This is a genomic window from Rhodococcus sp. DK176, assembly GCF_038447315.2.
GTDB lineage: Bacteria > Actinomycetota > Actinomycetes > Mycobacteriales > Mycobacteriaceae > Rhodococcus_F > Rhodococcus_F jostii_A.
Genome location: NZ_CP118321.2, coordinates 912,055 through 968,935, shown reverse-complemented (window position 1 = coordinate 968,935; position 56,881 = coordinate 912,055). Strand labels below are relative to the sequence as shown.

Annotated in this window: 52 protein-coding genes and 2 pseudogenes (2 of these 54 running past the window's edge); 28 read left to right on the top strand and 26 right to left on the bottom strand. The window is 68.9% G+C overall.

The window, feature by feature from the left end; all coding sequences use genetic code 11:
• The 3 genes in view from PSR88_RS04520 to PSR88_RS04510 are tightly spaced (at most 10 nt apart) and all read right to left on the bottom strand, a layout consistent with a single transcriptional unit that may run on beyond the window.
• Positions 1 to 968: the 5' portion of a quinone-dependent dihydroorotate dehydrogenase gene (locus PSR88_RS04520; protein ID WP_009473564.1), read on the bottom strand. It extends 103 nt beyond the left edge of the window; 968 of the gene's 1,071 nt are visible here — the first part of the coding sequence; the start codon lies at positions 966 to 968; its stop codon lies beyond the left edge, outside the window.
• Between the two features lie 10 nt (positions 969 to 978).
• Positions 979 to 1,218 (bottom strand): DUF5703 family protein, encoded by a 240-nt coding sequence (locus PSR88_RS04515; RefSeq protein WP_009473563.1) that lies wholly within the window; start codon positions 1,216 to 1,218, stop codon positions 979 to 981.
• Positions 1,219 to 2,229: a hypothetical protein gene (locus tag PSR88_RS04510; RefSeq protein ID WP_016880774.1), complete on the bottom strand. Its 1,011-nt coding sequence runs from the start codon at positions 2,227 to 2,229 to the stop codon at positions 1,219 to 1,221.
• Positions 2,230 to 2,413: 184 nt separating this feature from the next.
• On the opposite strand from PSR88_RS04510, the gene PSR88_RS04505 reads away from it, so the two are divergent.
• Complete coding sequence (locus tag PSR88_RS04505) at positions 2,414 to 2,767, top strand: hypothetical protein (protein ID WP_011594105.1); 354 nt, start codon at positions 2,414 to 2,416, stop codon at positions 2,765 to 2,767.
• A gap of 10 nt (positions 2,768 to 2,777) precedes the next feature.
• Here the strand turns inward: PSR88_RS04505 and PSR88_RS04500 are convergent, their stop codons facing one another.
• The 5 genes from PSR88_RS04500 to PSR88_RS04480 all read right to left on the bottom strand — a co-directional run bounded on the left by PSR88_RS04500 (position 2,778) and on the right by PSR88_RS04480 (position 7,474).
• Positions 2,778 to 3,656 carry a heme ABC transporter ATP-binding protein gene (locus tag PSR88_RS04500; protein WP_029538152.1) on the bottom strand — a complete coding sequence of 293 codons (879 nt, stop codon included), beginning with the start codon at positions 3,654 to 3,656 and terminating at the stop codon, positions 2,778 to 2,780.
• Positions 3,653 to 4,726, bottom strand: coding sequence for a FecCD family ABC transporter permease (locus PSR88_RS04495; protein WP_016880772.1), 1,074 nt, complete (start codon positions 4,724 to 4,726; stop codon positions 3,653 to 3,655). Before PSR88_RS04495 ends, PSR88_RS04500 begins: the two co-directional genes overlap by 4 nt.
• A complete protein-coding gene (locus tag PSR88_RS04490; protein ID WP_016880771.1) occupies positions 4,723 to 5,763 on the bottom strand; it encodes a hemin ABC transporter substrate-binding protein in 1,041 nt (346 codons plus the stop codon). The genes PSR88_RS04495 and PSR88_RS04490 overlap by 4 nt, the downstream gene beginning before the upstream one ends.
• Positions 5,760 to 6,446, bottom strand: a complete 687-nt coding sequence (locus tag PSR88_RS04485) for a heme oxygenase (biliverdin-producing) (RefSeq protein WP_011594102.1) — start codon at positions 6,444 to 6,446, stop codon at positions 5,760 to 5,762. Before PSR88_RS04485 ends, PSR88_RS04490 begins: the two co-directional genes overlap by 4 nt.
• Positions 6,447 to 6,544: 98 nt before the next feature.
• Positions 6,545 to 7,474, bottom strand: coding sequence for an aldo/keto reductase (locus PSR88_RS04480; RefSeq protein WP_009473556.1), 930 nt, complete (start codon positions 7,472 to 7,474; stop codon positions 6,545 to 6,547).
• 234 nt (positions 7,475 to 7,708) lie between these two features.
• Between PSR88_RS04480 and PSR88_RS04475 the strand changes: the two genes are divergently transcribed.
• From PSR88_RS04475 to mshC, 5 genes are all read left to right on the top strand, one after another.
• Entirely contained in the window at positions 7,709 to 8,554 is an 846-nt protein-coding gene (locus PSR88_RS04475) for an undecaprenyl-diphosphate phosphatase (protein ID WP_009473554.1), read from the top strand.
• Positions 8,555 to 8,594: 40 nt separating this feature from the next.
• The gene (locus PSR88_RS04470; RefSeq protein ID WP_011594100.1) at positions 8,595 to 9,293 is read left to right on the top strand and encodes a histidine phosphatase family protein; all 699 of its coding nucleotides are present in this window, start codon (positions 8,595 to 8,597) and stop codon (positions 9,291 to 9,293) included.
• 152 nt (positions 9,294 to 9,445) lie between these two features.
• On the top strand, positions 9,446 to 10,039 hold the full coding sequence (locus PSR88_RS04465) for a DUF3090 domain-containing protein (protein ID WP_005243068.1): 594 nt from the start codon (positions 9,446 to 9,448) through the stop codon (positions 10,037 to 10,039).
• A gap of 3 nt (positions 10,040 to 10,042) precedes the next feature.
• Positions 10,043 to 10,846 carry an SCO1664 family protein gene (locus PSR88_RS04460; RefSeq protein ID WP_016880770.1) on the top strand — a complete coding sequence of 268 codons (804 nt, stop codon included), beginning with the start codon at positions 10,043 to 10,045 and terminating at the stop codon, positions 10,844 to 10,846.
• A 73-nt stretch (positions 10,847 to 10,919) separates the two neighbouring features.
• Positions 10,920 to 12,167, top strand: coding sequence for a cysteine--1-D-myo-inosityl 2-amino-2-deoxy-alpha-D-glucopyranoside ligase (gene mshC, locus PSR88_RS04455; RefSeq protein WP_016880769.1), 1,248 nt, complete (start codon positions 10,920 to 10,922; stop codon positions 12,165 to 12,167).
• Positions 12,168 to 12,206: 39 nt separating this feature from the next.
• Here the strand turns inward: mshC and PSR88_RS04450 are convergent, their stop codons facing one another.
• The 6 genes from PSR88_RS04450 to PSR88_RS04425 form a co-directional block, all read right to left on the bottom strand.
• The gene (locus PSR88_RS04450) at positions 12,207 to 16,364 is read right to left on the bottom strand and encodes a TIGR02680 family protein (RefSeq protein ID WP_016880768.1); all 4,158 of its coding nucleotides are present in this window, start codon (positions 16,362 to 16,364) and stop codon (positions 12,207 to 12,209) included.
• The gene (locus tag PSR88_RS04445; protein ID WP_016880767.1) at positions 16,361 to 17,755 is read right to left on the bottom strand and encodes a DUF2398 family protein; all 1,395 of its coding nucleotides are present in this window, start codon (positions 17,753 to 17,755) and stop codon (positions 16,361 to 16,363) included. Before PSR88_RS04445 ends, PSR88_RS04450 begins: the two co-directional genes overlap by 4 nt.
• Positions 17,752 to 19,203 carry a TIGR02677 family protein gene (locus tag PSR88_RS04440; RefSeq protein WP_016880766.1) on the bottom strand — a complete coding sequence of 484 codons (1,452 nt, stop codon included), beginning with the start codon at positions 19,201 to 19,203 and terminating at the stop codon, positions 17,752 to 17,754. The genes PSR88_RS04445 and PSR88_RS04440 overlap by 4 nt, the downstream gene beginning before the upstream one ends.
• Positions 19,204 to 19,505: 302 nt before the next feature.
• Positions 19,506 to 20,669, bottom strand: coding sequence for a hypothetical protein (locus PSR88_RS04435; protein ID WP_009473546.1), 1,164 nt, complete (start codon positions 20,667 to 20,669; stop codon positions 19,506 to 19,508).
• A gap of 182 nt (positions 20,670 to 20,851) precedes the next feature.
• Positions 20,852 to 21,973: a helix-turn-helix domain-containing protein gene (locus PSR88_RS04430; RefSeq protein WP_011594092.1), complete on the bottom strand. Its 1,122-nt coding sequence runs from the start codon at positions 21,971 to 21,973 to the stop codon at positions 20,852 to 20,854.
• A gap of 171 nt (positions 21,974 to 22,144) precedes the next feature.
• Entirely contained in the window at positions 22,145 to 22,996 is an 852-nt protein-coding gene (locus tag PSR88_RS04425) for a class I SAM-dependent methyltransferase (RefSeq protein ID WP_009473544.1), read from the bottom strand.
• 47 nt (positions 22,997 to 23,043) lie between these two features.
• Between PSR88_RS04425 and PSR88_RS04420 the strand changes: the two genes are divergently transcribed.
• Together PSR88_RS04420 and PSR88_RS04415 are read left to right on the top strand one after the other, a co-directional pair.
• Positions 23,044 to 23,625 (top strand): helix-turn-helix domain-containing protein, encoded by a 582-nt coding sequence (locus PSR88_RS04420; RefSeq protein ID WP_029538147.1) that lies wholly within the window; start codon positions 23,044 to 23,046, stop codon positions 23,623 to 23,625.
• Positions 23,626 to 23,636: 11 nt separating this feature from the next.
• A complete protein-coding gene (locus PSR88_RS04415) occupies positions 23,637 to 23,849 on the top strand; it encodes a hypothetical protein (protein WP_009473542.1) in 213 nt (70 codons plus the stop codon).
• A gap of 16 nt (positions 23,850 to 23,865) precedes the next feature.
• Here the strand turns inward: PSR88_RS04415 and PSR88_RS04410 are convergent.
• Positions 23,866 to 24,667 (bottom strand): annotated as a pseudogene (locus PSR88_RS04410) (helix-turn-helix domain-containing protein).
• A gap of 65 nt (positions 24,668 to 24,732) precedes the next feature.
• Between PSR88_RS04410 and PSR88_RS04405 the strand changes: the two are divergent.
• Positions 24,733 to 25,173 (top strand): DUF3224 domain-containing protein, encoded by a 441-nt coding sequence (locus PSR88_RS04405; RefSeq protein WP_016880764.1) that lies wholly within the window; start codon positions 24,733 to 24,735, stop codon positions 25,171 to 25,173.
• A gap of 14 nt (positions 25,174 to 25,187) precedes the next feature.
• Here the strand turns inward: PSR88_RS04405 and PSR88_RS04400 are convergent.
• The 6 genes and pseudogenes from PSR88_RS04400 to PSR88_RS04375 form a co-directional block, all read right to left on the bottom strand.
• Positions 25,188 to 25,497, bottom strand: a pseudogene (locus PSR88_RS04400) (carboxymuconolactone decarboxylase family protein).
• Positions 25,498 to 25,662: 165 nt separating this feature from the next.
• Complete coding sequence (locus tag PSR88_RS04395; protein ID WP_016880762.1) at positions 25,663 to 27,849, bottom strand: acyltransferase family protein; 2,187 nt, start codon at positions 27,847 to 27,849, stop codon at positions 25,663 to 25,665.
• Positions 27,850 to 27,973: 124 nt separating this feature from the next.
• Positions 27,974 to 28,300, bottom strand: a complete 327-nt coding sequence (locus tag PSR88_RS04390; RefSeq protein ID WP_016880761.1) for a Rieske (2Fe-2S) protein — start codon at positions 28,298 to 28,300, stop codon at positions 27,974 to 27,976.
• A complete protein-coding gene (gene nirB, locus PSR88_RS04385) occupies positions 28,297 to 30,792 on the bottom strand; it encodes a nitrite reductase large subunit NirB (protein WP_016880760.1) in 2,496 nt (831 codons plus the stop codon). The genes PSR88_RS04390 and nirB overlap by 4 nt, the downstream gene beginning before the upstream one ends.
• A 90-nt stretch (positions 30,793 to 30,882) precedes the next feature.
• Positions 30,883 to 32,034 (bottom strand): MFS transporter, encoded by a 1,152-nt coding sequence (locus PSR88_RS04380; protein ID WP_016880759.1) that lies wholly within the window; start codon positions 32,032 to 32,034, stop codon positions 30,883 to 30,885.
• Positions 32,031 to 32,972: a PAC2 family protein gene (locus PSR88_RS04375; protein ID WP_009473532.1), complete on the bottom strand. Its 942-nt coding sequence runs from the start codon at positions 32,970 to 32,972 to the stop codon at positions 32,031 to 32,033. Before PSR88_RS04375 ends, PSR88_RS04380 begins: the two co-directional genes overlap by 4 nt.
• 51 nt (positions 32,973 to 33,023) lie before the next feature.
• Between PSR88_RS04375 and metH the strand changes: the two genes are divergently transcribed.
• From metH to hisG, 6 genes are read left to right on the top strand one after another with little or no spacing between them, the layout of a single operon-like run.
• A complete protein-coding gene (metH, locus tag PSR88_RS04370) occupies positions 33,024 to 36,593 on the top strand; it encodes a methionine synthase (protein ID WP_011594083.1) in 3,570 nt (1,189 codons plus the stop codon).
• Positions 36,586 to 37,278 carry an HAD family hydrolase gene (locus PSR88_RS04365; protein WP_011594082.1) on the top strand — a complete coding sequence of 231 codons (693 nt, stop codon included), beginning with the start codon at positions 36,586 to 36,588 and terminating at the stop codon, positions 37,276 to 37,278. The genes metH and PSR88_RS04365 overlap by 8 nt, the downstream gene beginning before the upstream one ends.
• A gap of 15 nt (positions 37,279 to 37,293) precedes the next feature.
• A complete protein-coding gene (locus PSR88_RS04360; RefSeq protein WP_016880758.1) occupies positions 37,294 to 38,151 on the top strand; it encodes a rhodanese-related sulfurtransferase in 858 nt (285 codons plus the stop codon).
• A 1-nt stretch (position 38,152) separates the two neighbouring features.
• On the top strand, positions 38,153 to 39,046 hold the full coding sequence (locus PSR88_RS04355; RefSeq protein WP_009473528.1) for a pseudouridine synthase: 894 nt from the start codon (positions 38,153 to 38,155) through the stop codon (positions 39,044 to 39,046).
• Positions 39,047 to 39,071: 25 nt separating this feature from the next.
• Positions 39,072 to 39,353 (top strand): phosphoribosyl-ATP diphosphatase, encoded by a 282-nt coding sequence (locus tag PSR88_RS04350; RefSeq protein ID WP_009473527.1) that lies wholly within the window; start codon positions 39,072 to 39,074, stop codon positions 39,351 to 39,353.
• Positions 39,354 to 39,400: 47 nt separating this feature from the next.
• On the top strand, positions 39,401 to 40,252 hold the full coding sequence (gene hisG / locus PSR88_RS04345) for an ATP phosphoribosyltransferase (protein ID WP_011594080.1): 852 nt from the start codon (positions 39,401 to 39,403) through the stop codon (positions 40,250 to 40,252).
• Between the two features lie 64 nt (positions 40,253 to 40,316).
• Here hisG and PSR88_RS04340 read toward each other — a convergent pair whose 3' ends face one another.
• Together PSR88_RS04340 and PSR88_RS04335 are read right to left on the bottom strand one after the other, a co-directional pair.
• Positions 40,317 to 41,153, bottom strand: coding sequence for a thioesterase family protein (locus PSR88_RS04340; RefSeq protein ID WP_009473525.1), 837 nt, complete (start codon positions 41,151 to 41,153; stop codon positions 40,317 to 40,319).
• Positions 41,150 to 42,055, bottom strand: coding sequence for a RecB family exonuclease (locus tag PSR88_RS04335; RefSeq protein ID WP_016880756.1), 906 nt, complete (start codon positions 42,053 to 42,055; stop codon positions 41,150 to 41,152). Before PSR88_RS04335 ends, PSR88_RS04340 begins: the two co-directional genes overlap by 4 nt.
• Before the next feature lie 94 nt (positions 42,056 to 42,149).
• Here PSR88_RS04335 and PSR88_RS04330 point away from each other — a divergent pair, with 94 nt between their 5' ends.
• A complete protein-coding gene (locus tag PSR88_RS04330) occupies positions 42,150 to 43,004 on the top strand; it encodes a tRNA (adenine-N1)-methyltransferase (RefSeq protein ID WP_009473523.1) in 855 nt (284 codons plus the stop codon).
• A gap of 49 nt (positions 43,005 to 43,053) precedes the next feature.
• Here PSR88_RS04330 and PSR88_RS04325 read toward each other — a convergent pair whose 3' ends face one another.
• Positions 43,054 to 43,557 carry a hypothetical protein gene (locus PSR88_RS04325; protein WP_016880754.1) on the bottom strand — a complete coding sequence of 168 codons (504 nt, stop codon included), beginning with the start codon at positions 43,555 to 43,557 and terminating at the stop codon, positions 43,054 to 43,056.
• Between the two features lie 182 nt (positions 43,558 to 43,739).
• Here PSR88_RS04325 and arc point away from each other — a divergent pair, with 182 nt between their 5' ends.
• Complete coding sequence (gene arc, locus PSR88_RS04320; RefSeq protein ID WP_009473521.1) at positions 43,740 to 45,515, top strand: proteasome ATPase; 1,776 nt, start codon at positions 43,740 to 43,742, stop codon at positions 45,513 to 45,515.
• A gap of 63 nt (positions 45,516 to 45,578) precedes the next feature.
• Here the strand turns inward: arc and PSR88_RS04315 are convergent, their stop codons facing one another.
• Positions 45,579 to 46,127 (bottom strand): NUDIX domain-containing protein, encoded by a 549-nt coding sequence (locus PSR88_RS04315; RefSeq protein WP_016880753.1) that lies wholly within the window; start codon positions 46,125 to 46,127, stop codon positions 45,579 to 45,581.
• A gap of 82 nt (positions 46,128 to 46,209) precedes the next feature.
• On the opposite strand from PSR88_RS04315, the gene PSR88_RS04310 reads away from it, so the two are divergent.
• From PSR88_RS04310 to prcA, 5 genes are all read left to right on the top strand, one after another.
• Positions 46,210 to 46,587, top strand: a complete 378-nt coding sequence (locus tag PSR88_RS04310; protein WP_009473519.1) for a nitroreductase family deazaflavin-dependent oxidoreductase — start codon at positions 46,210 to 46,212, stop codon at positions 46,585 to 46,587.
• A 74-nt stretch (positions 46,588 to 46,661) separates the two neighbouring features.
• Entirely contained in the window at positions 46,662 to 48,161 is a 1,500-nt protein-coding gene (dop, locus tag PSR88_RS04305) for a depupylase/deamidase Dop (protein ID WP_007299057.1), read from the top strand.
• Between the two features lie 170 nt (positions 48,162 to 48,331).
• Positions 48,332 to 48,526 carry a ubiquitin-like protein Pup gene (locus PSR88_RS04300; protein ID WP_007299058.1) on the top strand — a complete coding sequence of 65 codons (195 nt, stop codon included), beginning with the start codon at positions 48,332 to 48,334 and terminating at the stop codon, positions 48,524 to 48,526.
• Positions 48,523 to 49,407 carry a proteasome subunit beta gene (gene prcB, locus PSR88_RS04295; protein WP_016880752.1) on the top strand — a complete coding sequence of 295 codons (885 nt, stop codon included), beginning with the start codon at positions 48,523 to 48,525 and terminating at the stop codon, positions 49,405 to 49,407. The genes PSR88_RS04300 and prcB overlap by 4 nt, the downstream gene beginning before the upstream one ends.
• Positions 49,404 to 50,183 carry a proteasome subunit alpha gene (prcA, locus tag PSR88_RS04290; protein ID WP_011594076.1) on the top strand — a complete coding sequence of 260 codons (780 nt, stop codon included), beginning with the start codon at positions 49,404 to 49,406 and terminating at the stop codon, positions 50,181 to 50,183. The genes prcB and prcA overlap by 4 nt, the downstream gene beginning before the upstream one ends.
• Here the strand turns inward: prcA and PSR88_RS04285 are convergent.
• A complete protein-coding gene (locus PSR88_RS04285) occupies positions 50,174 to 51,637 on the bottom strand; it encodes a phosphatase PAP2 family protein (protein ID WP_016880751.1) in 1,464 nt (487 codons plus the stop codon). The two genes, prcA and PSR88_RS04285, sit on opposite strands and share 10 nt — an antisense overlap.
• Before the next feature lie 73 nt (positions 51,638 to 51,710).
• Here PSR88_RS04285 and pafA point away from each other — a divergent pair, with 73 nt between their 5' ends.
• The 6 genes from pafA to tatC all read left to right on the top strand — a co-directional run.
• Positions 51,711 to 53,069 (top strand): Pup--protein ligase, encoded by a 1,359-nt coding sequence (pafA, locus tag PSR88_RS04280; RefSeq protein WP_012687833.1) that lies wholly within the window; start codon positions 51,711 to 51,713, stop codon positions 53,067 to 53,069.
• Between the two features lie 47 nt (positions 53,070 to 53,116).
• Positions 53,117 to 54,112 (top strand): helix-turn-helix transcriptional regulator, encoded by a 996-nt coding sequence (locus PSR88_RS04275; RefSeq protein ID WP_016880750.1) that lies wholly within the window; start codon positions 53,117 to 53,119, stop codon positions 54,110 to 54,112.
• Entirely contained in the window at positions 54,105 to 55,085 is a 981-nt protein-coding gene (locus PSR88_RS04270; RefSeq protein ID WP_009473514.1) for a helix-turn-helix transcriptional regulator, read from the top strand. The genes PSR88_RS04275 and PSR88_RS04270 overlap by 8 nt, the downstream gene beginning before the upstream one ends.
• Positions 55,082 to 56,146 carry a 2-dehydropantoate 2-reductase gene (locus PSR88_RS04265; RefSeq protein ID WP_016880749.1) on the top strand — a complete coding sequence of 355 codons (1,065 nt, stop codon included), beginning with the start codon at positions 55,082 to 55,084 and terminating at the stop codon, positions 56,144 to 56,146. The genes PSR88_RS04270 and PSR88_RS04265 overlap by 4 nt, the downstream gene beginning before the upstream one ends.
• Positions 56,147 to 56,218: 72 nt before the next feature.
• On the top strand, positions 56,219 to 56,494 hold the full coding sequence (tatA, locus tag PSR88_RS04260) for a Sec-independent protein translocase subunit TatA (RefSeq protein ID WP_005563470.1): 276 nt from the start codon (positions 56,219 to 56,221) through the stop codon (positions 56,492 to 56,494).
• Between the two features lie 71 nt (positions 56,495 to 56,565).
• Positions 56,566 to 56,881 carry the beginning of a twin-arginine translocase subunit TatC gene (gene tatC, locus PSR88_RS04255; protein WP_009473512.1) on the top strand. 725 nt of this gene lie beyond the right edge of the window, so 316 of the gene's 1,041 nt are visible here — the first part of the coding sequence; its start codon is at positions 56,566 to 56,568; its stop codon lies beyond the right edge, outside the window.

The following is a 56,881-nucleotide window of genomic DNA, read 5'->3' as shown; positions in this document are numbered from 1 at the left end:
CCGCCGTAGATGAATCCGGTGTAACCCTGCACGAGGGACGCCCCGGCCAGGATCCGTTCCCATGCCTGGTCGACGGTCTCGATGCCGCCGACGGAGATCAGCACCAGACGATCACCCACCCGCGCGTGCAGGCGGCGGAGGACCTCGAGGGATCGTTCGGCGACCGGAGGTCCCGACAACCCGCCCGCGCCGATCGCCGACACCTCGGCGTCCGGGGTGTTCAGCCCGTCTCGGCGGATCGTCGTGTTGGTCGCGACAATGCCCGCCAGGCCGAGTTCGAGCGCGAGATCCGCGACCGCGTCGACGTCGTCGTCGGACAGGTCGGGTGCGATCTTCACGAGAACCGGGACGGTCACGCAGTCGAGAACGGCACGCAGGAGAGGCCGGAGAGATTCGACGGCCTGCAGGTCCCGCAGTCCCGGGGTGTTCGGGGAGCTGACGTTGACCACCATGAAATCGGCCAGCGGGCCGAGCAGTTGCGCGCTCGCCGTGTAGTCGGCCGGCGCGTCGGCGGCGTCGACGATCTTGGTCTTGCCGATGTTCGCGCCGATCGGGACACCGGCCCGGCGCTGACGGAGATGATTGGCGGCATTGCCTGCGCCGTGATTGTTGAAACCCATCCGGTTGATCAGGGCGCGGTCCGCGGGCAGCCGGAACAGGCGGGGCGCCGGGTTGCCGGGCTGCGCCTGGGCGGTGACGGTGCCCACCTCGGCGAACCCGAAGCCGAGGGGCCCCCACGCGTCGACGCCGGTCGCATCCTTGTCGAACCCGGCGGCGAGCCCGAGCGGCGCCGGGAAGTCGAGTCCGAACACGGTGTTCCGCAGTACCGGATCGTCCACGACGAGGACCTTGCCGACGAGCTGACGCAGTGGCGAGAACCGCGTGACCAGGCGCATCGCAGCGAAGGCCAGGTGATGGATCCGCTCCGGAGGAAGGCGGAACATCACCCGTAACAGCAGGTGGTACAAGGAGGTCTCCCTAGATTGCGGGGTCGGGGACATGGTGAGCGGTCTTCCTTCGTTTGAGCAGCACACGGCGGCTTCCGTCGGAGTACAGGCGGACCCGGGACAGCTCCCAGCCACCGAATTCCGCCTGGATGGCCAACCTCATCGAAGCGCTGATGCGGGTGACGTCGGGTGGCAGCCGAAGCGGCACGTACTCGTAGTCCTCGGATTCGATCTCCCACCCGGAGGGGAGTCGACGTGAATGCGATGCCATCTACGAACTCCTCGTCGGGATCTGCTGTAGGCCGTCTCCCGTCGCGGAACCGATCAGGAGGTCACCGTTCACGGTATCCACAGTGACAGAGTTCGGCTGCCGGACGGTGGGATACCGCGCCGTTTCCACGCCGACACCACTCGACAGGTCGAATCCGACCACTTCGTTGGTCTCGGTCAGCGTGACCCACGCGCGGTCGGCGGTGTCGTCGTAGGCGACGGCGTACGGCGCGAGCCCGGCGGGGAACCGCTGGCGGAGCATCAGTGTGTCGGTGGTGTAGGCGAGCAGTTCGTCGCCGGTGGTGTCGGTGACGAGGATTCGTCCGTAGTGATCGGTCGTGAGCTGAGTCGCGCCTTCACCGGCGCGCAGCGCGACTCCGAGCGCGGCACCGGGGACGTCGATGGCGGTGACGGACGTCTGCCCTCGGTCGAGAGCGGTGAGCGAGTCGCCGACGACGGCAAGTCCGTCGACGGACGTGAGACCGCCGATCACCTGTGACTCGTTCGTCTCGGTGTTGACGATGTGAATCTCGCCATTGCCCAGGCCCATCGCCAGCCGTCCGTCGGGCAGTTGGGCCACCGACCGGACGTCGCCGTCGGCGGGGACGAACGTCACCTCGCCGGTGCGCAGGTCCAGGCGTCCTACCTGGGTGTTCATGGCGAGCAGCGCCACACCACCGGGGGCGAGGGAGACCTGCGCGACGGTGGCGTCCAACGGAATCACCCGCGCAGCCGCCGCGAAATCGCCGGCCGGGAACAGCAGGATCTGGTTGCCTTCGCCTCCCAGTACGACGGTCGTGCGGGTCTCGGGGTCGAAGGTGGTGGACTCGATCGGCAGACCGACAGGGTGGACGACACCGGCAGGCGTGGTGTTCTGGGCCGGCGACTGCGCGGCACTCGCGGGCGCAATGGTGATCGCCTGATCCTCGTCGGAGTTCGAAGAACAGCCCGTGACCAGTAGAAATGCCACTCCGATACACGAGGCGACGACGCGCGCTCCCGGTCTACCCATGTGCTGCTCCTCGGGGTTCTCTCATCGACCTACACCTGTACAACTGCCCACAAGCATCCCTGATCGGCGAAACGCCCACGAATGCGGTCGGTGCCGAGCGGGTGCCGAGGCGATACCGTGAGAAACATCGACCCCGCGCCCGGCGGTCTCCCGATCGCCGGCCCAGGTCATCGAGGAGAAGACCGTGGAAATACCCGAAACACCGACGTTCACCGTCGAAGACGTCACGGTAGGACCGCACGCACACGGCTTCGGCCGGACCGCAGAAGGTAACTCCTACGCATTCCGGGTGCGCAAAAGCACGATGCACGTCGAGGTCTACCGCGCCGACGTGGAAACCGAGGTCCCGGCTCCGGACGACATCGTGGCGTCTGCGCGACGCTCGGTCCGGGAGATCGACCTGACCGATGAACGCAGCATCGTCGCCGTCGTGAGAGATGCCGTGTCCGATCCCGATTCCCACCTGGCAGGACCGGAGGACGGGATCACCGTCCGTGCGGTACTCAGCCGTCTCGGGGCCGTCATCGACGGGTTGTGACCCCCGCGGTCTAGCGCTGATCGCGGCGGGGGAGGACGAGGGTCGCACCGGTCACCGGGTGCTCGATGACCTCGACGGGGTGCCCGTACACCCGGGTCAGCAATTCCTCGGACAAGACGTCGGCGGGAGGGCCGTCCGCGGCGACACGTCCCTGCTCGAGGACCACGATCCGGTCCGCGTACGCGGCGGCGAGCGCGAGGTCGTGGAGGACGACCACCACCGCGGTGCCCTGCTCCGCGCGGGAGCGGGCGAGACGCATCACGGTCTCCTGGTGCCCGAGGTCGAGGGCGGCGGTGGGCTCGTCGAGCAGGATCGTCTCGGTGCGCTGCGCCAGCACCCGCGCCAGAGCTACCCGGGCACGTTCGCCACCCGACAGCGCGGTGAACGGCCGGTCGGCGAACGCCACGACGTCGCAGATCCGCATGGCCTCGGCGATCGCGACGGCGTCGTCGTCGGAGCGGGGGGTGCGTGCCCACGGTGAGCGGCCCATCGTGATCACCTGACGTGCGGTGAACGAGAATCCGACCGTGTTCTGCTGGGGAAGGACCGCCCGGCGCTGGGCCATCTCGAGCGCCGTCCACTCGCCGAGGTCCCGGTCGTCGAGGTGCACGGTTCCCGTGTGCACGTCCTGATCGCCCGACAGCGCCGCGAGGAGCGTCGACTTGCCCGCCCCGTTGGGGCCGACGAGAACGAGGACCTCGCCGATCCGCACGTCCACGGACACGTCGTCGAGCACGGGCCTGCCCCCGCGGGTGACCGCGATGCCGTCCGCCCGCAGCGTCACCGCCCCCGACGGGCGCGGCGGGGGCACCGGGTCGGTCCGTCGGAACAGGCTCTGCTCGATGGCCTCGCCGACCCGGGTGCGGAGCGGGTGGAATGCCGGACTCATGCCCACCCGCCCTGACTGGCCCGGGTGCGGCGCAGCAACCAGAAGAAGAACGGCCCGCCGACCAGGGCCGTCAGCATGCCGAGCGGGAGGTCCGCGTTCGCCACGAGCGACCGGGCGCCCAGGTCGGCGAGGAGCAGCACGAGCGAACCGCACAGCGCGCTCGCCGGGATCAGGGCCCGGTAGCCCGGCCCGACGGCGATGCGCATCAGGTGCGGGACCACCAAGCCCACGAACAGGATGATGCCGGTGAAGGCCACGCTGGACGAGACGAGCAGGGCGACGATCAGCACGGCGATCTGACGTAGCCGCTCGACGTCGAGGCCGAGGTGCCGGGCCGCGCTCTCGCCGAGAGACAGCAGGTCGAGTTTCCCGGCGATCATCATCGTGGCGGCGATCCCGGCGACGGTCATCGGCGCCACCACCGCGACCGCGTTCCAGGTGGCCCCGTTGAGGCTGCCCAGTTGCCAGAACACGATCTGATCGCGCGCCGCGGGGGACGCGACGAACGTGAAGAAGGCGATGAGGCCGCCGGCGAACGCGTTGACCGCCACACCGGTGAGGACGAGGGTGACCACCTCGGTGCGGCCCTCGTGCCGGGCGAGGACGTACACGGCGACGGTGGTGATCAGTCCGGCGACGAAGGCGGCCGCGGCCACCGTCCACCCGGCCGCGAACGCGCCGCCGACCACGATGGCGGCGCTGGCGCCGACCGCGGCTCCTGCCGACACCCCGATGACGCCGGGTTCGGCGAGCGGGTTGGCGAACACACCCTGCAGCAGCGCTCCCGCGCATCCGAGCGCCGCCCCGACCAGGATGGCGAGGACCACGCGCGGGAACCGGACCTCCCACAGCGTCACCTCACCGCTGGGATGCGCAGGCATCGGCCCGAGATCCAATCCGACGCGGTGCAGGATGCTGCCGAGAACCTCTCCGGGTCCGGTCGGCACCTGTCCGATGCAGGCCGACAGGACGGCGGCGACAGCAAGGGCGATCAGCAGACCGCCGAGGACGGCACCGGTTCGAGTGCGTGAGGAGGGCTTACCCGGAGCGTGGAGGTCTTCGACGGTCATGGATTGTCGGTCGGGTAGAGGGCGTCGGCCAGCGCGCCGAGTACACGCCCCGTGTTGGGGCCGAAGCTGAGCAGCACCCCGTCCTGCATGTCGACGACGCGCTGGTTCTTGCCCGCCGGAGTCTGCGCCACCCCGGGGATCTTCTCGAGTCCCTCGATGCCGCCGATCGATTCGAGCCCGCCCGTCATCATCAGGAGGACGTCGGGAGCGGCGGCGATCAGAGCCTCGCTGGTGATCGGCGCGAACTGCTGCGTGATGCCCGATGCGGTGCCGGCGTCGACTGCGCCGAGTGCGTCGATCAGCGAGTCGGCGCCCGACCCGGGGCCGCCGATCATGGTGATCGCGGTGCCGCGCAGATAGAGGAACGCGATCTTCAGGGGATCGTCGCCCTGGGGCGCGCGACTCCGGGCGGCCGCGATCTCACTCTCGGTGCGGGCCGCGAGTTCGCGACCCTGCTCGGGCACGCCGAGCGCATTCGCCACCGCCGTGATCTGATCGGGCACGCCCTCCAGGGTCCGCGTCGGATCGAAGAAGACGACCGGAATACCGGCTGCCCGCAGCTGATCCTGCACGGCCTGCGGGCCGATGCTGGTGTCGGTGAGGATCACCGTCGGCGCCAGGTCGAGGATGGCCTCGGCGTTGAGGGACTGCCCGCCCGGTGTCACCACCGGCACGTCCTGCGCGGCCGGGAACTCGGAGGCGATGTCCCGGCCCACCACGTTGTCGCCGAGTCCGAGTGCGAAGACCGTCTCGGTGAGCGTTCCATAGCGGTCCGCGGTCACGATCCGGCTCGCGTCCGTGATCGTCACGTCCACCCCGTCGAAACTGCGGACCGTGACGGGCAGCACCGGTGTGGCGGGGGACTCGAGGGGTTCGGGATTCAGGTCGTCGAGGACCGCCGTGCGCGCACCGCCGGTGCCGCCTGCGCTGTCACCGGCGCCGGATGTGCACGCCGTCACCGCTACCGCGGACACGAGAAGCAGGACGAGAACGGCGAACGGCGACCTGTCCGTGCGGGTCCGGAACACCGATCTCATCGTGCGAGGTACCGGTCGATGTCCGCTTCGAGGGCGGCGAACAGGTCGCCGTTGAGCCGGTAGGCGAGGTTGACCTCGTCGATCACCCGCTGCTGTTCCTCCGGAGTCAGGGGCGCGGCGTCGAGTTTCGCGCGGTAGGTGTCCTTGAACACCTTCGGTTTCGGGATCTCGTCGAAGATGTAGAACTGCAGACCGTCGGTGGTGTACCCGTACGCGCGTTCGAGCATGCGCCGGATGATCTGCCCACCGGACAGATCTCCCATGTACCGGATGTAGTGGTGCGCAACGAAACCGGCGGGCCATTCGTACGCCACCTCGCGGAGCCGCTCCACGTAGCGGGTGGTGGCGGGCAGCGCGGACACCGTCTCGCGCCACGACGGCCCGCGCAGGAACTCGAGATCCGCTTCCAGTGACGGAACCCGCAGCAGTTCGTCGTGGAGAAACGGCGACGCGACGGGGTTGCCGGTGTGGGTGCGCCCTGCGTCCTCGAGTTCGCGGTAGACGAGGTACGTCTGCGCGAGCAGTTCGGCGTAGCCGTCCGAGGTGAGTTCACCGGCGAGGAGGGCCCCGACGAAGCGGGACTGCTCCGTCTCCCGGTGAGCAGCGTCCGTCCCGGCCTTGATGCGCTCGGCGAAGCCGACGGTTCGGCGATCGGCCGCGTCGGCCTCGTTCAGCGTGGTCATGGACTCTCCTGCAGATCTACGGGCGTCGGCCGGTGGGCACCAGGTTAGCCTGCCCTGCACGTGAACTGCAGGTGCACGTCTGCCTGCTCCTGCACACGCTAGGCGCTGACGTCGTCGAGCGCCGCTGCGATCGCGGCAGGCAACTCCAGCTCCTCGGCGACGAGCACTCCGGTCAGCTGTGCGATGTCCCTCGCCCCGACGACCGCGCTCGCGACACCCGGACGATCGCGCGCCCACGCGAGCGCGACGGCCAGCGGGGACGTGCCGAGCCCGTCGGCCGCGGTCACGACCGCGTCGACCACTCGGACGGACGAGTCGCCGAGGTAACTCTGGACGTCCTGCGCGTGCGCGTCGTCGGCACCGCGGGAATCGACGGGGATCCCGTTGCGGTATTTGCCGGTCAGGACCCCGCGGGCGAGCGGCACCGCAGCGAACACACCGATACCGTGATGCGCCGCGGCCGGAACGAGTTCTTCCTCGACTCCCCGGGCGAGCAGCGAGTACTCCACCTGGGTGGCGACGAGCGTGGTGCCGCGGGACGCCCCTGCCGCGGTGGCCAGCTGCCACCCGAGGTAACCCCGCGCCCCGACGTACCGGACCCGGCCGCTCGCCACCGCGAAATCGAGTGTGGCGGCGACCTCGTCGACCGGCGTGAACGGATCCCAGGTGGCGACCTGCCACATGTCCAGGTAGTCGGTGCCGAGTTCGCGCAGGGTGGCGTCGAGCTGGGCGACGAGACCGCGTCGCGAGCAGTCGATCCGTGAGGGACCCGACGGGTTGATCCCGGAACTCGAGCTCAGGACGAGTTCCGTTCGCGGCACCACGTCGTCGAGCAGTTCCGCCAGGATCCGCTGCGCCACACCGTCGCCGTACGCGGGCGAGGTGTCGACGAGCGTTCCGCCCGCATCGACGAACGCCGCGATCTGCGCCGCGGCCTCGTCGCCGTCGGTGTCCCGACCCCACGTGAGCGTGCCCAGGCCGAGTCGTGACACTCGTAGCCCGCTTGCTCCGACCGATCTCTGTTCCATAACCGCCTGCGTCTCGTACCGTAGCTGCAACCCGGCGTCGCCCCCGAAGATGCTGGTGCCCCCCGGGACCGGTCACCACAGGTGCAGAGTAGTGGGGTATCGCGGGGCAGGGGTCCTGCCACGCCGGATTCTGCCGGAGGTCGCCCTCCCCGGTACCGTGGCGCCGGTGAATTACGAACGCGACATGGGAAATTGGCGTCAGAGCGGCACATTCGACCTCGGGACCGGTGAGTGATGGGCGAGGCGATGTCCTGGCTCCAGGCGATTGTCCTCGGTACGGTCCAGGGATTGACCGAGTTCCTGCCGATCTCCTCGTCCGGCCATCTCCGGATCGTGTCGGAGGTCTTCTTCGGTGACGACGCCGGTGCGTCCTTCACCGCCGTCACCCAGCTCGGCACCGAAGCCGCGGTGCTCATCTACTTCGCCCGCGACATCGGACGGATCATCGCCGGGTGGTTCCGGGGACTGTTCCACCCCGAGCATCGCGGTGACCTCGATTACCGGATGGGCTGGTATGTGATCATCGGCACGATCCCGGTGGGTGTCCTCGGTTTCCTGTTCAAGGACCAGATCCGCACGGGCGCCCGCAACCTGTGGCTGATCGCCACCATGCTGATCGTGTTCGCGTTGGTCATCGCGGCGGCCGAGTACTACGGGCGGAAGGTGCGTCCCGTCGAGGACCTGCGCGCCAAGGACGGCATCATCATGGGTTCGGCGCAGGCGCTCGCCCTGATCCCGGGCGTATCCCGGTCGGGCGGCACGATCAGTGCCGGACTCTTCCTCGGACTCACCCGCGAAGCCGCCGCGCGCTATTCGTTCCTCCTCGCCATCCCCGCGGTCGTCGCGTCCGGGCTGTTCAGCCTGCCCGACGCATTCGAACCGGCCGGTGAAGGCCTCAACGCGAGCGGCCCGCAGCTCCTCGTCGCCACTGTCATCGCGTTCGCCATCGGCTACGCGTCGATCGCGTGGCTGCTGCGGTTCGTCGTCGACCACTCGATGTACTGGTTCGTCGGCTACCGCATCATCCTCGGCGTGGTCGTCCTGTCGCTTCTCGCGACCGGCGTCGTGTCGGCCACCTGAGATCGGGCGGCCGGGGAGTGCACGACACTAGGCTGGGCCAATGACAGTTGTGCTGCTGCGCCACGGGCGGTCGACCTCGAACACCGCACACACGCTTGCCGGCCGGTCACCGGGAGTCGAACTCGACGACCGCGGCCGCGAGCAGGCGCAGGCCATCGTGTCCCGGCTCGCGGACGTTGCGATCGAGGAGATCGTGCACTCGCCGCTCGTGCGGTGCGAGCAGACCGTGGAGCCGCTCGCCCGGGCCCGGGGCCTGACCCCGGTGGTGGAACATCGGCTGGTCGAGGTCGACTACGGCGAGTGGACCGGTCGTGAGCTGAAGGTCCTGCTCGAGGAGCCGCTGTGGAAGATCGTGCAGCAGCACGCGTCCGCCGCAGTGTTCCCGGGAGGAGAAGGGCTGGCGCAGGTCCAGGCCCGGGCCGTCGCCGCGGTCCGGGAGCACGATGCGCGGCTCGCCGAACTGCACGGCCGGGACGTCGTGTGGGTGGCGTGCTCACACGGCGACGTCATCAAGTCGGTCCTCGCCGACGCCCTCGGCGCGCACCTCGACGGATTCCAGCGGATCGTCGCCGAGCCGGCCTCGATCAGCGTCGTCCGGTACACCTCCACCCGTCCGTACGTGCTGAAGATGAACGACACCGGCGCCGATCTGTCCGGAGTCAACACGCCACCCGTCTCCGGAGACGGGGCCCGCGCCGAAGTATCCGGATCGGTGCCCGGCGGGGAGGTCCGGCTGTGAGTATTAGGCGGACCCCGCCGGTGACGATTAGGCGGACCCCGCCGGTGACGATTGACGGATAATGAACGCAACATGCTGCGAGGAACAGTCCGAGACGGAACAACGAGTGGGCAGCGCCGCAGTAGGGCCCGGCTCCAGCTGAAGGAGGTGCAATGTCACGCGCAATTCACGTATTCCGCACTCCTGACCGATTCATTGCCGGGACGGTGGGTGAGCCCGGCGACAGGTCGTTCTACCTCCAGGCCGTACACGAGGCGCGAGTGATCAGCGTCCTGCTGGAGAAACAGCAGGTGCAGGTACTGGCCGACCGGATGGGGCTCCTCCTCGAGGAAGTGCACCGCCGGTTCGGGACGGAGGTTCCCCCGGAGGGGGCCGAACTCGACGACGCGAGCCCCCTCGTCACCCCGATCGACGCCGAGTTCCGGGTCGGCACGATGGGCCTGGGCTGGGACGCGGACGCCGGAGCCGTCGTGGTGGAACTGCTCGCCGTCAGTGAGACGGAGTTCGACGAGTCCGTCGTTCTCGACGACTCCGAGGACGGACCGGACGCCGTGCGCGTCTTCCTCACCCCGTTGCAGGCGCGGGACTTCTCGTTGCGCTCCGAACGGGTCATCGCCGCCGGGCGCGCGCCGTGCCCACTGTGCGGTGAGCCACTGGCCCCGGAAGGGCACATCTGCATCCGGACCAACGGGTACCGCCGAGGCCAGAGCTTCGGCCTCACCCCGGAGATGGACGAGGAGGACTGACGGGTGCCTGCCGAGGAGTCCGATCCTCTGGAGTCCGGCGAGCTGACCCTCATCGGCCAGATCACCCACGCCAGTAACGCCACCCTCGTGTGCGACGCAGTCGAGGGTGAGAACACCGTCCGCTGCGTGTACAAGCCCGTCCGCGGGGAGCGTCCATTGTGGGACTTCCCGGACGGCACGCTCGCCGGACGTGAATACGCGTCGTATCTCGTGTCCGAACAGCTCGGGTGGAGTGTGATTCCCCGCACTCTCCTGCGGGACGGTCCGTTCGGCCCGGGCATGGTGCAGCGGTGGGTCGACACCCCCGACCGGCACGCCGACGACACCGGCGGTCTCGACCTGGTCGACATCTGCGCTCCCGACGCCGTCCCCGAGGGGTGGTTCGAGATCCTGCGCGCCACCGACATGGACGGCGAACCGGTCGCGCTCATCCACGCCGACGACCCGCGGCTGCAGCGGATGGCGGTCCTCGACGTGCTGATCAACAACGCCGACCGCAAGGGCGGCCACGCACTCGAGGGGCTCGACGGTTCCGTTTACGGCGTCGACCACGGCATCTGCCTGCACACGGAGAACAAGCTGCGGACCGTGTTGTGGGGGTGGGCCGGGACGGAGGTGCCGGGCGCCCTCGTCGTCGACATCGCGGAACTGATCTCCTCGCTCGAGGGCGACTTCGGTGCGCGACTGGGCGAGCACATCACGTCCGGCGAGGTCGCCGCGCTGTACGAGCGTTCCGTGGACCTCCTCGCGGCGCCGGTGATGCCCCGGCCGAACGGTCACCGGCCGATTCCGTGGCCCGCGTTCTGACGGAGCCGTTCGGCGCCCGTGGGGGCGGCGGCTCCCTCCGAGGCGGAAATGCGGGTCCACTAGGCTCGCTCTCATGCAGTCTTGGTCCGAAACCGCTGTCCCGTCCGTTCCAGGCCAGGGGCCTCCGCTGCGGTTGTTCGACACCGCTGACCGGCAGGTACGTCCCGTCACTCCCGGACGCACGGCCACGATGTACGTGTGCGGTATCACCCCCTACGACGCCACCCACCTCGGTCACGCGGCCACGTACCTGACGTTCGATCTGGTGAACCGGATCTGGCGTGACGCCGGGCACGACGTGCACTACGTCCAGAACGTCACCGACGTCGACGACCCGCTGTTCGAGCGCGCCAACCGCGACGGCGAGGACTGGGTGGTCCTCGGCATGCGCGAGACGGCGCTGTTCCGCGAAGACATGGAAGCCCTGCGGGTGCTGCCCCCGCGCGACTACATCGGCGCGGTGGAGTCGATCGGCGAAGTGATCGAGATGGTCGAGAAGTTCGTCGCGTCCGGCGCCGCCTACGTCGTCGACGACCCCGAATTCCCCGACGTGTACTTCCGTGCCAACGCGACCGAGCAGTTCGGGTACGAGTCCGGCTACGACCGCGAGACGATGGACAAGTTCTTCGCCGAGCGCGGCGGCGACCCCGACCGCCCCGGCAAGGAGGATCCCCTCGACGCCCTGGTGTGGCGTGCGGTCCGCCCGGGGGAGCCGTCATGGCCGTCTCCGTTCGGTCCCGGGCGTCCCGGCTGGCACATCGAGTGTTCGGCCATCGCCCTCAACCGCATCGGTTCGGGTTTCGACGTGCAGGGCGGCGGCAGCGACCTGATCTTCCCGCACCACGAGTACTCCGCGGCGCACGCCGAGTCGGCCACGGGCGACCGTCGCTTCGCCCGCCACTACGTGCACACCGGCATGATCGGTCTCGACGGCGAGAAGATGTCGAAGAGCCGCGGCAACCTCGTGTTCGTGTCGAAGCTGCGCGGCGAGGGAGTCGACCCGGCCGCCATCCGCCTCGGACTGCTGTCCGGGCACTACCGGCAGGACCGCCCCTGGACCGAGCAGGTTCTCGCCGACGCCCACACCCGGCTGCAGCTGTGGAAGGACGCCGCCGCACTCGAGTCGGCGCAGTCTGCCACCGACACGATCGCCCGGCTGCGCCAGCATCTCGCGGACGATCTCGACACCCCGAAGGCGCTCGACGCCCTCGACGGCTGGGCCCGTCGCGCCCTCGACCACGGTGGCTCGGACACGAACGCGCCGAGCGAATTCGCCGCCGCCGTGGACGCCCTCCTCGGTGTGCGCCTCCGGCGCCCGTGAGTACTTGTTAACCGCCCGCGGTTAACAAGTACTCACGGGTCAGGCGAACTCGAGGGCACCCTCCGCGGGCGTCGGGACGCGCCTGCGGAGGGGCGAACCGAGCGCCTGCGCCAGGTCGGTGCCGTCGTGTTCGGCGAGTAGTTCGCCATCCGACCACACGAGCAGCGTGGCGCTGACGCTCTGCTCGGCTGTCGAGTGCGCCAGATCGTAGTGCGCACACCCCGGCACGCCGCCGTACGTGATCCACAGGTCGAACCCGGTCATGAACAGGTCGAGGTCGAATTGCACGCTGAGGCCGAGCAGTTCGGCCCGGCCGTTGTCGTCGACGCCGGCGAACGCTTCGTCCAGCGCCAGCAGTCGCGGCGCATGGGGGTCGGCGGAATCGAGCATGACGTGCGCTGCGGCGAACAGCGGCAGGTGCAGCGAGACGGACTGCTCGCCGCCGGAGAGCGCGCTGTGCCGGGCGACGGTCAGCCGGTCTTCGTTGCCGTTGCCGCTGATCAGGGTGAACGAGAACACCCGCCACCGCCGGTAGTCGAGGGCGGACGCCAGGATCTCCGGGTACGAACGCTCCGGGTGGGCGGCGCGGGCAGTCCTGATCTGGTGGGCGAAGTGGGCGCGCATCGTGGCGAGCTCGTCCGGCCCCAGCGCCGAGATGTCGCGCTCGAGAAGTTTGGAGATCGCCTTCGCGCTGTCGTCGAGGTTGTCGGCGAGCACCCAGTGGACGCCGATGGTGTTGCCGGACGACATCCGGCGCTCCCGCATCTCGGTGCCCATCCGGGCGATGAGTTCGCGTGCGTCGACGGTCCGTTCGTGGATCTGCTGTGCGAGACCCGTGAGCAGCGCGTCCTCCAGGATGCGACGCTCGGATTCGGTGAGCAGCAATTCCTGATCGGAGCGAGCGGACGCGATGCGGGCGGCGAACTCGCCGATCGACGAGTACCCCTCGTCGTCCTGCACCTGCACCACGGTCACGCCGTCCGGGGCGTCCCACTGCAACCGGTAGTCCTGGCCGGCGGCCGCCAATTGTGCGTCGAAGTCCTGCAGCGCGGTGGTGAGCGCGGTGCGCGTCGACTTGCGCGCCGAGTCGCTGACCCGCACCGATTCGGTGGCGCCGTCCAGTGCGCGGAACAGGGCATCCACTTCGGGCGGCAGGATCTGGGTGTCGTCGTCGGCGTTCTGGATCCGATACACCAGCTGTTCGGCACTCATCCACGCCGCCGAGCTCGCCGGCCAGGTGTGGCCGCCGTCGACGCCGAGGAGTTCGAGTAGGTCGCGCCGGGCATACGGCGCGAGGCGGGCGGCGTCGGCGTGCGTTTCGGTGAGCGCCAGCCGGAGCGTCTGGACGGCGGTGTTGTACGCGCCCTCGGCTTTACCGATGGCCTCACCCGCGTCCTTGTCCGCCTTGCGGGCGTCGCGCTGCTCCTTCTTGCACGCCTCGATCCGCGCGTGCGCCTCCTCGAGTTGGCGGTCCAACTGCTCGGCCCCCGATCCCAGCGTGTCGCGCAGCGTCTCGAGGCGTTGGACCTGTTGCGCGAGAACCTCTTCGGCGATGGCAGCTTCTTCCGCGAACTCCTCCGCGCTGCCGCGCGCCTCGTGCAGTCGGTCCTCGGACTCGCGGGTGTGCTCCATCTCCTTGGCGTGTTCGCGCCTGCACCGTTGCACCATCTCGCCCTGCTTCTCGAAATGCCGGACGGCCGCGGCGAGCGAGTCGATCTCGCGGGCGACGTGGGGAGTCCGGTGCGTGGACGCAGTGGCCCGGAGCTGCTTCTCCTTCGCGGACAGGTCGGCGATGGCCTGGTCGAGTTCGCGACCGACCGCTGTCGCCGTGTCGGAGCGGCTGCGGAGTGCGCCTGCGGATTCGGTGACCTTCTTCAGCGCCGTGAGGATCGATCCGGTGCGGGGCAGGGCCTGCGCCGCCGCGGTGGTCCGCGACAGCAGCGCCGCCGCCGCATCCGCGGACGCCCGGGCTTCGTCGAGGGTCGCCCGGGTTTCCTCGAGGATCCTGTCGAGTTCGGCGATACGGACGGCGCGCCTGCGGGCCCGTGCGGTGGTTCCGATGTACTCCGCGTCCGATTTCGTGTGGCGTCCCCGCTGGATTCCCTGCCGGTACGCACCATCTTCGGCGACACCGACCGGACCTTCGGACAGGTCGAGGGATTCGAGGGCGATGGATTCGAGGATCCCGCGCACGCGATCGTTGGGAACGCCCGTGTCCTGTTCGACCTCGAGAACGTCCGCGAGGGTCGTGCCGGTGGGCCGATCCCCGGCCGGAAGGGCCACGAGGAACTGTTCGGATTCGACGTCGGGGAGTGCGTCGTCGACGGGCACCCAGCCGTCGAGGAGATTCGCGGCCTGCAGTGCGGCCTCGATTCCTGCCGCCGCGGCAGCGTCGACACTGTCGGCGAAGCGGACCAGACGCCACAGCGGTGCACCGGTCAGCCGGGACCGGGCGTCCTGCCGGGCGGTCGAGAGCGGCGGGGCGTCGTCGTGCTCGGATTCGATGGCCGCGCGAGCGGATTCGTGTGCGGCGATCACCTCCTCGGCGGCGGCGGCGTCGCGGTCGTACTGCTGACGACGCAACCGGAGCGCGTCGACGGCGTCCGTCGTCTGTTCGGTCAGCGTCTCCGACAGGGTGGCGGTGTCGTCGTCGCCGATCCGGCCGAGGGCGGCGTCCAGGACGTCGAACAGTGAAGCGGGCGCGTCGATCTCGGCGTAGAGGGCCGACTGTTCCGTCCACCAGGATCGGAGTTCGCCGGCGCAGCGGCTGCGGGCCGATTCGACCGCGGTCTCGGCCTCGAGAACGGCGACCGTCGCGGTGTCGAGTTGCTCCTGGCCTCGGCGTGCAGCCTCGTCGGCCCTGGTCCGTTCGGTGACCGCCCTCTCGACGGTGGCGAGTGCGGCCCGGACCGCGCGGATGTCGCCGTCGCGTTCTTCGGTGTGCCCGCGCAGCGCCGCGGTCAGCTGGTCGGTGCGCGCGTTCTCGGGGAGTGCGGTCCAAGTGATTCCCGCGTCCTCGGCCGCGAGGTGAAGCTCGTCTTCGGCATGGGTGAGCGCCTCGACGGCGCGGGCGACGGCGTCACCGGCCTTGTCGTGCTCCTCGGATCGCTGTTCGAGGGTCGCCTTCGCCTTGCGTGCCTTCTCGGCCTGCAGTTCGGTCGACTTCTCGAGCGTCGAGACGGCCTGCGCGAGGTCGTCGAGTTGTGTCCGCCCTTCGTACGCCGTCGACCGCTTCAGTGCGTCCAGGGTGGCATTGGCCTGGTCGAGTGCGCGTTCGGCGGCGGTGAAGCGTTCTTCGGCGGCCGCTCGGCTCTCCTGGCTGCGCGCCCGGTCCGCTGCCGCCCCATGGAGAGCGGCGATACCGGATCGGACGGCCTCCAGACGGGTCGCGAGGTGGTCGACGTCCGTACGCGCCTGCTGGCGAAGGTATTTCGCGTACACGCCGACGAAGCTCTGTGCCGCCTGGTCCGCCGCGGCCAGCCCCTCGAGCGCCCGGCCGACCTCCTCCATGTCGCTGAACGAGCGTGCCGCCTCGAGGACCAGTTGCTCGTCGAGCGGTCGCAGACCGTCGGTGAGTGCCTGCGACAGTCCCTTGGGGTCGAGGTTCTTCGCGAGCTGGGGCCGCCGGAGCGTGAGGATGAGGTTGATCAGCTGGTCGTAGCGCTGGACGCCGAGCCCGAACATCCGGGCGTCGATGGCGGCGCGGTAGTCGAGCGGCCGGTCGGTGATGGAGTCGGTGCCGATCTGTTCGCCCAGTTGCTTTTTCGTGAGCGGACGGTCGTCGCTGCCGAGTAGGGAGAAGTCGACGCCGACGCGACCGTCGGCAACGAAGTACCAGCGTGTGACCTTGTCGTTGGTGCGGGTGGCGCGCATGCCGATGCCCACGGTGACGGCCTCGGGGTCGTCCTTCGCGCCGCGGCAGAACTCCATCCAGACGTACGAGTACGCGCTCTCCTGCCCGCGGTACAGCAGGTTCGACTTCATGGTGCGTTCCTCGCCGGCGAACGGATTGAGCCGCCGGGGTTCGATCCGGCCGTCGAAGACGAACGGGAACAGCACTTCGAGGGCCTTCGTCTTGCCGGAACCGTTGGGACCGCGGAGAACGAGGCGACCGTCGGCGAAGGAGAACTCCTGATCGCGGTAGTCCCAGAGGTTGATGATCCCGGCGCGGGTGGGCCGGAAACGCGCACTCGTCATGCTGTGACTTCCTCGCTGTCGTTCGCTGAGCTCTGGAACAGGTCGATCTCGGGTGTGCGGTCGCGGATCGTGACCACCACACCCCGGTAGCGGGCGAGTGCCGGGAGTGCGAGCACGCCACCCGGCACGGCCGCGGTGAGGCGTAACCGCTCGAGCAGCGCCAGCGCCGCGCGTCCCAGACCGTCCGGGTCTGCCTGCCAGCCGGCGGCGAACGTGCGCCCGAACCGTTCGGTCAGTGTCCGGACGGTGCCGGCGATCCAGTCGTCCTCGATGACCGGGAACAGCCGGTCTTCGGGGGCGGGGTCTGTGGGTTCGAATCCGTCGTGGCCGGCGAGGCTGTCGAAGATCCCGGACTGGGGAATGGCGCTGTCGACCTGTTCGATCAGGTCGTCGAACCGGGCCCGCGGCAGCGGCATCCGGGCCGTCTCCGGAGCGTCCGGATCCAGTACGCGATCGGCGATCTCGCCGGCGAGCAGGAGCGCGACCTGCGCGACCGTTCCCGTCCCGGGGAACCGGACGTCGGACAGACGTCCGGAGGAGTCGATCATCGCGACACCCTCCTCACGCCGCTCCGCGACCAGTCCGGTGAGCAACTCGACATCGGCTGCGGTGCGGGGGAGTGCGAGTTGCATCAGCTCGTCATCGTCGAGGTCGGCGGCGTAGACCACGGGCCGTTCGACGAGAGCACGCCGGACCTGCCGCGCGGTCTCCTTCACGTCGACCGGCCGGGCGGTCCCGAACTCGGAGGTGTCGTCCTCGGTCGCCACGTCCGCACCGGCGAGCAGTCCGCGGATGGACCGGAGGTGCTGCAGTGCGCGCGGCGGCCGGAACAGGGCGATGACGACGGACCTGTCGATGTCGTAGAGCGCCTCTCCCGCATCGGGATTGGCGGCCCAGCCGCCCGCGTCGCCGTCGGCGAGGGCGATCGCGCCGCGGGCGGCGAGCCAGCCGACGGCGTCGACGAACGCATCCCGGTCGGACGCGCGTTCCGTGGACAGGTCCACACCCTCGACCTGGGCGGCGTCGGCGGCCACGTGATCGGCGAGCTCGGACAGGGCGATCTGGTTTCCGGCGCGGCCGAGCGCGGCCAACGCCAACGCGAGGTAGGCGTAGCGGTACCGGTCGAACGTGCGGTCGGTGGCCGTCTTGGCCGGGGTCCCGGCGTCGAGTCGGTCGCTCACCGTGAACAGCCGGGCGGTCGTCTCCGTGACTTCGAGTCGGTACCCGAAGAGCGTCATCAGATCGTCGCGTAATTCGGTGGCCCACCGGCGGAGCAGGGGGAGTGCGATGCGATCCGGATAGGTCTGTGTCACCAAGTGATTCGACAGAATGACGCGGGCGGCGCGCTGATACGAATCGAGGGCGAGCGGCGAGATCTCCCGTGCCTTCACCGAACGCTCACCTGCAGTCCGTCGAGGTGCAGACGTCCTCGGGCGGTGCGCACCACCGTCGATTCGCTGTGCGGGCTGAGGGTGAGCTTCACGCCGTTCTCCGATCCTGTGCTGCTCTTCACACGGCCGCTGACCGGAACCCGCGCCGTCAGCGCGGCGTTGAGCAGACTCAGCAGCACGTCGGTTTCGGCCTCGTCGAGTTCCCGTTCGTAGACCCCGCCCCGGGCCAGCGACTGGGCGGCGGCGGCGCGAAGTCGTTGCGCGGTCAGCTGTTCCTCCCGCAGGCGGCGCACGCTGCCCTCGTTGCGGTGCACCCGTGCGGGCAGGCCTGGAGACGGGGGACGTCCCGTCTCGGCGAGCGTGCGGGAGATCTCCACGGGCTGGGCCTCCCACCACGACCGCGTGTCGGGAATGATGTCGGCGTCCGGATGCACCATCGACAGGTGGCGCGGACGCCCGAGGTCGAACACGGCCTGGAACAGTGCATGCGCGGCGTCCTCGGTCGGAGTGGCGGCGAACCAGCCTGCGAGGTGGCGTAATTGGCTCTCCCTGCTGACACCGCCCTTGCGGGTCTCGGTGACGCGGCGCAGCAGCGACAGGACGGCGGCGATGGCGCTCATCGTGCCCTCGCGGAGGCGTTCCGACTCGCTGAGACCGGCCTCGCTCCCGACGAACCAATGCGTCAATCCCGCCCACCGCGCGCGCCAATCGGCTTCGCGCTCTTCGATGCCGAGGAACACCCGCTCGTCGCTGGCGGCGGCCCGCGCCACCATCGTCTCGACGCCGGTGTCTTCCACGAGCGCGATGGCCGCCGCGAGTTTCGGTGCATAGCGCGAGAGGTCGGAGCTGAACTCGCGCATGTGCGTGAGGAGAGCGTCCTTGTGGGACATGAACGTCTCGGGCGTGATCTCCGTGGTGCGGACGAGGTCGCCGAGGGTCAGGTAGAACTGGGCGGCGCGTCCGGCCATGTCCGACAGCGTCGCGTCGAGACGGTTGAGTTTCCGGTACACGAGGTCGTTGTCGGCCGCGCGGTTGGCGGCGGCCAGGTCGTTCATGTCGGCGAGGAGGTCGGGCAGCGCCAGCCGGGACAGCGACGCGTCGTCGAGTCGGGCCGCCAGCGCGTCCTCGACGGCTCGGAACACCTGGTAGCCGGCCTGGCTGAACTGATAGACGAAGTGCCGGTTCCGGTATTCGGCCAGCGTCGCGGCGCGGGTTCCGTCGTAGCTGCGTTCGAGCACTTCCCAGACGTGCAGTTGCTCGAGCAGGGGGGTGACGTCGCCGGCGCCGAGTTGTCCGGCCGGATCGCCGACCGCGAGACCGTCCAGAATGCGGGCGACGTCGCCGGCGTGGAGCAGGACGACGTAGTTGGCGCGGGCGTGGTCGAAGGCCCGCAGCACCCACAGGTACTCCGCGCGCTTCTCCGCCGTGGTGAAGGCGAACAGTTTCAACCGGTCGTCCCGGAGTGGGGGAGCAACCGCCGGGCGCGCTGCGCGCAGCCCCGAGGGGGACCGACCGGGATCGCTGCCTGATTCACTCACCGTGACAGGTTATGCGGTCGCCCAGCCGTCGAGCGAACGCCGTGCCGACGCGCACCACCACCGGTGCAATCTGAATCGGAACCTGACGGAACTCAATAATTTACCGAATTCAGGTGCTCGGTCGCGTACCAACCACCCCGCGTCACCGATGTTCCATCGTCGCGATTCGACTGCCTCACCCCACCGCTGCACCGATGCCGGGAGGCAGGCATTCAGAGGACGAACAGCACGAAGACGATCGCCACCAGCACGAGAGCCAGTCCGACTGCTGCGGCGACCAGCCAGGACGCCCGGGACGTCGAGTCGGCGGTGGATTCGTCGCCGGACTGCGCGACCGCGCGAGGTTCCGGCGGTGTCGCAACCGCCGTTCCGCCCGACACCCGGGCAGGGGAGGCGCCCACCGCCGCGGCCGACGCGGGGTTGTGCGTGCGCGTCGCCGGCCGGCTCGCGGTTGTCGAGGTCGAGGGCACCGGCTCGCCCACTACGGCGTCGATCACCTCGGTGACGTCGTACGACGGCGGCAGCCCGATCGGGGTGACCCTGTGAGTGGTCGGGTTGAATCCGGCGGCGCGGATGGCGGCACCGAGCGCTGCGGTCTGCTCGGGACCCGGGCCGACGACACAGCGCACACCGAACTTCTCACCGACGGTGTTCGCGAACCCGTGAATGGCCGCGGAGTCCCGCGCGATCAGGCCGTCGCCCGTGACGACCACGGCATCGAGGTTGCTGGGCAGCCAGCCGAACGCCCCGAGCGCGGTGGCGATCTGGGCCGTGGGAGAACCCCCCGAGGAGAAGCGAAACGCCTTGCCTGCCTCGACGCCCGAGCGGATCAGCGCGACGGTCGCGCCCGTGTCGTCGACGTGATAGATGCCGACCAGCTGCCCGGGACGCTCCGCGATCTCGGATTCGAACCAGGCTGCGGCGGCTTCGGCGTCCGAGACGAGGGACAGGTAGGACATGTCGGCGTAGTCCAGGGCGTCGCGGAGCGCCGCGACGGCGGCCGAGTCCCAGCGGGTGGGGTAGGCGGCCATGATGTCGGGGGCGCCGCCGGTCCGGCCGCCGTGGTCGGGGAGAGGTTCGCACTCCCGGAGCAGGCACCGCATCGCACCCGCGACCAGGTCTTCGGCGCGGTACCGCGATCCGTCGCCGACCGCGACACCGGCCGGGTCGCCGACGCGGGGAAGGAACCCCGACACGGTGTGGATGTCGCCGATCGTGTGTGGCGCCGACCCGCCGAGAATTGCGGTGCCGTCCGGGCACATGTGCAGGACGGTGTCCCGGACGATGACGACCGGATCCGGGGATCCTGGATCGTTCGACGCCACCACCGCGGTGGACACGACACTGCCGATCCTGAGCCCGACTCCCATGGACATGCAAGTACCCCTATTCGTTTTGCGAACGGATCGCGACTTCCGTCAGGCCCGTTCCGACTCACTCGGTGAGGCCACAAGATGTACATCCTGCTACCCGAGCACGCTTGTGCGCGCCATCACGCGCGGCGTGGCGTGGTCGTGTTGCGCACACTCGGGCGTTTTCGCCCGCGGCGAGTGATCGGTCAGGTAACGGTCGGTGCGCCGAGGGTTGTTCTCCACTCGGTCACGTTCTCGGTCATCCAGTCGAGGAGGTGCTCCGCCTCCTGCGGATGACGACCGGTGCCGGCGAGAAGATCCGCGAAGGCCTGGGCCGGGGCGACCAGACGAACGTTGTCGCGGAACAGGGTGCGCTCGAAGACCGCAGCCGATCGGGGCGTGGCGACGAGGACGTTGGCACCCTGATCGACGGGGCGTAGCTCGAGTGCGCCGGCCAGCGCTTCGCCGTGGTCGGCGTAGATCTGGACCTGATGCGCCGGCGCGTATTCGACGAACGCCGCCGCGGCGAGTGACCCGGTCACCGCGTAGAGGTGGCCGGAGACCTTTCCGAGTTTCGCGACGAACGACTGCACTCCCTCGGGTGCGAAGTAGCCGACGGTGGGGCAGTCCTTGAAACTCGAGTCACTGCTCCAGGCGCGCAGCATCTGCTGCCACCGGACGCTGGTGATGGGGCCACGGGGGAGTCGTTCGAGCAGATCGCGTTCCTCCAGGGTTTCCACCACCCGATAGGTCGCGCCGGTGGACGCGCCGGACAGTCGGACGAGTTCGGGAACCGTCAGCTGACCCGAATGATCGGCGAGGGCGCGCACGACCCGGGCGGCGGGATCGCCGGTCAGCTGGGCGGCCGGACGGCCGGGGCCACGCCACGGGTCGGCGTCCGCGCCGCGGTCGCGCACCCAGATCGCAGGCCGGTCCGCCGCCAGGGAGGTGTTGCCCGTCGCATCGGCGTAGGAGAGACCCCTGGCGTCGAGTTGACGGCGAACCGGCTCGGAAAGGTAACGGGCGCAAACGAATCCGCGATCGGATCCGGACAATCCGTCGGCGAACCGGGCGGCGTCCCCGGCGAGCACCCCTCGGGCGGGGATGACGGAGAAGGACGCCACCTCGCCGTTGGGTGCGCCGACCAGCAACCGTTCCGGTGCGTCGGCGAGGGAGCGGGACTTTCCGGACGTCAACGTCCAGCCGTGGGGGAGGGCGGCCTGGAGGGTGGCGATCGCCCGGCGGTAGAGATCGATGTCGCGTTCCGGCTTGGGGAACGGCACCTTCGGCTCGCTGCCTGCGAATTCGGCGTTTTCCTGATTCGGCACATCGTCAGTCTACTGAATCGGTCCGAGACGGAACCGCAAAATACACCGAATGATCTCGGTAAGGTTCCGAGCCCCGCCGAGGGGTCCGATCCCGCCGCAACTCACCACTTCCAGGTGAGCCGGTTCCCGCAGGCACGGACGGCGTGAGGGAGTTCCACTCCGTCCGGCGGTTCAGGGGCGTCGGGCGATCCAGACGGTCCGGCTGCCCCGCACCGTCAGATCCCCTCGGTGCAGGACGCTGTCGGGGTTGTCGTCCGCGAGAAGGTGATCGAGAGTGTCGCGGTCGTCGGCGGCAAGTTGTCCGTCGAGCGCGGAGCGAATGCGGCGCAGGAAATTCTGTGCATAGAGTCCGGTGCTCGGCGGGGCCGGGGTTGCCTCGCTGGTGAAACTGCGCTCCTCGACGTCTACGAAACCGGCCCGTTCCACGTGGGTCCGCCAGTTCGGGTGCGCGTTCCAGTCCAATCGCGCCAAGGCTTCGTGGCAGCGCGTCTCCAGGCCAGGGCGGCCCAGGCCGAGGTCGTCCGGCAGGAGGCGCGGCAGCGCGTCCATTTCGACGACCACCAGCACGCCACCGGTGTTCAGCGCGCCGTACATGTCCTGGAGCACCCGGTCGGGGTCGGCGACCTCGTGCAACGAGGAGGCTGCCCACACGACGTCCGCCGCGCCCACTGCGGGCCAGGCGACATTCAGATCGGCGTGCACGACGCTCACTCGGCCGGCCAGCCCCTGCCCGTGCGCGGCCGTGCGCAGGCGCGTGAGCATCATCTCCGACCTGTCGATCGCGATCACCTCTGCCGCGGGGAATTGTCGAGCCAGGGTCAGGCTGCCGACGCCCGTGCCCGCACCCACGTCGACGACCCGCCGCGGGGTGTCTCGGGTGCGCTGTCCGACCCATTCGGCCACCGAATCCAGGTAGGACCCGAGCACCTCGGCGTCCAGGTCCAGTAGATCCGCGAGCGCCGCCTCGTGCTCGGGAGTGTGCCCGCCGTGGTGACTGCTGTGATGATGGGAATGCTGTGTCATGGCTCCAGGCTAGCCACACCCTGCGTTGCACGCATACACTCTTGCCTATGACGCAAGAAGTCGGGTTGGACAGCGTGATCCGTCAACGCATCAGGGGGCTTCGGCTGGCCCGCGGCTGGTCACTGGACGTGCTCGCTGCGCGCTGCTTTCTCAGTCCGTCCACGCTGAGCCGCATCGAGACCGGCCACCGCAGGATCGCCCTCGACCAACTGGTCCCGATCGCGCGGGCCCTCGGCACCACGCTCGATCAGCTCGTCGAGTCCGTCGAGGACGAGGACGTGGTGATCCGGCCGCAGCCCGAACACACGAGAGGCCTGACGATCTGGCTGCTGTCCCGCGAACGCGCGCTCCACGGTGCGACCGTGGCGAAGATGCGCATCACCCCCGATCGGCCCGCCGGCCCGGAGCATGTGAGTGTGCACCCCGGCCACGAGTGGTTCACGGTGCTGTCTGGGACGGCCCGCCTGCAGCTCGGTGAGCGAACCATACTTGTCGAAGCCGGTGCCGCAGCGGAGTTCTCGACCATGGTGCCGCACTCCATCGGCGCCCACGACGGTCCCGTCGAGATCCTCACGATCTTCGACCACGACGGGGAGCGTGCCCACCTGCACGCCGAGCACAACGAGTAGAAAGGACGGACATGTCGACTTCCGACACCACAGGTCAGACAGAGTTTCCGGCAAGCATGGGGAAGGTCTCCCGGCGTGAGCTCGCGTCCCACGGCTATACGCGTTTCGATCAACTGACGACGGTCACCGCCAAGGAACTGTTGAAGATCCACGGCGTCGGACCGAAGGCGATCCGAATCCTCGAGGAGGAACTCGCGGAGCGGGGGCTCGGCTTCGCGAAGTGAACCGAGCCCGGCCGCTCTACAGCAGGCCGTGAGTGCGCTGATAGGTGGCCGGTGGTGTCCCGACCACGTGAGTGAAGACACGGGTCAGGTGAGCCTGGTCGCTGAACCCCAGTTCGTAGGCGAGCGCCGACCAGTCGATCCTCTCGCCCGAGTGCGCGGCGCCGGCCGCGTCGAGGATGCGGAATCGCTGGATCACCCACTTCGGGCCGATACCGACGTACTCGGTGAACAGCCCGTTGCAGGGTGCGCAGACTGCAGCCGGCATGTGCGGCGAGCTGGTCTGCCCGGACGATGTCGCGGTTGCACTGGGCGTCGCCCACCAGGGCTGTGATCTCTCGTCCCGTCGGATCCGGAACGGGATCGGTGCGGAGAAGGTATCGCTCGAAGGCGTCGATCATCTCCGCGCTGTCCGTGCCGGCGAGGATCCGCTCCGCGACCGGGCGATCGTCACCGGCGAGCAGATGCCGACCGGGCTGGACGGTTCCCGAGATCGCGCCGACACTGCCCTTCAGCAGAGGCCGGAACCCTCCGGCGTGGAAGGCGGCTCCCAGCACGTGACCGTTCCCGGTCAATGTTCGGTAGAACGGCGACCGGGAGATCCCGTGCACCAGCAACTGTCCGTCCTCGGCAGCGACATGAACGCGGGGCTGGGGCACCACCTGCTGTCGATGGGGCGTCGGCACCGACCACCTCACCAGCCAGTGGTAATCGACGAACTCGGCCAAAGCCTCTCGGGGAGCGACCCGTTCGACCTCGAACCCCGGTGCGGCGGCCGTCGGGCGGACGATCGCCTCGGGGTGTCCCGGCACAGTCGGCATTCGCTCATCCTAGTGTCGCGAATGTTCAAGAACCGCACGCTGTCGCGTACCTAGAGTCACGTGTCATGAGCTACTCACACACTGCACGAGGCAAGTTCTCCATCGCCGCGTGGTCGGAATCGGTGATCGTCGACATCGACGGCGAAGGCACGACCGCCGGCGACACCTACTACCCCACGCGCGGAGCCAACCGAGCGACCGTCGCGTACTCGTACTTCGGGGACATCGAGGGAACGAGCACCGTGGTCTATCTGATCGCGTACAAGGCCGATGCCGCGCCGGTGCTCGGTCTCGAGCGTTTCGAGGGCTCGATCGGCGGGCACGACGGGACGTGCGTGTTCCAGCACATCGGCAGCCAGGATCAGGGTTCGGTGTCGGCCCGGATCGAGGTGGTGCCGGGTATGGGCACCGGCGGTCTGGTCGACCTACGCGGCAGCGCGGACCTGTCCATCGCGGGGCCCGATGACAGCGGCTACGAATTCGTACTGTCGTACGACGTCGGCTGACATTTCGACGTCGCTCACGTTGTCGAGGGTGCGGCGAGGGGCTTCAGGCCGCACGCCGTCGCGAAGCCCTGTGATTCGATGCCGAACGCGGTGTTGGTGCGTGTCATGAGATTCGCCAGGGCGATGAACGCGGTCAGTTCCACCAGCGCGGCCGGGCCGAGCGCCTCGAGCAGCCTGGCCGACGTTTCGTCGGTGACCGTCGGCGGGGTATGGGTCATCGCTTCGGCGTACTCGAGCACGTCTCGCTCAGCGGCGTGAACACGTCCGATTGGCGCCGTCGGCCTCGACCGGCTCTGCCACCTCGCCGAGCATCTTGCGGGACATCCGCTTGACGACCGCGCCGTAGATGCCGGTCAGCTCGGCCTTCGGGATCCGGGTATTGCCGGCTACAATTCCTCCTCCAGTTGTTGTGCTCTCGGCATGAGACACCGGCCAGGAACCGAATGTGTCACCCGAACCGGATGTGATTGCAGGAACTTTCGCTACCGCTCAGCCCGGTGCGAGTGCCCGGTCGGCCAGCGCGGCGACGACGGGCGAGAGTGCCTGAGCGTGTTCGAGGGTCAGGTGGTTGTCGTCGCGGTACACGAGGTCGTTGCCGACGATGACGGGGCAGCGCTCGGTGGTGCAGAACAGGGCGGTGAGGTCGGCGTACCGTCCGCCGCCTGCCGCGGTGGCCACCGCCTCGGCCGCGACGCCGGCGTCGTTCACCGCGACCGGCCGGGGCGGCGAGCAGGCGGTCGCGTCGTCCAGGTGGGCGGACAGGCACGTCGGCACGGTCGACTGCGGATCCGGGATCGGTCCGAGGACGAGGACGGCCGCGCCCGTGGCCCGCAGTTCCGTGACCAGCCGGGTCAGGCTGTCGAGCCATGCCTGACCGTAGACGGTGAAACCGAAATCGGCGCCGTACCGCCGAGACATGCTCAGCACGACCAACCGGGGCCGTTCGGTCCGCAAACGGTCGACGATCTCGCCGCGCCACTGCTCGCACTCGGTGTATTCCCGCCCGAGGTAGGGGCTGGTGAGTGGGAGGTCGAGGAGCGGGCAGGTGACCTTGCCCATCGTCTCGAGCCGCCAATGATTCTGCTCGGCGGCCGATTCGAATGCCGGGGCCCACATCGCGGCATGCGAATCGCCGACCAGCGCCACCGTCGTCGGAGACGCCACGTCCCCCGACGCGCACTCGCCCTGACCCACTTCGAGCCACGACCGCACACAGCCGTTGACGAACACCTCCGGCTTGTCTGCCGGCGCGTCGGCGAGCGGTGGAGACAGATTCGACGGGACCGCTTGCAGCCCTGCCGATTCCGCGACCGCCGTCTGCACCTGCGCGGTCATGTCCTGCACCGCCGCGTCGCGCGGATCGACTGCGGTAGGCGCCGATTCGGCCGGCGCAGAGACGGTGAGGGCTGTGGCCGCGGCTCCGTGTCCGACCGGAACCGGCCGCGCGATCAGCAGCACCAGTGCCGCACAGACAGCGATGGCGGTGACGGCGCCGCCGAGTACGAGGCTGCGCGAGGCCGAACGACGCAGCGGAGCAGCGAAGCGGACGGGATTCTCGACCAGGACCAGTGTCAGTCCGGCCAGACCCGCGGACACCATGACCATCGCCAGACGATCGGTCAGGTCGAGCGAGCGGCCGAGCACGATCGGCGCGAGCAGCAGCACCGGCCAGTGCCACAGGTACCAGGAATAGGACACCCGACCGACCGCCCGCATCGGCGGCAGCGACAGGCTCCGCCCGACCCCCAGCCGGGGCGCGGCACACCCCGCCCCGATCACCAGCACCGTGCCGGCGACCGGCACCAGCGCGGCGGTTCCGGGGTAGGGCGTCGTCTCACCGAGTCGAACACAGGCGACGACGATCAGCGCGAAACCCGTCCACCCGGCTGCGGCGGCGACCACCGACGGCAGCCGCTGCCAGTGCCGAACCGACAGGGCGACCAACCCGCCTGCGGCCAGTTCCCAGGCGCGGGCGGGCAACGAGAAGAACGCCCACGGCGGGAGTGTGCTGGTCCAGTCGAGCGAGACCGCGAACGACACTGCCGCGACCACGGCGAGCACGATCAGATACGGGGTCGTCGACGGTGTTTCATCCGCGTCGAGGCGCCGTGTCCTGCGCCGGACGAGCCAGGCGACCCCGATGATCAGCGCCGGCCACAGCAGGTAGAACTGCTCTTCCACGCCGAGCGACCAGTAGTGCTGGAACGGTGACGGGGGCGCGTCGGCGGCCAGATAGTCGGTGCCGTGCAGGGCGAACCGGTAGTTGCCGACGTACAGCGCACTGGCGATCCCGTCACCGAGGACCGCGCGGGCCTGCAGAGGGGGCAGGAGCAGGGCCGCACCGATCGCAGTGGCCACCAGCACGATGCACCCGGCGGGCAGCAGCCTGCGGGCCCGCGCACCATAGAACTCGGCCAACCGCACGCGGCCGGTGGTCGCGACGTTCCGCCACAGCAGCCCGGTGATGAGAAACCCCGAGACGACGAAGAAGATGTCGACGCCGACGAACCCTCCGCCGATTCCGGGGACGCCCGCGTGAAAGAGGACCACGGCCAGCACGGCGACGGCCCGCAGCCCCTCGATGTCCGCGCGGAACACGGTCTCGGCCGGCTGGACACCGACCGGAGGACGGCTACCGGATCGGCGTCGCCGTTCCGGACTCGCGACGGTATTCACGCGACCAGCGATCTGTCCATGCGACGTGCCCCTTCAGCTGCAGCTTTGAGCTCATGATGACAGCGGTGCCGGGACTTTCCCGAAAGGCACGCCGTATCAGGACACAGCGCCGGTGAGCGGCCACTCACACGTGCACGACCACCGACCCCTCGCGAACCGAGGCGGAGTAGGTGCGGACCGAGCCCACACCCTCGGATGCGCAGGCGCCCGTGTCGAAGGCGAACGCGTACTGGTGGAGCGGGCACATCACGCCGGTGGCGTCGATCTGTCCGTCGGCGAGGGGACCGCCCTTGTGCGGGCACACCGCGTCCATCGCCCGAACGGTGCCGTCCGACAACAGGAATACGGCCACCTGACGGTTCAGCACGACGTACGTCCGGCCTTCGCCCGGCGTCAGGTCGCTGACCGGCCCCACCGCGACCTCGGAAGGCCCTTCGATCAGGGCGGTCATCGGACCGGCACCTGGGGAAGCGGCAGCAGCGGGAGCGACGGAGCGAACTGTGCGGGCGATTTCGGCGCGCTGCGCTCCTTCCAGGGATCCCGGTAGCCGTCCACCGCCGTCTGGATCCGCTCGTCCAATCCCGTCACGATGTCCTCCTCGTCTCGGACCAGTAGCGCCTGAAGATGTTCGAGTCCCACCCGCGGCACGAAGTCGTACGTGCGTTCGAGCCATTTCGCGTTCTCGCGGTAGTACTGGATGAACCTGCCGCCGAGTTCCACTACGGCTTCCGGTGATTCGACCGTGGCCAGCAGATCGCCCTTGCGGATGTGCGCTCCGGCGGCGCCGCCGACGTAGATTTCCCATCGGCCGTCGCCGACCGCGACCACACCGAAGTCCTTGCACAGGGCCTCCGAGCAGTTACGTGGGCACCCGGCGACCGCGAGTTTCAGCTTCGCCGGCGTCTCCAGGCCCTGGAACCGCTCCTCGAGCGCGATGCCGAGGCTCGTCGAATCGCCGAGACCGTAGCGGCAGAAATCGGTTCCGACGCACGTCTTCACCGTGCGCATGCTCTTGCCGTACGCGAACCCGGACGGCATGTCGAGGTCACCCCACACCTTGGGGAGGTCTTCCTTCTTGATGCCGAGCAGGTCGATGCGCTGCCCGCCGGTGACCTTCACGAGCGGCACGCCGTACTTGTCGGCCACGTCGGCGATCGTGCGGAGTTGCTCAGGCGTGGTGACGCCGCCCTTCATCTGCGGGACCACCGAGAACGTGCCGTCGCGCTGGATGTTGGCGTGCACGCGGTCGTTGATGAACAGCGCGCCGCGCTCGTCCACCCAGTCGGGCCCCCAGATGGTGCGGAGCAGCGAGGCCAGGGGCATCTTCGCGGACGCGTCCTCCTTCGCGTCCGTCGCAAGCTCGGCGAACACCTGGGACACGGCGCGGAGATCGCGTTCCCGGATGGTCGCGATGAGTTCGGGCTTCGTCATCGGGATGCAGGGCACATACCAGTCCGCGGAGGGGTCGGCCTCGAGTTCGCCGCCCGCGGCGCAGGCCACGATGTCGGCGACGAGTCCCTTGCACGAGCCGCAGCCCTTGCCGGCCCGGGTCTGGGCGCAGACGTCGGTGAGGGTCTTGGCGCCGGAATGGACGCACGCCACCAGATCGCCCTTGCTCACGCCGTTGCAGTTGCACACCTGCTGGTCGTCGGGGAGATCGGCGACACTCGTCGCGGCGCTCGGGGATCCGACGTCGAAGAGCATGCTGATCCGCTCCTCGGGCAGCGGCACCTTGCCGTCGAACGCCTGCGTGAGGAAACCCGCCTTGCTGATGTCGCCCATCAGGGTGGCGCCGATCAGCTTGCCGTCGCGGACGACGAGGCTCTTGTACGTGCCGCTGCGCGGTTCGTAGTACTGGACGAACTCGTCGTCCGCCGTCTCCGGTCCCTTGACGCCCATCGCGGCCACGTCGACACCGGCGACCTTCAGTTTTGTGGTGGTGCGCGAACCGACGTACGCCGCTTCGGGATTGGAGCCGGTGAGGACTTCGGCGAGGATGACCGACTGCTCCCACACCGGGGCGACGAGGCCGTAGGTCTCCCCACGGTGCTGTGCGCACTCGCCGACGGCGTACACGGAACCCTCGTCCTCGCAGCGCATCTGGTCGTCCACCACGACGCCGCGTTCGACCACCAGCCCGGCGGCCCGTGCGAGTTCGGTGTTGGGCCGGATTCCGGCGGTGACGACGACCATGTCGGCGTCCAGGGTGGAGCCGTCGACGAACGACACCCCGGTCACCAGGCCCGCTTCGTCGCGCAGCACGGCAGTGGTCCGCATCGAGGTGTGGACGCCGACGCCGAGTTTCTCGATCTCGGCGCGCAGGACGCTGCCACCGCGTTCGTCGAGTTGCTGGTTCATCAGGTGCCCGGGGGAGTGGACGACGTTGACGGTGAGCCCCTGTGTGCGCAGCCCGTACGCGGCCTCCAGACCGAGCAGGCCGCCGCCGATCACCACCGCGGACACGTCGTCGCGGGCCTGCGCCATCTGCAGCATGCCGTTGGTGTCGGCGATGTTCCGGAATCCGAACACCCCGCGGGCCAGGCGCCCGTCGTGCTCGCGCAACCCGTCCATGTTGGGGAAAAACGTGTTGCTTCCTGTGGCGATGATGAGCACGTCGTAGTCGACGACGCGGCCGCTCTCGCAGGTGACGGTCTTCGCGAACCGGTCGAGTACGACCGCGCGGTCGCCGGCGTGGAGTTTGACGCCGTTGGCGGTGTACCAGCCCATGGGGTTGAGGATGAGGTCCTCGTCGTCGGCGGCCGCCTCCCCGGACAGCACGTGCGAGAGCATGATCCGGTTGTAGTTGCCGTAGGGCTCGTCGCCGATCATGGTGATCTCGAAACGCTCGCCGCCGCCGCGGTTCAGGATCTCCTCGACGGTGCGTGCGCCGGCCATACCGTTGCCGACGACCAGCAGCTTGCTCGAACTCGGTGTGTTGGCCATGCGTCGAGGCTCCGCCTCGGGAGTGTCGTAACGGCTGCGCGCACGTTACGTGGGAATCAGGAACACCTCACAGTCCTCCCGGAAGTCGTGTCAGGCGGGTGCGCGGTCGCGGGGCATGAGCAGCGGGGCCAGCACGGCGAGGAGCAGGGCGGGCAGCAGGAAGCCGGCCGCGGGCGACACCGAATACACCGGGGTGAGGGTGATCGGGGCGAGCGCGTTGCCCATGAACCGCAGCGCCTGCACGACGGACACCGCGCCGCCCCGGTTCGGGCCCGGCGACCCGAGCACGGCGGCGTTGACACCCACCAGGACGAACTGACCGGCGATTCCGGCCGCGAACCACGCCACGGCCACGACCGCGAGGAGAGACACGGTCCCGGCGACCGCGACGAGAATCGCCCCGCCGACCGCGCCGATCAGAACGGCGGCCCGGGCCCCGATCTTGTCGATGACACCGCCGACGAGGCGGGCGGTGAGGATGCCTGCCACGCCGAACCCGGTGAGCAGCAGCCCGCGCTGGGTCGGGCTCAGCCCGAAGGCGTCCTCGGCGCGGAACGCCACCAGGAAGCTCAGCCCACCGAGTGCACCCCAGCCGAGGAGTGCCACCACCCCGATTCTCAGCACCGACGGGGTGAGGGCGTCGCGCAGTCGCGGGCGCGGTGCCCCCGGCTCGGCGGAAGCGCTGTCGGGAACGCCGACCAGACCCAGCACCGCGGCCACGAGGGCGATGACGAGGAAGGCGAGGCGCCAGTCGACCTCCGCCGCGAGCCCGCCGACGAGCGGCGCGCTCGACGTTCCTGCGGCCTGGAAGGCGCCGAAGACCCCCAGTGCCCGGCCCAGATGCTTCTGCGGAGTCGAGGCGGCGAGCGCCGCCAGCAGCAGCGGCGTCGTGAACGAGTTCGAACACCCCTGGAGCACGCGGGCGCCGAGGAAGAGCGGCAGCGTCGGCGCCACGAAACACGCCAGCGACGACAGCAGATAGACGCCGTACGCGATCCGCACGGTCCGCGTCTGCCCCCACCGCGCGCCCAGCGTGCCCGAGACGAGCATCAGCAACGCGAACGGCAGCAGGTACGCCGTCAGCGAGCCCGCCGCGGCGGACGCACTCACGCCGAGGTCGTCCCCGATCTCGGGAAGGATCGACGCGACGACCCCGCCGCCGAACGGACCGAGGAAACCGCCGGCGTAGAGCGCCGTGCGCTGGAGCGAGGAACGAAGCGACTCGGATGAGTTCTTCGTCACAGCCCGAAGCTGCCGGGCCCACGCCTGCGGAGATATCGCTCGAACTCGGCGGCGAGCGCGTCACCGTCGATCTTCGAGATGGCGTCGGAGATGTCGGTCTCGGCGTCGCCGCGCTCCTCGAGGGAACGGACGTACTCGCCGATCTCCTCGTCGTCCGCGGTCATCTCGGTGACGGCTTCCTGCCAGTCGTCTGCCTGGGCCGGGAGTTCTCCGAGGGGAACCTCGATGTCCAGGACATCCTCGACGCGTTGCAGCAGCGCCACCGTGGCCTTGGGATTCGGCGGCTGGGACACGTAGTGGGGCACGGCCGCCCAGAACGACACGGCAGGCACACCGGCCCGGACACACGCGTCCTGCAGCACCCCGGTGATCCCGGTCGGCCCCTCGTAGCGGGTCTGCTCGAGCTTGAACCGCTCGGCGGCCTCACTGCTGTATGCGCTGCCCGTCACCGGGACCGGCCGCGTGTGCGGGGTGTCCGCGAGCAGCGCCCCGAGGATCACCACGGTGTTGATCTGCAGCTGGTCGATCAGCTCGAGGAGGTCCTCGCAGAAGCTGCGCCAGCGCATGTTCGGTTCGATCCCACGCAGCAGAACCACGTCGCGGTCGCTGCCGGGAGGCGAGCACACCGACAGGCGGGTGGCGGGCCACACGATCTCCCGGGTGACACCGTCGACCTGCCGCACCGTGGGTCGATTGACCTGGTAGTCGTAGTATTCCTCGGAGTCCAGCTCGGCGAGCGGCTGGGCGTCCCAGGTCAACTCGAGGTGCTCGACGGCTCCGCTCGCGGCATCGCCGGCGTCGTTCCAGCCCTCGAAGGCGGCGACGAGGACGGGGTCACGCAGTACGGGCACGCCACTGTCCGTCGCACCGGCGTCCTCGGTGTCGGGGGTGTCGTCGTCGCGGCCCGCAGGCGTGACGGGGAACTCACTGGAACTCACCCACCCAGCCTACGGCCAGCATTGGTTCGCGCGCCCACTAGTCTGGACGGCATGTCTGCGCCATTTCACTCTGCCCTGCTCGATGCGTTGAACCAGCGCGTTGTCATCGGCGACGGAGCCATGGGCACCATGTTGCAGGCCGCGGACCTCACGCTCGACGACTTCCTCGGGCTCGAAGGCTGCAACGAAATCCTCAACGACACCCGCCCTGACGTGCTGAAAGACATCCACCGCGCGTACTTCGAGGCCGGGGCCGACGCCGTCGAGACCAACACGTTCGGGTGCAACCTACCCAACCTCGCCGATTACGACATTTCGGACCGTATCCGTGAACTGGCCGAGAAGGGCACCCGGCTGGCGCGTGACGTGGCCGACGAGATGGGGCCCGGACGCGACGGCATGGGCCGCTTCGTCCTCGGCTCGATGGGACCGGGAACCAAGCTGCCGACGCTGGGCCACGCGCCGTTCGCGATCCTCCGCGACGCCTACGCGGAGGCAGCGATGGGCATGATCGACGGGGGAGCCGACGCGATCCTCGTCGAGACCTGCCAGGACCTGCTGCAGGTGAAGGCCGCCATCCTCGGCAGTCAGCGGGCGATGGAGACGCTGGGTTCGCGGCTGCCGATCATCACCCACGTCACGGTCGAGACCACCGGCACGATGCTCCTCGGCAGCGAGATCGGTGCCGCGCTGACCGCGCTCGAGCCGCTCGGTATCGACATGATCGGCCTCAACTGCGCGACCGGTCCCGCCGAGATGAGCGAACATCTCCGCCACCTGTCCAAGTACAGCTCCCTTCCGGTGTCGGTGATGCCCAACGCCGGACTGCCGCAGCTCGGCCCGAACGGCGCCGAGTACCCGCTCACCGCGGAGGAGCTCGCCGAGGCGCTCAGCGGCTTCGTCACCGAGTTCGGACTCGGTCTGGTCGGCGGCTGCTGCGGCACCACTCCCGAGCACATCCGGCAGGTGGCCGAAGCGGTCCGTCTGGTCGAGAAGGCCGAGCGGAACCCGGTTCACGAGTCGGGGACGTCCTCGCTGTACACGGCGGTGCCGTTCCAGCAGGACGCCAGCATCCTGATGATCGGTGAACGCACGAACACCAACGGCTCCAAGGCATTTCGCGAGGCGATGATCGCCGAGGACTACCAGAAGTGCCTCGACATCGCGAAGGACCAGACCCGCGACGGCGCCCACATGCTCGACCTCAACGTCGACTACGTCGGACGCGACGGTGCCGTCGACATGGCCGCCCTCGCGAGCCGGTTCGCGACGTCGTCGACGCTGCCGATCATGCTCGACTCCACCGAGCCCGCGGTCCTGCAGGCCGGACTCGAGCATCTCGGCGGCAGGTGCGCCGTGAACTCCGTCAACTACGAGGACGGCGACGGCCCGGACTCGCGGTTCCAGAAGATCATGCGGCTCGTCACGGAGCACGGCGCCGCCGTCGTCGCGCTGACCATCGACGAGGAGGGCCAGGCGCGCACCGCGGAGCACAAGGTCCGCATCGCCGAGCGCCTGCTCGACGACATCACCGCGAACTGGGGCCTCGACGAGTCCGACATCATCATCGACGCGCTGACGTTCCCGATCTCCACCGGTCAGGAAGAGGTCCGCCGCGACGGCATCGAAACGATCGAGGCGATCCGTGAGCTCAAGAAGCGGCATCCGCGGGTGCACTTCACCCTCGGCGTGTCCAACATCTCGTTCGGTCTCAACCCGGCGGCCCGGCAGGTCCTGAACTCGGTGTTCCTGCACGAGTGCACCGAGGCCGGCCTGGACACCGCGATCGTGCACGCGTCGAAGATCCTGCCGATGGCACGGATCCCCGACGAACAGCGGGAAACGGCACTCGACCTGGTCTACGACCGCCGCCGCGAGGGCTACGACCCGCTGCAGAAGCTGATGGAACTGTTCGAGGGCGTCTCCGCGGCGTCGGCGCGTGAATCCCGCGCCCAGGAACTGGCGGCGCTGCCGCTGTTCGAGCGGCTGGAACGGCGCATCGTCGACGGCGAACGCAACGGCCTCGACGACGACCTCACCGCCGCGATGGAGGAGAAGCCGCCACTCGCGATCATCAACGAGACCCTGTTGTCCGGCATGAAGACCGTCGGCGAACTCTTCGGATCCGGGCAGATGCAGTTGCCGTTCGTGCTGCAGTCGGCCGAGGTGATGAAGGCGGCCGTGGCGTACCTCGAACCGCACATGGAGGCCACCGACGAGGACGGCAAGGGCCGCATCGTCATCGCCACCGTGAAGGGCGACGTCCACGACATCGGCAAGAACCTCGTCGACATCATCCTGAGCAACAACGGGTACGACGTGGTGAACCTGGGCATCAAGCAGCCGATCGCGACGATCCTCGACGCGGCGATCGAGCAGAAGGCCGACGTCATCGGCATGTCGGGGCTGCTCGTGAAGTCGACCGTGGTGATGAAGGACAACCTGCAGGAACTCAACGCCAAGGGTGTCGCGGAGAAGTTCCCCGTCCTCCTCGGCGGCGCCGCGCTGACCCGGTCGTACGTGGAGAACGACCTGGCCGAGGTGTACGAGGGCGACGTCAGCTACGCGCGGGACGCGTTCGAGGGCCTGCACCGGATGGACGAGATCATGGCCGTCAAGCGTGGCGGCGGACCCGACCCGGACAGCCCGGAAGCGATCGCGGCCCGCGAGAAAGCGGCCGAACGCAAGGCACGCCACGAGCGGTCCAAGCGGATCGCGGAGAAGCGCAAGGCCGCCGAGACCCCGATCGAGGTGCCCGAGCGATCCGACGTGGCCACCGACATCGTGGTCCCGACCCCGCCGTTCTGGGGCAACCGGATCGTCAAGGGTGTGTCGCTGTCCGACTACTCGGGGCTGCTGGACGAGCGGGCCCTGTTCCTCGGGCAGTGGGGTCTGCGCGGGCAACGTTCCGGCGACGGTCCCACGTACGAGGAACTGGTGGAGACGGAAGGCCGCCCCCGCCTGCGGTACTGGCTGGACCGGCTGAGCACCGAGGGAATCCTCGCGCACGCCGCCGTCGTCTACGGCTACTTCCCCGCGGTGTCCGAGGGCGACGACGTGGTCGTGCTCACCGACCCGACACCCGACGCGGAGGAACGCTTCCGGTTCACGTTCCCGCGCCAGCACCGCGACCGCTTCCTGTGCGTCGCCGACTTCGTCCGGTCCCGCACCGAGGCGAAGGAGACCGGTCAGGTCGACGTGTTCCCGATGCAGCTCGTCACGATGGGGCAGCCGATCGCGGACTTCGCGAACGAGTTGTTCGCCGCCAACGCCTACCGCGACTACCTCGAGGTGCACGGTATCGGCGTGCAGCTGACGGAATCGCTGGCCGAGTACTGGCATCAACGGGTCCGCGAGGAACTCGTGCTGCCCGGCGGGCACAACGTGGCCGAGCAGGACCCGTCCGAGGTGTCCGGATTCTTCGACCTCGCCTACCGCGGTGCCCGGTACTCCTTCGGGTACGGCGCCTGCCCCAACCTGGAGGACCGCGCGAAGATGGTCGCCCTCCTCGAACCCGAACGGATCGGTGTGAAGTTGTCGGAGGAACTGCAGTTGCATCCCGAGCAGTCCACGGATGCGTTCGTGCTGCACCACCCCGAAGCGAAGTACTTCAATGTCTGATGCATTCGACGGTCTCGCAGGTGTTCTGTGGGACATGGACGGAACGCTGCTCGATTCCGAGAAGATGTGGGACGTCGCGGTCCGCGAGTTGTCGCTGCACCTCGGCGGTCCGATGACCGAGGAGACGCGGCTGAAGACGATCGGTGCGTCCAGCGCCAACGCTCTCGGCGTCATCTTCGACGCCCTCGGGCTCGACCGGGACCCGGCGGCGCTCGCCGAGGCCAAGGAATGGATGTTCACCCGCGTCGAGGAACTGTTCGGCGACGGGATCCCGTGGCGGCCGGGCGCCCACGACGCACTGCAGACCGTCCGGGCGCACGGCCTGAGGTCGGCACTGGTGACCAACACCGAGCGCCGCCTCACCGAGCGGGCACTCGAGACGCTCGGCAGGCACCACTTCGACCACTCGGTGTGCGGCGACGAGGTACCGGCAGGCAAACCGCATCCCGACCCGTATCTGCGGGGCGCGGCCCTGCTGGGGCTGGATCCGTCGCAGTGCCTCGCCATCGAGGACTCGCCCACAGGTGCGGCGTCCGCGCAGGCCGCGGGCTGCGTCGTCCTGGTCGTCCCGTGCGAGATCGCGGTGGCCGACGGCCCCGGGCGGGTGTTCCGGGACAGTCTCGAGGGCCTCACCGGTGCCGACCTCGCCGAGGTGTGGGCGCAGCGGAGTGGTGTCCGTCTCTAGGTAGTCTGGTTTCCCGTGGCTGTTCCGAAAATCGTGCTGTTCTACGTGTTCACTCCGCTCGCCGACCCGGAGGCGATACGGCTGTGGCAGTACACACTCGCCGAGGCGAACAACCTGACCGGACGGATCCTCGTCTCCGAGCACGGCATCAACGCGACGGTCGGCGGCGACATCCGCGACGTCAAGCGGTACGTGAAGGGGACCCGCAGCTACGCGCCGTTCAAGGACGCCGACATCAAGTGGTCGGACGGGCTCGGTGACGACTTCCCGCGGCTGAGCGTCAAGGTGCGGCCGGAGATCGTGACGTTCGGTGCGCCGGGCGAGATGAAGGTGGACGCGGACGGCGTCGTCGGCGGCGGTACCCACCTGGCGCCCGACGAGGTGCACCGCCTGGTCGAGGGCCGCGGTGACGACGTCGTCTTCTTCGACGGGCGCAACGGATTCGAGGCGGAGATCGGCCGATTCCGGGACGCCGTCGTGCCCGACGTGTCGACCACGCGCGAGTTCGTGCACGAACTCGACAGCGGCAAGTACGACCATCTCAAGGACAAGGCCGTCGTCACGTACTGCACCGGGGGAGTGCGGTGCGAGGTCCTGTCCTCGCTGATGCGCTCGCGCGGGTTCGGTGAGGTCTACCAACTGGACGGCGGAATCGTCCGCTACGGCGAGGCATTCGGCGACACGGGCCTGTGGGAGGGGTCGCTGTACGTCTTCGACAAGCGGATGAGCATCGAGTTCAGCGATCAGGCCAAGACCCTGGGGCGCTGCAGCACGTGCGGGGGTCCGACGTCCCGGTACGAGAATCTGCCGGACGACCGGGGCCGCGAACTCGTGCTCGTCTGCGCCGACTGCACCGAGAACAGGGCGGGCTGAGGTGGCGGGGGCGCCCCTGCCGGTCCGCAACGGCCTCGGACCCGACCGCATCCGGATGCCGGCGGGCGTCGGCACGAAGACGGTCGCCGAATTCCTGGTCGAGACGTACCCGGACGAACGCGCGCACTGGCTGTCGCTGATCGACGGCGGGGAAGTCGTCGACGAACACGGCAGGGTGGTCGACCGCGGGACCCGTTATGCCCCGACTCGTTTCGTGTACTTCTACCGCGACCCCGCACCGGAGATCCCGGTTCCGTTCGAGATCGACATCCTGCACCGCGACGACCACCTCGTGGTTATCGACAAACCCCATTTCCTCGCGACCATCCCGCGGGGCGCGCACATCACCGAGACGGCGGTCGTGCGGCTGCGGCGGGCGCTCGACCTGCCCGACCTGACGCCGGCGCACCGGCTCGACCGGATGACGGCCGGCGTTCTGGTGTTCCTGATCAGGCGGGAAGACCGCAGGCCGTATCAGGAACTGTTCGTCTCCCAGCAGGTCACCAAGGAATACGAGGCCGTCGCCGGGCACGACCCCGCGCTCGCGTTTCCGCGCACCATCCGCAGTCGCATCGTCAAGGAACACGGGATCATGACGGCGACGGAGGAACCGGGCGAACCGAACAGTGAGACCGTCGTCGACCTGCTCGATACCCGCGACGGCCGCGCGCGGTACCGCCTGCTGCCGAAGACCGGCCGGACACACCAACTGCGGTTGCATATGTCGTCGCTGGGGTTGCCGATCGAGGGCGACAACTACTACCCGGACTTCCGGCGTTCCGAGCCTGGCGACTTCTCGACCCCGTTGCGGTTGCTGGCGCGGGCCATCGAGTTCACCGATCCCCGTTCGGGTGAGGTCCGCCGGTTCGAGAGTCGCCGCACACTCGGGTGGTGACCGGTTCGGAGAGGTCCGCGGCGGCGTGAAACAATGGGTCCTCGTGAAGACCTTCGAATCCCTGTTCGCCGAGCTGACCGAGCGTGCCGCTACCCGCCCCGAGGGGTCCGGCACCGTTGCCGCCTTGGACGCCGGCGTCCATTCGCAGGGAAAGAAGATTCTCGAAGAGGCGGGTGAGGTGTGGATCGCCGCCGAGCACGAGAGCGACGAGGCGCTCGCCGAGGAGATCTCTCAGCTGCTGTACTGGACGCAGGTGCTGATGGTGGGTAAGGGCCTGAAGCTCGAGGACGTCTACCGACATCTGTGATCGGTGATCGAGACTCCTCCACCCGCTCCCGAAAGGAACCCTCCGTCATGCTGCGCGTCGCAGTCCCCAACAAGGGCTCGCTGTCCGAGTCCGCCGCCGAAATCCTCAGCGAGGCCGGCTACCGTCGTCGCACCGACTCCCGCGACCTGACCGTCCTCGACCCGTCCAACCAGGTCGAGTTCTTCTTCCTGCGTCCCAAGGACATCGCGATCTACGTCGGTTCCGGTGAACTCGATCTCGGCATCACCGGCCGCGACCTCGCCCGCGACTCGGGTGCCCCGGTCGCCGAACGGCTGTCGCTCGGCTTCGGCCGCTCCACGTTCCGATACGCCGCCCCAGCGGGCAAGGACTGGACGGTCGAGGACCTCGCCGGGCTCCGGATCGCCACGTCCTACCCCAACCTGGTGCGTGACGACCTGTCCGCACGCGGCATCGAGGCCTCGGTCATCCGCCTCGACGGCGCCGTGGAGATCTCGATCCAGCTCGGCGTCGCCGACGCCATCGCCGACGTCGTCGGCTCCGGCCGCACGCTGCGCCAGCACAACCTGGTCGCGTTCGGCGACACCCTGTGCGACTCCGAGGGTGTGCTCATCGAGCGCGCCGGCTCGCCCGACGACGATTCCGCACGCAACCAGCTGGTCGAGCGGGTGCGCGGCATCGTGTTCGCGCAGCAGAACCTGATGCTCGACTACGACTGCCCCAAGACGATCCTCGACGACGCGTTGAAGATCACCCCGGGCCTCGAGTCGCCGACGCTGTCGCCGCTCGCCGACGAGAACTGGGTGGCGGTCCGGGCGATGGTCCCGATCAAGGGCCACAACGGAGTCATGGACGAACTCGCGGACCTCGGCGCCAAGGCCATCCTCGCGTCCAACATCCGGTCCTGCCGCGCACTCTGATCTTGCTCCACCGCAACACGATCCGCGTTCGCCCCGCCCGCAACACGATCCGCGCTCGCTCCGCTCAGGGGCGGGCGCGGACCTGTACGGTCTGGGCGATCCGGCCGACGGCGCCGGTCTCGTCGTAGAGCACGCCCGCGCACATGCCCACTCCGTCGGGTCCGATGGAGGTCTCGGAGCTGACCCCCACCCAGTCGCCCTCGGGGACCCGGAAGATGTGCACGGTGAGGTCGGTGTTGAGGAACGTCCAGTCTGCCGGGTCGAGTTTCGATCCCACGCCGTTGGCGATGTCCGCGATGGCGAACAGCCGCTCGAGCGGCGTCATGGTCTCGCCGAGAACCAGTGTGGGCCTCGGCTTCGCCCACAGCTTGCCCGGGCCCTCGCATCCCATCTCGGCGATCCACCGCCAGTCGAGGGTCGTCAGGTAGCCCGAATTCCAGGCCTCGCTGAATTTGCCGTCCCGCCCGGTGGACCGCGGTTCGAGTGGCGGGTCGACGACGTGGACGGCGTCGCTGGTGTCGACGGTCTCCATCCGCCAGGCCGAGCCCCGCGCCACGGCACGGGGCCGGTCGCCGACGGTCCACAATTCGGCGACCACCAGCTCCACCCGGCGTCCCGGTCGCTGTACCCAGGACCGGACCTCGAGCTCGGCGATCGGGATGGGACCGAGGATCTCGACCACGACCCGCGTGAGACGCACATCGTCGCGTGGGGCGCAGCGCTCGAGTGCTCGCACGAGCAGCGCGGACGGGGGAGCACCGTGCTGCATCGTCTCGGCCCACACGCTGATCGTCAGATCCGTGCTGTCGAACCGCTCGACGGTGATCTTCTGGTCCGAGTCCACTTCCGGCGCACTCAGTGCTTCCGAACCGAGTGGTACGTAATAGGACTCGGAACTCATTCGACAATCTCCTCGAAACCCGGTGCGTCTTCGGCGGGCCCCTCCGGCCATCCCGGGTAGGGAGGCGGCGTTCCACCGAACGAGGGGCACAGGGACTTATGATCACACCAGTCGCAGAGCCGGCTCGGCTTGGGTCGGAAATCGCCGGTGACCCCGGCCGCCAGAATGGCCTTCCAGATCGCCGACAGCGTGCGCTCGAACCGCAGCAGTTCGTCCTCGTCGGGTGCGTAGGTGAGGACCGTGCCGGACGCGAGGTACAGCAGCCGTAACTGCGCGGGGACGATGCCGCGGGTGCGGAGCAGGACCAGCGCGTAGAACTTCATCTGGAACAGCGCCTTGGACTCGGACATCTCGCGGGGCGCACGGCCGGTCTTGTAGTCGACCACCCGCACCTCACCGGTGGGGGCGACGTCGATGCGGTCGACGAATCCGCGGAGCAGCACCCCGTCGGCGAGTTCGGTCTCGACGCGCTGTTCGCACGATTCGGCCTCGAACCGGGTGGGATCCTCCAGCTCGTAATAGGCGGTGACGAGGGAACGCGCCTCGTCGAGGAACGCGTCTCGCTCCTCGTCGGGGACCAGGTCGATCAGGTCGGGGGCCTCGGCGAGGATGCGCTCCCAGGACGGGAGGATCAGATCGACCGCCTTCTGCGGAACGCGTTCGGCCGCGGGCAGCCCGAACAGGGTCTCCAGTGCGGCGTGCACGACCGTGCCCTTCACCTGTGCGCGCGACGGCGCCTCGGGAAGCCGGTCGACCGCGCGGAAACGGTAGAGGAGCGGGCACTGCTTGAAGTCGCCGGCGCGGGACGGTGACAGGGCGGGGCGCCTGCGGGTGGCCGAAGTGTCGCCGGGCTGTGACGGGGAACCCTTTGTGACGGGGGCTGGCGACTCTGAGATGCTCACACCTGGCAGGGTAGGCCCCCGGTCCGACAGTCGAGTCGGGGCGCGGTGTGGGCGTCGGACGGCGCCGGACGAACAGGCTGAGGAGTCGGTGACGATGGTGGGACGCGAAACGCGACCGAGCGGACCGTTTCGGGTGGGCGATCGAGTCCAGTTGACGGACGCCAAGGGCCGGCACTACACGGTCAACCTGGAGGCCGGCAAGGAGTTCCACACCCACCGCGGCGGCATCCTGCACGACGACCTGATCGGCACCGACGAGGGCAGCGTGGTCAAGTCGACCAACGGCACCCCATATCTCGCGCTGCGTCCGCTGCTCGTCGACTACATCCTGTCGATGCCCCGCGGGGCGCAGGTCATCTACCCGAAGGACGCCGCGCAGATCGTGCACGAGGGCGACGTCTTCCCCGGCGCCCGCGTGCTCGAGGCCGGTGCCGGCTCGGGTGCCCTGACGTGCTCACTGCTGCGGGCGGTCGGTCCGGAAGGCCGGGTCATCTCGTACGAGGTGCGCGACGACCACGCCGAACACGCGGTCCGGAACGTCGAGACTTTCTTCGGGGAACGCCCCGAGAACTGGGATCTGACCATCGCCGACGTTGCCGAGTTCGACGCCGACGCGGCGGGCGGTCAGGTCGACCGGGTGGTCCTCGACATGCTGGCCCCCTGGGACGCGCTGCCCGCGGTGTCCAAGGCGCTGGTTCCCGGCGGTGTGCTCATCGTCTACGTCGCCACTGTGACGCAGCTCTCGAAGGTGGTCGAGGCGATGCGCGAGCAGGAGTGCTGGACCGAACCGCGGTCCTGGGAATCGATCGTTCGCGGGTGGCACGTCGTCGGGCTGGCCGTGCGCCCGGAACACCGGATGCAGGGCCACACCGCGTTCCTGGTGAGCGCCCGGCGTCTCGCCGAAGGAACCGTCACCCCCAAGCCGCAGCGCCGGTCGGGCAAGGGCTGAGACACGCCTTCGGCGGCGACCGGAGAGGGCGCCGCCGAAGGAGGGAAAGCTAGCTGCAGCCGGCGCGTGCCATGCCCAGCAGGGTGCACGTGCTCTCGTCCGACACCTTCCAGGTGCCGTCGACGTTCTCCCACGTCCACGCGGTCGGAGCGGCCGTGCCGTGCGGGCTGACGATCGCGACGTTCGCCGTCGCGGTATCGCCCTCTACCTGCACATCCGTGACCGTGAAGGACACCGGGTAGTTGGCCATCGCCGCCGTCATGGCCTCGAGATTCGGGCGGCGTTCGTCGCCGTCGACGACCACGACGGTCTTCTCGTCGACCGGTCGGGCGGGGTCCACGAGGACCTGGAGCGTACCGAGCAGTTCGTCCGACGTGGGCGCGGCAACCGCCTCGCCTGCCGCGGACGACGTGGCCGCGGACGTCGCTGCCGCGGTGTCGGAAGCGTCGTCGGACGAGCAGGCCGACATCCCGAGCGCGAAGACCACCGCGCCGACGGCAACCACGGACCCACCGATGAAGGATGTTCCGTTCAGGGGCTTGCGGATTATCACGACGAACCCTTTCGTTACACAGAACAGAGAGAAACTGCTCGACAGGTAGGTAAGGCTAACATGAGAGGTTCGGTGGCCCAGGGCGTCACGTATGCCGATTCGCAATCGGCAGAATCCGTGTCACGGCGCAGAATTCGGGCAGTGCCGGTAGCGTTGATAGATCTCATTGGGAGGAGACGCACATGAGCTCGACAGAGAACCCCGATTCGGTTGCGGCCGCACGAGAGCTCGAGGCGTTGCGCGCAGAGGCGTCGGCACTGCGCAGGCAGCTCGCGGAGTCGCCGGAACAGCTTCGTGAGATGGAATCGCGAGTGGATTCGCTGTCCATCCGGAACACCAAGCTGATGGACACCCTCAAGGAGGCCCGTCAGCAGCTCATCGCCCTTCGAGAAGAGGTCGATCGCCTCGGCCAGCCGCCGAGCGGGTACGGCGTGCTGCTCGGAGTGCACGACGATCAGACCGTGGACGTGTTCACCTCCGGGCGCAAGATGCGGTTGACCTGCTCCCCGAACGTCGACGCCGAGACCCTCAAGCTCGGCCAGACCGTGCGCCTCAACGAGGCCCTCACGATCGTGGAAGCGGGCAACTTCGAGCGTGTGGGTGAGATCAGCACGTTGCGCGAGGTCCTCGACGACGGTCAGCGCGCCCTCGTGGTCGGCCATGCCGACGAGGAGCGGATCGTGTGGCTGGCCGAACCCCTCGCCACCGTGTACGAGGACAGCGAGAGGGAGTCGATCGCGTACGACGCGGAATCGCCCACCCGCAAACTACGGCCGGGCGACTCCCTCCTCGTCGACACCAAGGCCGGGTACGCGTTCGAGCGGATCCCCAAGGCCGAGGTCGAAGATCTGGTCCTCGAAGAGGTTCCCGACGTGCACTACGACGACATCGGCGGCCTCGGACGGCAGATCGAGCAGATCCGCGACGCCGTCGAGTTGCCGTTCCTCCACAAAGACCTGTTCCACGAATACGAGCTGCGGCCACCGAAGGGTGTGCTCCTCTACGGTCCGCCCGGGTGCGGTAAGACGCTCATCGCCAAGGCGGTCGCCAACTCGCTCGCGAAGAAGATCGCGGAGGCGCGGGGGCAGGACAGCAAGGAAGCCAAGTCCTACTTCCTCAACATCAAGGGCCCCGAGCTGCTGAACAAGTTCGTCGGCGAGACCGAGCGGCACATCCGGCTGATCTTCCAGCGGGCCCGGGAGAAGGCGTCCGAGGGCACCCCGGTGATCGTGTTCTTCGACGAGATGGATTCGATCTTCCGCACCCGCGGATCGGGTGTCTCCTCCGACGTCGAGACCACCGTCGTGCCGCAGCTGCTCAGTGAGATCGACGGTGTCGAAGGACTCGAGAACGTCATCGTGATCGGCGCATCCAACCGCGAGGACATGATCGACCCCGCGATCCTGCGTCCCGGCCGCCTCGACGTGAAGATCAAGATCGAACGCCCCGACGCGGAGTCGGCACAGGACATCTTCTCGAAGTACCTCGTCGAGACGCTGCCGGTGCACAGCGACGACATCGCGGAGTTCGGCGGCGACCGCACGGCCTGCATCCGGGTGATGATCGAACGGGTCGTCGACCGCATGTACGCCGAGAGCGAGGAGAACCGCTTCCTCGAGGTCACGTACGCCAACGGCGACAAGGAGGTCCTGTACTTCAAGGACTTCAACTCCGGTGCGATGATCCAGAACATCGTCGACCGCGCCAAGAAGTACGCGATCAAGTCGGTGCTCGACACCGGTGCCCCGGGTCTGCGGGTCCAGCACCTATTCGACTCCATCGTCGACGAGTTCTCGGAGAACGAGGACCTGCCGAACACCACCAACCCCGACGACTGGGCCCGGATCTCGGGCAAGAAGGGTGAGCGGATCGTCTACATCCGCACGCTGGTCACCGGTAAGAACGCGAGCGCGAGCCGCGCCATCGACACCGAATCCAACACGGGCCAGTACCTGTAGGCCGTCCGGCATCACCTGCGCGGCGGGAACCCGAACACGGTTCCCGCCGCGCAGGCGTCTGCGTCAGCGGTCCCGTGTGACGAGGTAGTCCTCGAGGAGCGCCCGGGTGTCCGGAACGAACGGCCACTGCGGGTCGTGCAGATGCGTCACCAGTTCGTGGGGCGTCCACCACCAGCCCGACGCGATCTCGCTGGCCTGGTGGACGATCGGCCCGTCCCAGTGCGTCTCGTAGGCGTATAGGTGGCAGCGCAGCCGCAAACCCCGCCAGTGCCCGTCCCACGCCACCCTCGCGATGGGGGTGAGGCACACTCCGGTGATGCCCAGTTCCTCCGCCAGCTCCCGGCTCGCGGCCTCCTCCGGGGTCTCCCCGGGATCGACCACCCCGCCCGCCAGGCAGTCGTGATGTCCGGCGAACACCGTCTTCGTGTCCGAGCGTCGGTGGACGTAGAGGCGCTTCCCGTCGCCGGACCGGACGAGGACGCCGGCACTCGCGTGCCACAGCCCCTCGGCGTAGACGCGGGAACGCGCAGCGGACCCCACCGGTCGTCCCGCACTGTCGAACACCGCCACCACTTCGTCCGTGCCGGGTGGGGTGTTCGGTGCGGAATCCATGTGTCGATCCTGCCAGCACCCCGGCGGACGTCGGTACTGTCGAGGTCGGTTGCTCGTTCCGGTGCCGAAGGGGTGAGAGGTCATGGCGTTGCCGCGTTCGGTCGCCCGATTCAACCGGGTCGTCACCAATCAGGTGAGCCGTCACGTCGCGACGATCCTGCCCGGGTTCGCCATGGTCGAGCACCGGGGCCGCAGGTCGGGCAAGACCTATCGCACACCCGTCAACGTGTTCGTCGTGGACGGCCGCTACCGGTTCGCCCTGACGTACGGCGCGCAGAGCGACTGGGTGCGAAACGTGGTGGCGGCGGGCGGATGCACCATCGTGACGCGGCGCCGGACGGTACACCTGACCGACCCGAGCGTCGTCACCGACAGCACCCACTCCTGGGCTCCCGCCGGGGTCCGCACGGTACTCCGGGCGATCTCGGCGGACCAGTACCTGGAGTGCTCGCCGGACTAGTCGCCGGGCGCGGACGGCTCGCGCGGCAGGAGTGTGCCGCCGGGTGATGTGGGTGATCGCATAGGCTCGGCAGCATGCAGCGGATCATCGGTGTCGAAGTCGAGTACGGAATCTCCTCACCCAGCGAGCCTTCGGCCAATCCGATCTTGACGTCCACCCAGGCGGTGCTGGCCTACGCGGCGGCAGCGGGAGTGCCGCGCGCCAAGCGCACCCGATGGGATTACGAGGTGGAATCCCCGCTGCGCGATGCCCGCGGATTCGACCTGGGCCGGCTGAGCGGCCCGGCGCCGGTGATCGACGCCGACGAGGTCGGCGCGGCCAACATGATCCTCACCAACGGCGCACGCCTCTACGTCGATCACGCGCACCCCGAGTACTCGGCCCCGGAGGTCACCGACCCCCTGGACGCCGTGATCTGGGACAAGGCAGGCGAACGGGTGATGGAGGCGGCCGCCCGGCACGCATCGAGCGTCCCCGGCGCCCCGCGACTGCAGCTGTACAAGAACAACGTGGACGGCAAGGGCGCGTCGTACGGCACCCACGAGAACTACCTGATGTCACGGGCCACGCCGTTCTCCGCGGTGATCAACGGGCTGACCCCGTTCTTCGCGTCCCGTCAGGTGATCTGCGGGTCGGGCCGGGTGGGCATCGGCCAGTCCGGTGACGAGGCCGGCTTCCAGCTGTCCCAGCGGGCCGACTACATCGAGGTGGAGGTCGGGCTCGAGACGACACTCAAGCGCGGCATCATCAACACCCGCGACGAACCCCACGCGGACGCGGACAAGTACCGGCGTCTGCACGTCATCATCGGCGACGCGAACCTCGCCGAGATGTCGACGTACCTGAAGGTCGGGACGACGGCCCTGGTCCTCGATCTCATCGAGGCCGGTGTCGACCTCACCGACCTGCAGCTGGCCCGCCCGGTGACCGCCGTGCACCACATCAGCCACGACCCGACGCTGCGCGCCACCGTCGCGCTGGCCGACGGCCGGGAACTGACCGGGCTTGCGTTGCAGCGGATCTACCTGGACCGAGTCGACAAGTTCATGTCCGCCGAGGGCAACGACGACCCCCGGGTGGCCGATCTGCTCGAGAAGTGGGCGATGGTGCTCGACCTTCTCGAACGGGACCCGATGGAGTGCGCCCACCTGCTGGACTGGCCGGCAAAGCTGCGGCTGCTCGAGGGTTTCCGGAACCGCGAGGGCCTCAACTGGTCCGCGCCCCGACTGCATCTGGTCGATCTGCAGTACTCGGACGTCCGCCTGGACAAGGGTCTGTACAACCGGCTGGTCGCCCGCGGGTCGATGGAACGGCTGGTGTCGGAGCAGGCGGTGCTCGACGCCGTCGACACCCCGCCCACCGACACCCGCGCCTACTTCCGGGGTGAGTGCCTGCGCAAGTTCGGCGCCGACATCGCGGCCGCGAGCTGGGATTCGGTGATCTTCGATCTCGGTGGCGACTCCCTGGTCCGTATCCCCACCCTCGAGCCGTTGCGGGGCAGCAAGGCGCACGTGGGGGAGTTGCTGGAGTCGGTGGAGACCGCGAAAGAACTCGTCGACGAGCTCACGAACTGACCCGTCGACCGATCGCGGACGGATCTGCGCCGGAACTCGCCGTCGCGTCGGCACACGTGCGGCGGCGACGCTCGGTAGGGTGAAGGTCCGAGCGGATGATGTAGTCAGACTGCTTGGCAGGACAGGACGCTCGGAAGAAGAGCTCCCTTCACACAAGGAGGTCGGCTGCGATGGCACAAGAGCAGACCAAACGAACTGGTGGCGGCGACGAGGACGACACCCCGGGCGCTGACGGTGCCGCGGGTCAGGAACGTCGCGAAAAGCTGGCCGAGGACACCGACGACCTGCTCGACGAGATCGACGACGTACTCGAGGAGAACGCCGAGGACTTCGTCCGGGCCTATGTCCAGAAGGGCGGCCAGTGACGGCGGATCGACCGGCATTGCGGACAGGCGACGGTGAAACGAGGCTCAGTTTCGGTTCGAATCTGAGCTCGTTCACCGAGTATCTGCGTGGTCACGCACCAGAAATGCTGCCGGAGAATCGGATCGGCCATCGTTCGCACTCGACACGGGGTGGTGACGGGATGGAGAGCGGTGATCTCGCACCGCACGGAACGACGATCGTGGCGCTCACCTACAAGGGTGGCGTCCTGCTCGCCGGCGACCGGCGCGCGACCCAGGGCAACCTGATCGCCAGCCGGGACGTCGAGAAGGTGTACGTCACCGACGAATATTCGGCGGCCGGCATAGCCGGCACCGCGGGTATCGCCATCGAATTGGTCCGCCTGTTCGCCGTCGAACTCGAGCACTACGAGAAGATCGAGGGCGTTCAGCTGACCTTCGACGGCAAGGCGAACCGCCTGGCGTCGATGGTGCGGGGCAACCTCGGGGCGGCGATGCAGGGTCTCGCGGTCGTCCCGCTGCTCGTCGGCTACGACCTCGACGCGGACGACGAGGCGCACGCGGGCCGGATCGTCTCGTACGACGTCGTCGGCGGCCGGTACGAGGAACGCGCCGGATACCACGCGGTCGGTTCGGGATCGTTGTTCGCGAAGTCGGCACTGAAGAAGATCTACTCGCCGGACAGCGACGAGGAGACCGCCCTGCGGGCGGCCATCGAATCGCTGTACGACGCGGCCGACGACGACTCGGCCACAGGTGGGCCCGACCTGACCCGCGGCATCTACCCGACCGCGGTCACGATCACCCAGGCCGGTGCCGTGCACGTGTCCGAGGAGACGACGTCCGAGTTGGCTCGGCGCATCGTCGCCGAGCGCACCGAAGAAGGGGGGTCTGCGCGATGACCATGCCGTATTACGCGTCCGCCGAGCAGATCATGCGGGACCGCTCGGAACTGGCGCGCAAGGGAATTGCCCGCGGACGCAGCGTCGTGGTGCTCACGTTCCGCGACGGCGTGCTGTTCGTTGCCGAGAATCCCTCCACCGCGCTGCACAAGGTCAGCGAACTGTACGACCGTCTCGGGTTCGCGGCCGTCGGCAAGTACAACGAGTTCGAGAACCTGCGGCGCGCCGGGATCGTCCACGCCGACATGCGCGGCTACTCCTACGATCGCCGTGACGTGACGGGCCGATCGCTGGCCAACGCGTACGCACAGACCCTGGGCACGATCTTCACCGAACAGCCCAAGCCGTACGAGGTGGAAATCTGCGTCGCGGAGGTCGGGCGCGTGGGCAGCCCGAAGGCTCCCCAGCTGTACCGCATCACCTACGACGGATCCATCGTCGACGAACAGCATTTCGTCGTGATGGGTGGCACGACCGAGCCGATCGCGACCGCCATGCGCGAGTCGTACCGTGCCGACCTCGATCTCGAGGCGGCGGTCGGTATCGCGGTCAACGCCCTGCGTCAGGGCGGTGCCGGGGAAGGCGAGAAGCGGAACGTCGACGTGGCCAGCCTCGAGGTGGCCGTGCTCGACCAGTCCCGTCCTCGCCGCGCGTTCCGGCGGATCACCGGACCGGCGCTCGAACAGCTGATCCCCGCAGAACCTGCGCCCGCCTCGGAGCCCGCTCCGGAGTCGAAGCCGGACACCGAGACGAAGCCCGCCGACCCTCAGGACTGAGGCCGGTACACCGCGATCCCTCCCGGCACCGTCCGGAAGTCGAACCGCAGGGCGTCGGCCACCACTTCACCGTCGGTGGCCAGCGCGACCGGCGAGCCGTCCACGCGGACGGTGAGCCGGGGCACCAGGGATCGCACGTACACCCGGCTGCTTCCGAGCGTCCCGGTGGCGGCGGCGAACAGCAGCCGCGGCCGGGACGCTCGCCGGTCGGCCCGCACGTACCGGACGTCGAGCAGTCCGCCGGTGATGGCGGGACGCGACATCGGAACCTGATCGCCGGGGGAATACCGACCGTTCCCCACGAACAACATCCACACCTTCACGGGCCTGCCGTCGATGGTGACGGCGAGCGGTGTTGCCGCGGAGAGAATCCGAATCATCGCCACACATGCCGCGGGCCACTTCCCGTACCGCGGCTGCCACTTCTCCCGCAGTCGCACCGCGTCGGGATAGCCGCCGAGACTGGCGGTGTTGAGGAACGGCGCCGGCTCCGCGACATCGGTGTGGACGACGGCCTGATCGACGAGAACCGCATGCCCGGTCTCGACGGCGTTCACCGTGTCCGAGATGTCGGCGCCGGCATCCCGCGCGAAGTGATTGAGCGTGCCGCCCGGGAACACCGCCAGCGGCAGCGCGTGACGCGTTGCCGCGGATGCGACGGCGACCACGGTCCCGTCTCCACCGCACACCCCGAGGGCGCGCGGATCCGTGTCGGCCACCCAGGCGTCGAGTTGTTCTGCGAAATCGCGGTCGGTGTCGAGGGCGCGCACGTCGGCCTTGGGGAGTGCGGTCGTGATCTCCTCACTGGGATCGACACTGTCCGGCCCGGACTCCGGGTTGACCACCACGAGCAGGCCCTCACCGCCCCGAAGTGCCGGTGCGTCGACGGTGGGGCCCAACTCCGCCGGTTCCTCCGTGCGCACCGCCCACCAGCGGCGGGTGCCCGACGCGACGGCCCCGCCCAGTATCAGCCCGGCGGCAACGTCGGTCGGCCAGTGGACGCCGTTGTGCACGCGGGAGTACGCGACCGCGGCGGCGAGCGGGGCCACGACGGCACCGGCCGCAGGCGATTCCAGGGCCACGCCCGTGGTGAACGCCGCCGCCGACGCCGCATGACCCGACGGGAACGACGAGGACCGGGGGATCGGCACCCCGCGCAGCACGTTCGTCCAGACGCGGGCGGGCGGGCGCCGCCGGGGGAACAGCGGTTTGAGGATGCCGTTGGCCAGACCGCTCGCCATCATGAGGGACAGCAGTCCGCGCACAGCACCGCGGCGGGCGTGCCCGCCGACCAGTCCCAGTACCGCCGCCACGAACCACCACAGGAGCCCCTTGTCGGCCGCGCGGCTGAGGAAGCGCATGGCCCGGTCGAGCCCGGAGGGACTCAGATCGGCGCTGCGGTCGAAGACGATCTCGTCGGCCCGGTGGATTCGGCGTAAGTGTCGGTTCACCATCTCAGCGTATGCGCGAGGTGTCGCCGGACGGTTTTACCGCTCCGCCGGGTGATCGGCGTTGTACTGTCGAGGTGTGCAGCGACGAATCATGGGAATTGAGACAGAGTTCGGTGTGACCTGCACCTTCCATGGTCACAGGCGACTGAGCCCGGACGAGGTTGCGCGCTACCTGTTCCGGCGGGTGGTGTCGTGGGGCCGGAGCTCCAACGTGTTTCTCCGGAACGGTGCCCGCCTGTATCTGGACGTCGGCTCGCACCCCGAATACGCCACAGCCGAGTGCGACAACCTCATCCAGTTGGTCAACCACGACCGGGCGGGGGAGCGCGTTCTCGAGGAGCTGTTGATCGACGCCGAACAGCGGCTCGCCGAGGAAGGCATCGGCGGCGACATCTACCTGTTCAAGAACAACACGGACTCGGCAGGCAATTCGTACGGCTGTCACGAGAACTTCCTCGTGGCCCGGGCCGGCGAATTCTCCCGGATCTCGGACGTGCTGCTCCCGTTCCTGGTGACGCGGCAGCTGATCTGCGGCGCAGGCAAGGTCCTGCAGACGCCGAAGGCGGCCACGTTCTGCCTGTCGCAGCGCGCCGAGCACATCTGGGAGGGCGTGTCCTCGGCGACCACGCGGTCGCGGCCCATCATCAACACCCGTGACGAGCCGCACGCCGACGCGGAGAAGTACCGCCGCCTGCACGTGATCGTCGGCGACTCGAACATGTCCGAGTCCACCACCATGCTGAAGGTGGGCACGGCGGCGCTCGTGCTCGAGATGATCGAGGCCGGGGTGTCGTTCCGCGACTTCGCGCTCGACAACCCGATCCGCGCCATCCGCGAGGTCAGTCACGACGTCACCGGACGCCGCCCGGTGCGGCTCGCCGGCGGCAGGCAGGCCAGCGCCCTCGACATTCAGCGGGAGTACCACGCGCGCGCGGTGGAACACCTGCAGAACCGGGATCCCGATCCGCAGGTCACTCAGGTGGTCGACCTCTGGGGTCGCATGCTCGACGCCGTCGAGACGCAGGACTTCGCGAAGGTCGACACGGAGATCGACTGGGTGATCAAGCGCAAGCTGTTCCAGCGCTACCAGGACCGGCACGGCTTCGAGCTGGCCGACCCGAAGATCGCGCAGCTGGATCTGGCGTACCACGACATCAAACGCGGTCGCGGCGTGTTCGACGTGCTGCAGCGTAAGGGGCTGGTGAAGCGGATCACCGAGGACGAGACGATCGAGGCGGCGGTGGACACTCCGCCGCAGACCACCCGGGCGAAGCTGCGCGGCGAGTTCATCACCGCGGCGCAGGAGGCCGGACGCGACTTCACGGTCGACTGGGTGCACCTCAAGCTCAACGACCAGGCCCAGCGGACGGTGCTGTGCAAGGACCCGTTCCGGTCGGTCGACGAGCGGGTGGAGCGCCTGATTGCCTCGATGTAGCGGCGCTGTGGGGGTCCGTAACGGGCTCACCCACTAGGCTTCCGGGCGTGCCGACTTCCAAGATCGAGCGGTTGATGAACCTGGTGATCTGTTTGTTGTCCACCAGGCAGTTCCTCACCGCCGAGAAGATTCGCGAGAGCGTTGCCGGGTACGCCGACTCCGCCAGCGACGAGGCGTTCAGCCGCATGTTCGAACGCGACAAGAACGAGCTCCGGGATCTCGGTGTTCCGCTCGAGACCGGACAGGCGTCGCGCTTCTCGACGGTCGAGGGCTACCGCATCAACCGCAATGCGTACGAGCTCCCCGACATCGACCTCAGCCAGGAGGAGTCAGCGGCGGTCGCGGTGGCGGTCCAGCTGTGGGAGTCGCCGGAGTTGACGTCCGCGGCCCAGGGGGCGCTGCTCAAGCTGCGCGCGGCGGGTGTGCAGGTGGATCCGGATTCGGCGGCCACCCCGATCACGGCGGTGCCCGCCCGCACCCGCGGCTCCGAACCGGCGCTCGGCAAGCTGCTGGCGGCGGTCGACGCCGGCCGCGCCGTGCATTTCCCGCACCGCGGCGCCCTCAACGAGCCGTACACCGAGCGCACCGTCGAACCCTGGGGCGTCGTCACAGCGCACGGCCGGTGGTACCTCGTCGGTCACGACGTCGACCGGGGGGCCGTCCGGACGTTCCGGCTGTCGCGGATCGGCGACGACGTGACGGAGTTCGGACCGTCCGGGGTCGTCCACAAACCGGCGGGCGTGGACCTCCGGGAGATCGTCGACCGGGTCACCGGTTCGGGGGAGGTCACCGGGACCGCCACCGTATGGGTGGCCGAGGGCCGGGCCCAGGAACTGCGCCGACTGGCGACCACGGCGGAGGCGAAGCGGGTGAACGAGCGCGCCGGCACCGTGCTCGGGATCCCGGTCCGCTCCCGGGACTGGATCGCGCGGCTGGTCGCGGGCCACGGGGCGGACGCTCTGGTTCTCGATCCGCCCGAACTACGCCACGATGTGCTGACCAAGCTGAAGGACGCCGCAGAGGAAGGGGGACGTCGTGAGTAACAGGCTGTCGTCGAGACTGTCCCGGCTCCTCAACCTGGTGCCGTACTTCATCGCGAATCCCGGGATGAGCGCGGCCGAGGCCGCCGCCGAACTGGGCGTCACCACCACGCAGCTGATGTCCGACCTCAACCAGTTGTGGGTGTGCGGCCTGCCCGGCTACGGTCCCGGCGACCTCATCGACCTCTCGTTCTCCGAGGAGAGCATCGAGGTGACGTTTTCGGCGGGCATCGACCGACCGCTGCGGTTGACGTCCACGGAAGCGACGGCCCTGCTGATTGCCCTGCGTTCGCTGGTGGAGATGCCGGGCATGGTCGATCCGTCCGCGGCGCACAGCGCGATCGCGAAGATCGAGGACGCCGCGGGCACCGCGGCGGCCCGCGCGGCGGTGACGCCGGCGTCGGAGCGGGAGGCGGTGGAGGACGTGGCGGAAGATCCCATCGCCGCCACGGTGCGGTCCGCGCTCCATCATCGGCACGCACTCCACCTGACGTACTACTCGGCGTCCCGGGACCGCGTCACCGAGCGCACCGTGGATCCGGTGCGGGTCGTGCTGGTCGACAATCAGAGTTATCTGCAGGCGTGGTGCCGGCAGGCCGAGGGGGTCCGGCTGTTCCGGCTCGACCGGATCGACGCCGCCACCGAGCTGGACGAGGCGTCCACACCGCCGGCGCAGGCTCTCGTCCGGGATTCCAACCTGGAATTGTTCAGCGGCGACGCGTCCCTTCCCCAGGCCCGGTTGCACATCGGCGCCGACTGCGTGTGGGTGCTCGACTACTACCCGATGGATGTCCGGACGGTCGACGCCGACGGCTCGGTCGAGGCGAGCATGAGTTACGGGGCGCTCGAGTGGATGGCCCGGCTCGTGCTCGGGTTCGGCTCCGGAATCAGAGTGCTCGAACCGGCCGAACTGGTCGACGAGGTGCGCCGCCGCGCCGTGGAGGCGCTGTCCGCCTACGACGCCGTCGAGGCATGAGCGGCGACGGGCGTCCGCTGCGGATCAGCGTCTTCGGCGCGGGCAGCATCGGCTGCTATGTCGGGGGCCGGCTCGCCGCGGCCGGTGCCGAGGTGACCCTGATCGGGCGGGAGCGCGTCGGGGCGGAGATCCGCGAACACGGGTTACGGCTGACGGACCTGCACGGAGCGGACGTCCGGGTCGGTGCCCCCGGCATCGCCTTCGCCACCGGCCCGGAGTCGGCGGCCACCGCCGATCTCGTCGTCGTGTCGGTGAAGTCGGCGGGGACACCGGAGGCGGGTGCCGCGCTGGCGTCGGCGATCGGTTCCGACACGGTCGTAGTCAGTGCGCAGAACGGGCTGGGCAATGCGGACACCCTCCGCGCGGCCCTGCCGGAGCAGGTCGTTCTCGCGGCGATGGTGCCGTTCAATGTGGTGCACCGCGGCGACGGGCATTTCCACCAGGGCTCCGAGGGCGACCTCGAGATCGAGCAGCATCCGGCGGTGCGCGCATTCGCACCGGTCTTCGACGACGCCGGGCTGCCGCTCCACACACGTGACGACTTCCGCTCGGTGCAGTGGGCGAAGCTGCTGTTCAACCTGAACAACGCGGTCAACGCCCTGTCCGGCCTGCCGCTCCGCGAGGAGTTGTCGCAGCGGTCGTTCCGGCGCGCGGTCGCGCTGGCGCAGCGGGAAGCACTGACTCTCCTGACCGCCCGCGGCATCGCTGTCGCCAAACTCACACCGCTGCCGCCGCAGTGGATTCCCCGGTTGCTGACCGTCCCGGACGGGGTGTTCCGGGTGGCGGGCAGCCGGATGCTGGCCATCGACCCGCACGCGCGGTCCTCGATGTGGGACGACCTCGAAGCGGGCCGGCGAACCGAAGTGGACTGGATCAGCGGGGAGATCGTGCGCCTGGCCGCGTCGTCGGGCACGGCCGCACCGGTGAACGCGAGGCTGGTCGAACTGATCCGCGGGGCCGAGGCGGGCGGGAACCGGCACTGGTCCGGGGACGCCCTGCTCGCCGATCTGCGCTCACAGCGGGCACCCGGGAAACCGACAGGTAAACGGCAGCGCAACTAGCCGGTTTCGACCGGACCGGTGCCGAGTATGTCCGGTAGCATCGGGGTCACCTGATCTTTTGGAGGTTTCATCATGGGAGCCATGAGCCCCTGGCACTGGGCCATTGTCGCGCTGGTCGTCATCATCCTGTTCGGTTCCAAGAAGCTGCCCGACGCGGCTCGCGGACTCGGCCGTTCGCTCCGCATCTTCAAGAGCGAGGTCAAGGAGATGCAGAACGACAACAGCACGCCGGCGCCCACCGCGCAGCAGAGCGCGCCCGCCGAGCTGCCCGTGGCGGACACCACCACCGCACCGGTCACCCCTCCGGCGCCGGTGCAGCCGCAGCACACCGAGCCCAAGTCGGCGTAGCCCGAGCCGCCTGACAACCGGGGTGATTCTTCACCCCGGTTGCCTGCTGACCAAGACTAGGGCGAACAACAGTGCGAATTCCGTTCGATCCGCGCCACAGCAAGCGGAGGACCAATCCCGACGGCACCATGTCGTTGGTCGATCACCTCTACGAGCTGCGCACGCGGTTGCTCCTGTCGGTGCTGGCCATCGTGGTCACCACCGCGGTGGGCTTCTTCTGGTACTCCCACCAGATTCTCGGGATCGAGAGTCTCGGTGAGCTTCTCCGCGGGCCGTACTGTTCGCTGCCCGCGTCGAGTCGCGCCGACCTGAGCAACGACGGGTCGTGCCGCCTCCTCGCGACCGGACCGTTCGAGCAGTTCATGCTCCGATTCAAGGTCGCGCTGA

Excerpts from the sequence above, each read along its gene's own strand:
- PSR88_RS04425 (WP_009473544.1), bottom strand. The coding sequence starts at position 22,996 with ATGACACAGCATTCCCATCATCACAGCAGTCACCACGGCGGGCACACT.
- PSR88_RS04475 (WP_009473554.1), top strand. The coding sequence starts at position 7,709 with ATGGGCGAGGCGATGTCCTGGCTCCAGGCGATTGTCCTCGGTACGGTC.
- PSR88_RS04465 (WP_005243068.1), top strand. The coding sequence starts at position 9,446 with ATGTCACGCGCAATTCACGTATTCCGCACTCCTGACCGATTCATTGCC.
- PSR88_RS04315 (WP_016880753.1), bottom strand. The coding sequence starts at position 46,127 with ATGGATTCCGCACCGAACACCCCACCCGGCACGGACGAAGTGGTGGCG.
- PSR88_RS04330 (WP_009473523.1), top strand. The coding sequence starts at position 42,150 with ATGGTGGGACGCGAAACGCGACCGAGCGGACCGTTTCGGGTGGGCGAT.
- PSR88_RS04490 (WP_016880771.1), bottom strand. The coding sequence starts at position 5,763 with ATGAGATCGGTGTTCCGGACCCGCACGGACAGGTCGCCGTTCGCCGTT.
- PSR88_RS04420 (WP_029538147.1), top strand. The coding sequence starts at position 23,044 with ATGACGCAAGAAGTCGGGTTGGACAGCGTGATCCGTCAACGCATCAGG.
- PSR88_RS04265 (WP_016880749.1), top strand. The coding sequence starts at position 55,082 with ATGAGCGGCGACGGGCGTCCGCTGCGGATCAGCGTCTTCGGCGCGGGC.
- mshC (WP_016880769.1), top strand. The coding sequence starts at position 10,920 with ATGCAGTCTTGGTCCGAAACCGCTGTCCCGTCCGTTCCAGGCCAGGGG.
- PSR88_RS04500 (WP_029538152.1), bottom strand. The coding sequence starts at position 3,656 with ATGAGTCCGGCATTCCACCCGCTCCGCACCCGGGTCGGCGAGGCCATC.
- PSR88_RS04485 (WP_011594102.1), bottom strand. The coding sequence starts at position 6,446 with ATGACCACGCTGAACGAGGCCGACGCGGCCGATCGCCGAACCGTCGGC.
- metH (WP_011594083.1), top strand. The coding sequence starts at position 33,024 with ATGTCTGCGCCATTTCACTCTGCCCTGCTCGATGCGTTGAACCAGCGC.
- PSR88_RS04415 (WP_009473542.1), top strand. The coding sequence starts at position 23,637 with ATGTCGACTTCCGACACCACAGGTCAGACAGAGTTTCCGGCAAGCATG.
- nirB (WP_016880760.1), bottom strand. The coding sequence starts at position 30,792 with ATGGCCAACACACCGAGTTCGAGCAAGCTGCTGGTCGTCGGCAACGGT.
- PSR88_RS04405 (WP_016880764.1), top strand. The coding sequence starts at position 24,733 with ATGAGCTACTCACACACTGCACGAGGCAAGTTCTCCATCGCCGCGTGG.
- PSR88_RS04515 (WP_009473563.1), bottom strand. The coding sequence starts at position 1,218 with ATGGCATCGCATTCACGTCGACTCCCCTCCGGGTGGGAGATCGAATCC.
- PSR88_RS04390 (WP_016880761.1), bottom strand. The coding sequence starts at position 28,300 with ATGACCGCCCTGATCGAAGGGCCTTCCGAGGTCGCGGTGGGGCCGGTC.
- arc (WP_009473521.1), top strand. The coding sequence starts at position 43,740 with ATGAGCTCGACAGAGAACCCCGATTCGGTTGCGGCCGCACGAGAGCTC.
- PSR88_RS04285 (WP_016880751.1), bottom strand. The coding sequence starts at position 51,637 with ATGGTGAACCGACACTTACGCCGAATCCACCGGGCCGACGAGATCGTC.
- PSR88_RS04495 (WP_016880772.1), bottom strand. The coding sequence starts at position 4,726 with ATGACCGTCGAAGACCTCCACGCTCCGGGTAAGCCCTCCTCACGCACT.
- tatA (WP_005563470.1), top strand. The coding sequence starts at position 56,219 with ATGGGAGCCATGAGCCCCTGGCACTGGGCCATTGTCGCGCTGGTCGTC.
- PSR88_RS04510 (WP_016880774.1), bottom strand. The coding sequence starts at position 2,229 with ATGGGTAGACCGGGAGCGCGCGTCGTCGCCTCGTGTATCGGAGTGGCA.
- PSR88_RS04340 (WP_009473525.1), bottom strand. The coding sequence starts at position 41,153 with ATGAGTTCCGAGTCCTATTACGTACCACTCGGTTCGGAAGCACTGAGT.
- PSR88_RS04300 (WP_007299058.1), top strand. The coding sequence starts at position 48,332 with ATGGCACAAGAGCAGACCAAACGAACTGGTGGCGGCGACGAGGACGAC.
- hisG (WP_011594080.1), top strand. The coding sequence starts at position 39,401 with ATGCTGCGCGTCGCAGTCCCCAACAAGGGCTCGCTGTCCGAGTCCGCC.
- PSR88_RS04470 (WP_011594100.1), top strand. The coding sequence starts at position 8,595 with ATGACAGTTGTGCTGCTGCGCCACGGGCGGTCGACCTCGAACACCGCA.
- prcA (WP_011594076.1), top strand. The coding sequence starts at position 49,404 with ATGACCATGCCGTATTACGCGTCCGCCGAGCAGATCATGCGGGACCGC.
- dop (WP_007299057.1), top strand. The coding sequence starts at position 46,662 with ATGCAGCGGATCATCGGTGTCGAAGTCGAGTACGGAATCTCCTCACCC.
- PSR88_RS04480 (WP_009473556.1), bottom strand. The coding sequence starts at position 7,474 with ATGGAACAGAGATCGGTCGGAGCAAGCGGGCTACGAGTGTCACGACTC.
- PSR88_RS04365 (WP_011594082.1), top strand. The coding sequence starts at position 36,586 with ATGTCTGATGCATTCGACGGTCTCGCAGGTGTTCTGTGGGACATGGAC.
- PSR88_RS04310 (WP_009473519.1), top strand. The coding sequence starts at position 46,210 with ATGGCGTTGCCGCGTTCGGTCGCCCGATTCAACCGGGTCGTCACCAAT.
- PSR88_RS04435 (WP_009473546.1), bottom strand. The coding sequence starts at position 20,669 with ATGTCCATGGGAGTCGGGCTCAGGATCGGCAGTGTCGTGTCCACCGCG.
- PSR88_RS04450 (WP_016880768.1), bottom strand. The coding sequence starts at position 16,364 with ATGACGAGTGCGCGTTTCCGGCCCACCCGCGCCGGGATCATCAACCTC.